General features: G+C 58.7%; 41 protein-coding genes, 4 tRNA genes and 3 pseudogenes. 30 read left to right on the top strand and 18 right to left on the bottom strand.

Features of this window, described 5'->3' with window-relative positions; all coding sequences use genetic code 11:
• From JQN68_RS05180 to JQN68_RS05150, 7 genes and pseudogenes are all read left to right on the top strand, one after another.
• Positions 1-186: pseudogene (locus JQN68_RS05180) on the top strand (4-hydroxybenzoate octaprenyltransferase); the annotation flags it as partial.
• Positions 183-806, top strand: coding sequence for a UbiX family flavin prenyltransferase (locus tag JQN68_RS05175; RefSeq protein WP_225073405.1), 624 nt, complete (start codon positions 183-185; stop codon positions 804-806). The pseudogene JQN68_RS05180 and the gene JQN68_RS05175, both read left to right, overlap by 4 nt.
• Positions 796-1,887: an aminofutalosine synthase MqnE gene (gene mqnE / locus JQN68_RS05170; protein ID WP_225073406.1), complete on the top strand. Its 1,092-nt coding sequence runs from the start codon at positions 796-798 to the stop codon at positions 1,885-1,887. The genes JQN68_RS05175 and mqnE overlap by 11 nt, the downstream gene beginning before the upstream one ends.
• The gene (gene mqnC / locus JQN68_RS05165) at positions 1,880-2,974 is read left to right on the top strand and encodes a cyclic dehypoxanthinyl futalosine synthase (RefSeq protein WP_225073407.1); all 1,095 of its coding nucleotides are present in this window, start codon (positions 1,880-1,882) and stop codon (positions 2,972-2,974) included. The genes mqnE and mqnC overlap by 8 nt, the downstream gene beginning before the upstream one ends.
• A gap of 92 nt (positions 2,975-3,066) precedes the next feature.
• Entirely contained in the window at positions 3,067-4,110 is a 1,044-nt protein-coding gene (gene hisC, locus JQN68_RS05160) for a histidinol-phosphate transaminase (RefSeq protein WP_225073408.1), read from the top strand.
• Positions 4,111-4,112: 2 nt separating this feature from the next.
• Positions 4,113-5,192 carry an A/G-specific adenine glycosylase gene (gene mutY / locus JQN68_RS05155; protein WP_225073409.1) on the top strand — a complete coding sequence of 360 codons (1,080 nt, stop codon included), beginning with the start codon at positions 4,113-4,115 and terminating at the stop codon, positions 5,190-5,192.
• 155 nt (positions 5,193-5,347) lie between these two features.
• Positions 5,348-6,478: a ribonuclease D gene (locus JQN68_RS05150; protein ID WP_225073410.1), complete on the top strand. Its 1,131-nt coding sequence runs from the start codon at positions 5,348-5,350 to the stop codon at positions 6,476-6,478.
• 37 nt (positions 6,479-6,515) lie between these two features.
• Here JQN68_RS05150 and JQN68_RS05145 read toward each other — a convergent pair whose 3' ends face one another.
• Entirely contained in the window at positions 6,516-7,922 is a 1,407-nt protein-coding gene (locus JQN68_RS05145; protein WP_225073411.1) for a class II fumarate hydratase, read from the bottom strand.
• A 157-nt stretch (positions 7,923-8,079) separates the two neighbouring features.
• Between JQN68_RS05145 and JQN68_RS05140 the strand changes: the two genes are divergently transcribed.
• From JQN68_RS05140 to JQN68_RS05105, 8 genes are all read left to right on the top strand, one after another.
• Positions 8,080-8,667, top strand: coding sequence for an HD domain-containing protein (locus JQN68_RS05140; RefSeq protein WP_225073412.1), 588 nt, complete (start codon positions 8,080-8,082; stop codon positions 8,665-8,667).
• An 82-nt stretch (positions 8,668-8,749) separates the two neighbouring features.
• Positions 8,750-10,021 carry a serine--tRNA ligase gene (gene serS, locus JQN68_RS05135; RefSeq protein ID WP_225073413.1) on the top strand — a complete coding sequence of 424 codons (1,272 nt, stop codon included), beginning with the start codon at positions 8,750-8,752 and terminating at the stop codon, positions 10,019-10,021.
• A gap of 19 nt (positions 10,022-10,040) precedes the next feature.
• A tRNA-Ser gene (locus tag JQN68_RS05130) sits at positions 10,041-10,126 on the top strand.
• A gap of 55 nt (positions 10,127-10,181) precedes the next feature.
• A tRNA-Ser gene (locus tag JQN68_RS05125) sits at positions 10,182-10,275 on the top strand.
• Positions 10,276-10,356: 81 nt separating this feature from the next.
• A tRNA-Arg gene (locus JQN68_RS05120) sits at positions 10,357-10,433 on the top strand.
• Between the two features lie 161 nt (positions 10,434-10,594).
• Complete coding sequence (locus JQN68_RS05115) at positions 10,595-13,054, top strand: PocR ligand-binding domain-containing protein (protein WP_249621045.1); 2,460 nt, start codon at positions 10,595-10,597, stop codon at positions 13,052-13,054.
• Positions 13,055-13,187: 133 nt separating this feature from the next.
• Positions 13,188-13,688 (top strand): tRNA adenosine(34) deaminase TadA, encoded by a 501-nt coding sequence (gene tadA, locus JQN68_RS05110; RefSeq protein ID WP_225073415.1) that lies wholly within the window; start codon positions 13,188-13,190, stop codon positions 13,686-13,688.
• Positions 13,689-13,728: 40 nt separating this feature from the next.
• A tRNA-Ser gene (locus JQN68_RS05105) sits at positions 13,729-13,816 on the top strand.
• Between the two features lie 327 nt (positions 13,817-14,143).
• On the opposite strand, the pseudogene JQN68_RS05100 reads toward JQN68_RS05105, so the two are convergent.
• The 10 genes and pseudogenes from JQN68_RS05100 to JQN68_RS05055 all read right to left on the bottom strand — a co-directional run.
• Positions 14,144-14,512 (bottom strand): annotated as a pseudogene (locus tag JQN68_RS05100) (transposase); the annotation flags it as partial.
• The gene (locus JQN68_RS05095; protein ID WP_225073416.1) at positions 14,506-15,243 is read right to left on the bottom strand and encodes a class I SAM-dependent methyltransferase; all 738 of its coding nucleotides are present in this window, start codon (positions 15,241-15,243) and stop codon (positions 14,506-14,508) included. The gene JQN68_RS05095 and the pseudogene JQN68_RS05100, both read right to left, overlap by 7 nt.
• Positions 15,244-15,259: 16 nt before the next feature.
• Positions 15,260-16,042, bottom strand: a complete 783-nt coding sequence (locus tag JQN68_RS05090) for a class I SAM-dependent methyltransferase (RefSeq protein ID WP_249621044.1) — start codon at positions 16,040-16,042, stop codon at positions 15,260-15,262.
• A gap of 86 nt (positions 16,043-16,128) precedes the next feature.
• Positions 16,129-16,473, bottom strand: a complete 345-nt coding sequence (locus JQN68_RS05085) for a hypothetical protein (protein ID WP_225073418.1) — start codon at positions 16,471-16,473, stop codon at positions 16,129-16,131.
• Positions 16,474-16,834: 361 nt separating this feature from the next.
• Complete coding sequence (locus JQN68_RS05080; RefSeq protein ID WP_225073419.1) at positions 16,835-17,323, bottom strand: 6-carboxytetrahydropterin synthase; 489 nt, start codon at positions 17,321-17,323, stop codon at positions 16,835-16,837.
• Positions 17,324-17,486: 163 nt separating this feature from the next.
• Positions 17,487-17,966: a Fur family transcriptional regulator gene (locus tag JQN68_RS05075; protein WP_225073420.1), complete on the bottom strand. Its 480-nt coding sequence runs from the start codon at positions 17,964-17,966 to the stop codon at positions 17,487-17,489.
• Positions 17,967-18,301: 335 nt separating this feature from the next.
• Entirely contained in the window at positions 18,302-19,669 is a 1,368-nt protein-coding gene (locus JQN68_RS05070) for a hypothetical protein (protein WP_225073421.1), read from the bottom strand.
• 146 nt (positions 19,670-19,815) lie between these two features.
• Positions 19,816-20,178, bottom strand: a complete 363-nt coding sequence (locus JQN68_RS05065; RefSeq protein WP_249621043.1) for a putative quinol monooxygenase — start codon at positions 20,176-20,178, stop codon at positions 19,816-19,818.
• A gap of 52 nt (positions 20,179-20,230) precedes the next feature.
• The gene (locus JQN68_RS14705; protein ID WP_249621042.1) at positions 20,231-20,992 is read right to left on the bottom strand and encodes a methylglyoxal synthase; all 762 of its coding nucleotides are present in this window, start codon (positions 20,990-20,992) and stop codon (positions 20,231-20,233) included.
• A 54-nt stretch (positions 20,993-21,046) separates the two neighbouring features.
• Positions 21,047-21,367, bottom strand: a complete 321-nt coding sequence (locus tag JQN68_RS05055; RefSeq protein ID WP_225073424.1) for a hypothetical protein — start codon at positions 21,365-21,367, stop codon at positions 21,047-21,049.
• Between the two features lie 76 nt (positions 21,368-21,443).
• On the opposite strand from JQN68_RS05055, the gene JQN68_RS05050 reads away from it, so the two are divergent.
• Complete coding sequence (locus JQN68_RS05050) at positions 21,444-21,689, top strand: class I SAM-dependent methyltransferase (protein WP_225073425.1); 246 nt, start codon at positions 21,444-21,446, stop codon at positions 21,687-21,689.
• Here JQN68_RS05050 and JQN68_RS05045 read toward each other — a convergent pair.
• From JQN68_RS05045 to JQN68_RS05025, 5 genes and pseudogenes are all read right to left on the bottom strand, one after another.
• Positions 21,686-22,657 carry an alpha/beta fold hydrolase gene (locus JQN68_RS05045; protein WP_225073426.1) on the bottom strand — a complete coding sequence of 324 codons (972 nt, stop codon included), beginning with the start codon at positions 22,655-22,657 and terminating at the stop codon, positions 21,686-21,688. The two genes, JQN68_RS05050 and JQN68_RS05045, sit on opposite strands and share 4 nt — an antisense overlap.
• A gap of 32 nt (positions 22,658-22,689) precedes the next feature.
• A pseudogene (locus JQN68_RS05040) lies at positions 22,690-23,675 on the bottom strand (IS1595 family transposase).
• Between the two features lie 142 nt (positions 23,676-23,817).
• Positions 23,818-24,948 (bottom strand): ADP-ribosylglycohydrolase family protein, encoded by a 1,131-nt coding sequence (locus tag JQN68_RS05035; RefSeq protein WP_225073598.1) that lies wholly within the window; start codon positions 24,946-24,948, stop codon positions 23,818-23,820.
• Complete coding sequence (locus JQN68_RS05030) at positions 24,945-25,163, bottom strand: hypothetical protein (protein ID WP_225073599.1); 219 nt, start codon at positions 25,161-25,163, stop codon at positions 24,945-24,947. Before JQN68_RS05030 ends, JQN68_RS05035 begins: the two co-directional genes overlap by 4 nt.
• A 160-nt stretch (positions 25,164-25,323) precedes the next feature.
• Positions 25,324-25,752, bottom strand: coding sequence for a hypothetical protein (locus tag JQN68_RS05025; protein ID WP_225073600.1), 429 nt, complete (start codon positions 25,750-25,752; stop codon positions 25,324-25,326).
• Between the two features lie 765 nt (positions 25,753-26,517).
• Between JQN68_RS05025 and JQN68_RS05020 the strand changes: the two genes are divergently transcribed.
• From JQN68_RS05020 to JQN68_RS04975, 11 genes are all read left to right on the top strand, one after another.
• Complete coding sequence (locus tag JQN68_RS05020) at positions 26,518-27,183, top strand: MltA domain-containing protein (RefSeq protein ID WP_349632300.1); 666 nt, start codon at positions 26,518-26,520, stop codon at positions 27,181-27,183.
• 235 nt (positions 27,184-27,418) lie between these two features.
• Positions 27,419-28,273 (top strand): alpha/beta hydrolase, encoded by an 855-nt coding sequence (locus JQN68_RS05015; RefSeq protein ID WP_225073602.1) that lies wholly within the window; start codon positions 27,419-27,421, stop codon positions 28,271-28,273.
• Positions 28,274-28,338: 65 nt separating this feature from the next.
• On the top strand, positions 28,339-28,737 hold the full coding sequence (locus tag JQN68_RS05010) for a PIN domain-containing protein (RefSeq protein ID WP_225073603.1): 399 nt from the start codon (positions 28,339-28,341) through the stop codon (positions 28,735-28,737).
• 296 nt (positions 28,738-29,033) lie between these two features.
• Positions 29,034-29,225, top strand: coding sequence for an ATP-binding protein (locus tag JQN68_RS14845; protein ID WP_225073604.1), 192 nt, complete (start codon positions 29,034-29,036; stop codon positions 29,223-29,225).
• Between the two features lie 351 nt (positions 29,226-29,576).
• Complete coding sequence (locus JQN68_RS05005) at positions 29,577-29,669, top strand: potassium-transporting ATPase subunit F (RefSeq protein WP_225073605.1); 93 nt, start codon at positions 29,577-29,579, stop codon at positions 29,667-29,669.
• Complete coding sequence (gene kdpA, locus JQN68_RS05000; RefSeq protein WP_225073606.1) at positions 29,666-31,390, top strand: potassium-transporting ATPase subunit KdpA; 1,725 nt, start codon at positions 29,666-29,668, stop codon at positions 31,388-31,390. Before JQN68_RS05005 ends, kdpA begins: the two co-directional genes overlap by 4 nt.
• A gap of 63 nt (positions 31,391-31,453) precedes the next feature.
• On the top strand, positions 31,454-33,481 hold the full coding sequence (gene kdpB / locus JQN68_RS04995) for a potassium-transporting ATPase subunit KdpB (protein WP_249621046.1): 2,028 nt from the start codon (positions 31,454-31,456) through the stop codon (positions 33,479-33,481).
• A gap of 13 nt (positions 33,482-33,494) precedes the next feature.
• Positions 33,495-34,067, top strand: coding sequence for a potassium-transporting ATPase subunit KdpC (gene kdpC, locus JQN68_RS04990; protein WP_225073608.1), 573 nt, complete (start codon positions 33,495-33,497; stop codon positions 34,065-34,067).
• A 60-nt stretch (positions 34,068-34,127) separates the two neighbouring features.
• Positions 34,128-36,818: an ATP-binding protein gene (locus JQN68_RS04985; RefSeq protein WP_225073609.1), complete on the top strand. Its 2,691-nt coding sequence runs from the start codon at positions 34,128-34,130 to the stop codon at positions 36,816-36,818.
• 31 nt (positions 36,819-36,849) lie between these two features.
• A complete protein-coding gene (locus JQN68_RS04980; RefSeq protein ID WP_225073610.1) occupies positions 36,850-37,560 on the top strand; it encodes a response regulator in 711 nt (236 codons plus the stop codon).
• 343 nt (positions 37,561-37,903) lie between these two features.
• On the top strand, positions 37,904-38,470 hold the full coding sequence (locus JQN68_RS04975) for an SOUL family heme-binding protein (RefSeq protein ID WP_225073611.1): 567 nt from the start codon (positions 37,904-37,906) through the stop codon (positions 38,468-38,470).
• A gap of 201 nt (positions 38,471-38,671) precedes the next feature.
• Here JQN68_RS04975 and JQN68_RS04970 read toward each other — a convergent pair whose 3' ends face one another.
• A complete protein-coding gene (locus JQN68_RS04970; RefSeq protein WP_249621040.1) occupies positions 38,672-40,801 on the bottom strand; it encodes an autotransporter domain-containing protein in 2,130 nt (709 codons plus the stop codon).
• A gap of 910 nt (positions 40,802-41,711) precedes the next feature.
• On the opposite strand from JQN68_RS04970, the gene JQN68_RS04965 reads away from it, so the two are divergent.
• The 3 genes from JQN68_RS04965 to JQN68_RS04955 all read left to right on the top strand — a co-directional run bounded on the left by JQN68_RS04965 (position 41,712) and on the right by JQN68_RS04955 (position 43,377).
• Complete coding sequence (locus tag JQN68_RS04965; RefSeq protein WP_225072740.1) at positions 41,712-42,287, top strand: hypothetical protein; 576 nt, start codon at positions 41,712-41,714, stop codon at positions 42,285-42,287.
• Positions 42,288-42,379: 92 nt separating this feature from the next.
• Positions 42,380-42,904: a ribonuclease H family protein gene (locus JQN68_RS04960; RefSeq protein ID WP_225072741.1), complete on the top strand. Its 525-nt coding sequence runs from the start codon at positions 42,380-42,382 to the stop codon at positions 42,902-42,904.
• Positions 42,905-43,032: 128 nt separating this feature from the next.
• Complete coding sequence (locus tag JQN68_RS04955; RefSeq protein WP_225072742.1) at positions 43,033-43,377, top strand: YkvA family protein; 345 nt, start codon at positions 43,033-43,035, stop codon at positions 43,375-43,377.
• A gap of 204 nt (positions 43,378-43,581) precedes the next feature.
• Here JQN68_RS04955 and JQN68_RS04950 read toward each other — a convergent pair whose 3' ends face one another.
• Positions 43,582-44,865: a tyrosine-type recombinase/integrase gene (locus JQN68_RS04950; protein ID WP_225072743.1), complete on the bottom strand. Its 1,284-nt coding sequence runs from the start codon at positions 44,863-44,865 to the stop codon at positions 43,582-43,584.
• Positions 44,866-45,094 lie beyond the last annotated feature (229 nt).

The following is a 45,094-nucleotide window of genomic DNA, read 5'->3' as shown; positions in this document are numbered from 1 at the left end:
GGGTTGGGGTTCTGGTATCTGTCGGGGGTGGCGGTGGTGGCCGGGCTGCTGGCCTGGGAACACCATCTGGTGCGGCCCCATGATCTGAGCCGCCTGAATCTGGCCTTCTTCAATCTCAACGGCCTGGTGAGTGTGCTGCTGCTGTTGTTCACCCTGGTCGATGTTCTGAACATGAGGCACCCATGAAAAAATCCGTCCCGAACCAGACCCTGGTGGCCGTGACCGGCGCTTCCGGAGCTGTTTACGGTTTGCGCCTGACTGCCGAACTGTTGCGGGCCGGACAGACGGTCACCCTGCTGACCAGTGCCGCCGGGCGCATCGTGCTGGCCGAGGAGACCGGTCTCGACTGGTCCGGCAGTCCGGAACGGCAGTTGCGCTGCATGCGGCAGTATTTCGCCGCCGGCGAGGAATTGCGCCATTATGCCGAGGACGATCTGCGCGCCCCTGTGGCCAGCGGATCCTCGGCGCCGACGGCCATGGTCATCGCCCCCTGTTCCATGGGCACGGCGGGGCGCATCGCCGCCGGCATCAGCGGCAATCTCATCGAGCGGGCCGCCGACGTCATGCTCAAGGAGGGACGGCCGTTGCTGCTGGTGCCGCGGGAGACGCCTCTGTCCACCATTCATCTGGAAAATCTGCTGCGCCTGGCCCGCGCCGGCGCCCGCATCCTGCCGGCCATGCCGGCCTTTTACCAGCGCCCGGCAACGGTGGCCGAACTGGTCGATTTCGTGGTCGGCAAGGTGCTGGACGGACTCGGCGTGGAGCATGACCTGTTCACCCGCTGGGGGGACGGTCATGGCAACTGAAGCGGCTGTCATCGGCCAACGGGTCCTGGCCGGCGAACGCCTGACCGAGGAGCAGGCCCTGGCTTTGCTGCGTGCTCCCGATTTGCTGGCGGTCGGGGAATGGGCGGCCCGGTTCAAGAACCGCCGCTTTGGCAATCAGGTCTTTTTCAATGTCAACCGCCACCTCAACTACACCAACTGCTGCATCCATCATTGCGCCTTTTGTGCCTTCCGGCGTGATCCGGAGGCGGTTGACGGTTATCTGCTGTCGCCCCGGGCCGCGGCGGACTTGGCCGGTCAGGCCGCCGTCGACGGCGCCACGGAACTGCATGTGGTCGGCGGACTGCACCCCGAACTGGGACTGGCGGAGGGGTGCCGGTTGCTGGCCGCCATCCGCGCTGCCGCGCCGGGTCTGCACCTGAAAGCCTTCACCGCCGTGGAATTGGATCACATGGCACGGCTCAGTGGCTTGCCCCTGGCCGTCGTCCTCACCGAATTGCGGGATGCCGGACTCGATTCCCTGCCCGGCGGCGGTGCCGAGATTTTCGCGCCGCGGGTGCGTCGGCGGATCTGCCCGGACAAGATCTCCGGCGAACGCTGGCTGGAGGTCATGGCGACGGCCCATGAGTCGGGGCTGCGCAGCAACGCCACCATGCTCTTCGGCCACCTGGAGACCCTGGAGGAGCGGGTCGAGCATCTCGCCCGCCTGCGTCGCCTGCAGGACCGCACCGACGGTTTCCAGGCCTTCGTCGCCTTGCCCTTCCAACACCGCAACAACCCCTTGGCCGACCTGCCTGGGCCGACGGCGGTGGACATTCTGCGCACCCTGGCGGTGGCAAGGCTGTTTTTGGACAACATCCCCCACATCAAGGCCTACTGGGTCATGCTCGGTGTAAAATTGGCCCAGGTGTCCCTGGCCTTCGGCGTCGACGACCTCGACGGCACCGTGGTCGCCGAGCAGATTGGCCATGCCGCCGGCGCCGAGGCTCCGCAGAGTTTGAGCCGCGCCGACCTGGAGCGGCAGATCCGGGTAGCCGGTTGCCGGCCGGTGGAGCGCGACAGCTTTTACCGGCCGGTGACATCGGGGATGAAGCATGCTTGAGGCCATCGAGGGAAAACTGGACCGGGGCCAGCGCCTCGACCGCCGCGACGCCCTGTATCTGCTCACCGAAGCGGAACTGCCGGCCCTTGGCCGCTTGGCAGCCGATGTGCGCCGCCGCCTGCATCCGGGCGACCGGGTCACCTACGTGGTGGATCGCAACGTCAACTACACCAATATCTGCCTGAGCCGTTGCCGCTTTTGTGCTTTCTATCGGGAGTCGGGGGCGGCGGGCGCCTATCTGCTCAGTCATGACCAGATCCTGGCCAAAGTGGCCGAACTGGATGCCTGCGGAGGTACCCAGCTGCTGCTGCAGGGCGGCCTGCATCCGGAGTTGGAGCTGACCTGGTTCGAGGACCTCTTCCGAACCATCCGGCGCGACTTTCCCGGCATTCGGATTCACGCCCTGTCGCCGGCCGAGATCGACCATTTATCCGCGTTGGCGGGCCTGGACCTTGAGGACTGTCTGCGCCGCCTGCAGGCCGCCGGTCTCGGCTCTCTGCCCGGCGGCGGCGCCGAGGTGCTGGTCGATGCCGTGCGCCGGCGGGTGTCGCCGGCCAAGATCGGTTGGCGGCGCTGGGCCGAGGTGATGGCCACCGCCCACCGGTTGGGGCTGCGCGGCACCGCCACCCTGGTCTTCGGGCTCGGCGAGACCCCGGCCGACATCGTCACCCATCTGCTGCGGGTGCGGGCTCTGCAGGCCGCCACCGGTGGCTTCACCGCCTTCATCCCCTGGAGTTTTCAGCCCGGCCATACGGAACTGGGCGGAGCGGAGGCCACCGGCGTCGACTATCTGCGGGTGCTGGCTACCGCCCGCCTGGTGCTGGACAACGTCCCCCACCTGCAGGCCAGTTGGGTGACTCAGGGACCGCATCTGGCCCAGGTGGCCCTGCTGTTCGGCGCCGACGACCTGGGCGGCACCATGCTCGAGGAAAATGTCGTCGCCGCTGCCGGCACCCGCTTTCGCCTGCCCGTGGAGCAACTGCTGCGGCTCATCCGCGAGGCCGGATTCCGGCCGGTGCAGCGGGATACGGATTATGGGGAGGCCAAGGGCTGGAAAGCAGTCCGAAGGCTGAAGACTGAAGGTTGAAGGGTGAAGCTGGAGGCTCTGCTTGCGCTGGACGGTGTTTTCCATTAGGGTAGCGGCTGCGTAATTACCATCGATTTTCCTGCGGAGGTCCCATGATTCGTTTGCGTCCGAATATCGAGGCCATGGCCGGCTATGTGCCCGGTTTTCAGCCCCGGGATGCCCAGTCCTATATCAAGCTCAACACCAACGAAAATCCCTATCCACCCTCGCTGCAGGTGATTGACGCCATCCTGGCAGAGGTCGGAGAGCGCCTGCGCCAGTATCCCGATGCCGCCAGCCGCGCCGCCCGCGAGGAGGCCGGCCGGCTGTACGGCTTCGATCCGGAGTGGGTGATCATGGCCAACGGTTCCGACGAGGTGCTCAACAACCTGATTCGGGCCTTTGCCGGGGAAGGGGAGGAGATCGCCTACGTCCATCCCTCCTATTCCTATTACGCCACCCTGGCCGAAATCCAGGGTGCCCGGGTTCGCACCTTTGGCCTGACGGATGATTTCCGCATCCGGGATTTTCCGGCTTGTTACGAAGGGCGGCTGTTGTTCCTGACCAATCCCAACGCTCCCCTCGGTTTCTGCTTTCCGCCGGAGTACATCGAGGAACTGGTCGGCCGGGTGGCCGGCACCCTGGTGGTGGATGAGGCCTACATCGATTTCACCGACGGCCACTCCCTGGACCTGGTGCGCCGCTACGACAACGTGGTGGTGACCCGCACCCTGTCCAAGAGCTACTCCCTGGCCGGCATGCGCCTCGGTCTGGCCGTGGCCCGGCCGCAGGTGATTGCCGCCCTCAACAAGATTCGCGACCACTACAATCTGGATCGGCTGGCCCAGGCAGCGGCCGTCGCCGCCCTGGCCGACCAGGAATACTTCCGCGGCTGTGTAGCGAAGATCCGTCAGACCCGCGATTGGTTCAGCTCCGAGTTGCGCCGGCTCGGCTGGCAGGTGATCCCGTCCCACGGCAACTTCGTGTTCGCCAGTCCTGTCGACGGCAACGGCAAGCGGGTCTACGAGGCCCTCTACCAGCGGCATATTCTGGTGCGGCATTTCAGCGATCCCCAGTTGGCCCACGGCCTGCGCATTTCCATCGGCACCCGGGAGGAGATGGAACGCACCCTGGCAGCCATGGCGGAGATCGGCTGAGGATGGCCGACGGGCGGTACGCCGCAGTGGTCCCCGAGCGGACGGCGCAGCGGTTGCTGGCCTGGTACGGCCGCTCCGGACGCGATCTGCCTTGGCGAAATACCCGCGACCCGTACCGTGTTTGGGTCTCGGAAATCATGCTGCAGCAGACCGGGGTGGATACGGTCATCCCGTATTATCAACGCTTTCTGAGCGCTTTTCCGACCGTGGCCGACCTGGCCGCCGCGCCCCTTGAGCGGGTGCTGGAACTCTGGGCCGGGCTCGGCTATTATTCCCGGGCCCGCAACCTCCATGCCGCCGCCCGGCAGGTGATCGAGGAGCACAGCGGCAGCTTTCCCGCCGATGCGGGGGCGCTCATGGCCTTGCCGGGGGTGGGTCGCTCCACCGCCGGGGCCATCATGTCCATCGCCTTCGATCGTCCGGTTCCCATTCTGGACGGCAATGTGCGGCGGGTGCTGTGCCGACTGTACGGCATCGACCGGGATCCGCGCCGGCGAGCGGTGGAAAACCAGCTCTGGGAGTTGGCTGCCGCCCTGACCCCGGCCGACCGGCCCCACGATTACGCCCAGGCCATCATGGATCTGGGCGCGACCCTCTGCACGCCGCGCCGTCCGCTTTGCGACCCCTGCCCGCTGGCTTTCTGCTGCGCCGCCCGTGCCTCGGGGCGACAAGCGGAACTGCCGGTCCGGGGACCGAAAAAGACCGTGCCCCAGGTGGTGCAGGTGGCTCTGCTGCTGTCCTGTCGGGGGCGCTACCTGGTGTGTCGCCGCCCCCTGGATGGCATGCTCGGCGGCCTGTGGGAGTTTCCCGCCGTCACTTTGCCGGATGGCGCCGAGGCCGCCTCGGCAGCGCAACGACTGCTGCAGGAGAGGGGCTTGCGGGCAACCCTGCGGGAGGCGGGGCAAGTCAAGCATGCCTACAGCCATTTTCGGGTGGAAGTCCGACTGTTTTTGGGCGAGGCCGACGATCCGGCCTGGGTTGCGGAAGGGGACCAACGCTGGGTGTCCGTCGAGGCGCTGCGCGACTGGCCCCTGCATGGCGCCCATCGCAAGGCGCTGACCGTGCTGCCCCCCGAACTGTAATGGTAACCATGAGGTAACTGCTCGGCAAAGTGGCTCGCGTCCCCCACGCCGCGAGGGCCGCATGAACCCATCCCTGGGGCTTGGCCGACGTCCACCCCTATTGAATATTGTCATCAAGAAATACGGCCCCTGGGCCGTTTGCCAAGGAGAACCTGATGTCGCAAACCCCCGTCCTGGTCGATGTTGCCGCTCTGGAGCGCCTGGCACAGAAACTGCGCACCGAGTCGTCCATCGCCGTCGACCTGGAAGCCGATTCCCTGCATTCCTATCGTGACAAGGTCTGCCTGCTGCAGATCTCCACGCCGACCGAGACGGTGCTGGTCGATCCCCTGGCGTTGGCCGATCTTGCTCCTCTGGAACCGATTCTCGCCGACCCCGCCATCCGCAAGATCTTTCATGCCGCCGATTACGATATCCGCTGCCTGCACCGGGATTTCGGCTTCGAGATCCGGGGTCTGTTCGACACCATGATTGCCAGCCAACTGCTCGGCGAGGAGCGGGTCGGCCTGGCCGACATGTTGCAGAAATACCTGGAGGTCAGCCTCGACAAGCGCTACCAGCGGGCCGATTGGTCGAAACGACCCCTGGAACCGGGCATGATCCGTTATGCCGCCGAGGATACCCGCCATCTGCACCGCCTGGCGGCTTTGCTTGAGCAACGGTTGCGGGATGCGGGACGTCTGAGTTGGGCCGAGGAGGAATTCGCCCTGCTGGAGCAGGTGCGCCACAGCGAGCAGGCGCCGGGCCCCATGTTTCTGCGTTTCAAGGGGGCAGCGGGCCTGGACCGCCGACAACTGGCGGCCCTGGAGTTGCTGCTGCAATGGCGTGACGGCGAGGCCTGTCGGCGCGATCGGCCGCCCTTCAAGGTTCTCAACAACGCCACTCTGCTGGGGTTGGTGCAGGCCGCGCCCCAGACCCTGAAGGCCCTGGAAAGCATCGACGGGATATCTCCGCGCCTGGTGGAGCGCTACGGGCGCCGCCTGCTGGCCCTGCTGGAGGACGCTGCGGCGCTGCCCGAAGCAGAACTCCCCAGCTTTCCCCGCGGCGAGCGGCGGGTGCGGGAACCGGAGGTGGAGGCGCGGGTGGCGCTGCTCAAGCGCTGGCGGGGCCAAATCGCCGAGGAACTGGCCCTGGATCCGGGGGTGTTGATCAACAATGCCCTGCTGGAAGAGGCCGCCCGCTTGCGGCCCCGGCAGGTGTCGGAGTTGGCCGCGTTGCCGTTGAAAAACTGGCAGCGGCAGGTGCTCGGGGAAGGGCTGGTCGCCGCCTTGGCGGAACAGGCGTGATTACCGGGGGCGCCCACCTGGGCGCCCCGTCCCGATTTTATCGGGTTATGCCCGGCACGCCCGGTTCGGTCATGGGCCGCGGGTCGAGCAGTCGCCGCAGTTCCTCTTCCGGCAGCACGCCCAGTTGCCGGGCCACTTCGCGTACCGTGCGGCCGGAGGCGTAGGCCTGCTTGGCAATTTCGGCCGCCCGGTCGTAGCCGATCACCGGCACCAAAGCGGTGCACATGGCCAGGCTCTGCTCCACCAGGCTTTCGCAGCGAGCGCGGTTGGCCTCCAGGCCCTGTACGCAGCGTTCGTTGAACTGCCGCACCCCGGCCGCCAGCAGATCGATGGACTGCAGCAGGTTGTGAATCATCACCGGCATCATGACATTCAACTCGAAGTTGCCGGACAGTCCCGACAGGGTTATGGTGGCGTCGTTGCCTACCACCTGGGCGCAGACCTGCAGCAGGCTTTCCGCCATCACCGGATTGACCTTGCCGGGCATGATGGAACTGCCCGGCTGTACCGCCGGCAGATTCAGCTCACCGAGACCGCAACGCGGACCGCTGCCCAGCAGACGGATGTCGTTGGCGATCTTGAACAGGGCGCAGGCCGTCCGTTTGAGGGAGCCGCTGGCGGAAACCACCCCATCTTTGCCGCTCTGGGCTTCGAAATGGTTGACCGCTTCGCGAAACTCCAGTCCGGTGGCGGCACTGATGGCCGCGATGACCCGGCCGGCGAACTGCGGATGAGCGTTGAGACCGCTGCCCACGGCGGTGCCGCCCAGGGCGAGTTCCAGCAATTCGTCCTGAGCCGATTCGATGGCGCGGATGGCCAAGGCGATTTGCCGCGCATAGCCTGAGAAAACCTGGCCGAGGCGCACCGGGGTGGCATCCTGCAGGTGGGTGCGGCCGATTTTGACGATGTCGTTGAAGGCCAGGGCTTTTTCGCCCAGGTTCTCCTGCAGGGCGAACAGGGCCGGCACCAGGGTGAAGCGCATTTCCACCGCCGCTGCGATGTGCATGGCCGACGGGATCACGTCGTTGCTGGACTGGCCGAGATTGACGTGATCGTTGGGGTGCACCAGGCGCGAACCGATGGTTTGGCCGAGCAGTTGGGCGGCGCGGTTGGCGATGACCTCGTTGGCGTTCATGTTGGTACTGGTGCCGGAACCGGTCTGGAAGATGTCCAGCACGAAGTGCTCGTCCAACTGGCCGTTCATGACCTCTTCCGCCGCCGCCATGATGGCTTCGGCGCATTGTTCGTCGAGCAGACCGAGGTCGCGGTTGACCTGGGCGGCGTGCTGCTTGATCATGCCCAGGGCCCGCAGGAAGGGGCGGGGAAAGCCGGTGCCGGAGATGGCGAAATTGGCTTTGGCGCGAGCGGTCTGGGCGCCGTACAGGGCCGCGGCGGGGACCTCCATGGTGCCCATGGAATCCTGTTCAATACGTGTTTGGTTCATGCAGATCTCCCACTGGAAAATCGGAATAACGGGGCATGGCACTGCTGTCCGGGAAAAGAGTCCGGGCAGCCTGGTACTGCCGGCTACTGAGGATAGTTGAGCCTCTTCATCCTGTCAACGATGTCCGCCGCATGCCCATGCAGGCAAGGGGAAGCACATGAAAAATCTGGCCCACTTTTTCTTTGAGGTCGGCATGTTGAAGCGCACGCCTCGCACCGGATTCCAGTTTTTGGGCTCCGGCGCCGAGTCGGTGGCGGAGCATTCCTTCCGGACTGCCATCATCGGCTTTGCCCTGGCCCGTCTCGACGGCCAGGCCGATGTCGCCCGGGTGTTGCAGCTGTGCCTGTTTCACGATCTGCCCGAGGCGCGTCTCGGTGATCTCAATTACGTCAACAAGAAGTACGTGACGGCCGACGAGCAGCGGGCGGTGGACGATTTGGCCGCTACCTTGCCCTTCGGCGACGAATACCGGGCCACTCTGGGAGAGTTTGCCGCCCGCGAGACTCGCGAGGCGCTGCTGGCTCACGACGCCGATCAACTGGAGATGATCCTGGCCCTGAAGGAATACAAGGATCTCGGCAATCGCTACGCCGATGAATGGTATCCCTTCGCCGTCCGGCGTCTGAAAACCGACCTGGCCCGCAAGCTGGCGGAATCCATCTGGAGCACCGACTCCACCCGCTGGTGGTTCGACGAGGACCAGGACTGGTGGGTGAACGGCGGCCGTCCTTCCATGCAGGATTGATGAGGCCGGCGTGGAATGGGTTGACTGCACTGCGGATAAGTGCTAGAAAACGGCCTTCGACTTGGTGGTAAGAGGGGGGTCCATGCTCGATCTCAAGTATCTGCGCGACAATTTTGCCAAAGTGGAAGCAAGTCTGGCTACGCGAGGCGGTGCCATCGATCTGTCCCCTTTCACGCAGCTGGATGTTCGCCGGCGCGAATTGCTGGGCGAATCCGAGTCCCTCAAGGCGGAGAAGAACCGGGTTTCCGCCCTCATCGGCAAGACCCGCGATAAAAGTCAGGTGCAGGGCGAGATCGCCCGCATGAAAGAGGTTTCGGCCCGCATCAAGGATCTGGAAGAGGAACTCCGCCAGGTGGAAGAGGACTTGCGCGGCCTGATCATGGTGCTGCCCAATATCCCCCACGAAGACTGTCCCCGCGGCGCGTCCGAAGAAGACAACCGCGAGGTGCGCCGCTGGGGAACACCGCGCCAGTTCGATTTTGCGCCCCTGGCCCACTGGGACTTGGGTGAGAACCTGGGTATTCTGGATTTCGAGCGGGCCGGCAAGCTGACCGGTGCCCGCTTTGCCCTCTACCGGGGCGCCGGCGCGCGGTTGGAACGGGCCTTGATCAACTTCATGCTCGACCTGCATACCGAAGGGCACAATTATGTTGAAATTCTTCCGCCCTTTATGGTAAACAGGGAGGCCATGACGGGGACCGGACAACTCCCCAAGTTCGAAAATGATCTTTTTCACTTGGACGATCCGGATTTCTTCCTGATCCCCACGGCGGAAGTGCCGGTAACCAATATCCATCGGGATGAGATACTGTCCGGGGATCTGCTGCCGGTCAGTTATGTGGCCTATACGCCCTGTTTTCGCAAGGAAGCGGGCTCGCACGGTCGCGATACCCGCGGGTTGATCCGGCAACACCAGTTCAACAAGGTCGAACTGGTCAAGTTCACCCGGCCGGAAGACTCGGATCGGGAGCTTGAAGCCCTGCTCGGTCATGCCGAAGAGGTGCTGCGACGCCTGGAATTGCCCTATCGGGTAGTCGATCTGTGCACCGCCGATCTCGGTTTTTCCGCGGCGCGGACCTTCGATATCGAGGTCTGGCTGCCGGGGCAGGAGACCTATCGGGAGATTTCTTCCTGCTCCAACTTCCGGGACTTCCAGGCGCGTCGCGCGGGCATCCGTTTCCGGCGCGAGGAAGGGGCCAAGTCCGAACTGGTCCATACCCTCAACGGCAGCGGTCTGGCTGTCGGCCGGACCCTGGTGGCGGTACTGGAAAATTATCAGCAGGCGGATGGATCGGTGCTGATTCCAGCGGCTTTACGGCCCTACATGGGCGGGCTGGAGCGCATCACGGCATAGGATAGTCACGGCAAGCCACGGAGGAGTGGCCGAGTGGTTTAAGGCGGCGGTCTTGAAAACCGTTGTGCGAAAGCACCGTGGGTTCGAATCCTACCTCCTCCGCCATTAACGTTGTAAGGATTCGAAGCGAAGCAAGCTGCTACAACTGAATATGTACCACGGAGAGGTGGCCGAGTCGGCTGAAGGCGCTCGCCTGCTAAGCGAGTGTACGGGGTAAACCCGTACCGAGGGTTCGAATCCCTCCCTCTCCGCCATTTTAACCAGGCCTCCCCTTGGGGAGACGGAAAAATAGTTGACAAAAATTTTGGAATCGGCGATAAATAGCCTCCCGATACGCGCCGCTAGCTCAGCTGGATAGAGCGTCTGACTACGGATCAGAAGGCCGGGAGTTCGAATCTCTCGCGGCGCGCCAGTAAAATTGAAAAGCCTCAGACCTTTACGGTGCTGAGGCTTTTTTCGTTGGGGTGCAATCATGGTGCTTGGCTTTTGATTCAAGGGTTTTGTGTTAAACTCGCAAGGTTGTGCGCAAGTCGGCCGATTCGAATCCAAGCATCTTCCTCTTCCGGAGCATTCATGACCGACGAACACCTGTCCTTGCAGAATCTGGTGGACATTGCCGAACTGCAAAAGCTCTTTGAGCATTTCTCCGAGGCGACCGGGTTTACCACCGGCCTGGTCGATCAAAAAAGCGGAAAAATGTTGGTCCGCAGCGGATGGCGGGAAATCTGTACCGGGTTTCATCGAATCAATCCGGAGTCGGAGTGGCTGTGCATTGCCAGTGATTTCGAACTGTCCAAGTGTCTCAACGAAACCGGTCAGATTCGTTTTGCGCACTGCGGCAACGGCCTGGTCGATGGCTGTACCCCGGTCATCATTCAGGGCTGCCACCTGGCGACCCTGTTTGCCGGCCAGGTCTTGCTGGAACCTCCCGATGTGGACCGGTTCCGTCGCCAGGCCCGACAGCTTGGATTCGACGAAACGGCCTACCTCGAGGCCTTGGCCCAGGTTCCGGTCATCAGCGAAGAACAGCTGCTCGGCATGCTGCGGTTCCTCGCCCAGATTACGGCCATGATGGCGAACTCGGGCCTTGCGCGGCAGGAAGCCAGAGTTGCGCAACGGGAGTTGGGTGATCAGAAGGCGCTGTTGGACAGTTTGATCAATTCCATCCCGGATCTGATTTTTTACAAGGATTGCCAAAGCGTTTACCTGGGTTCTAATGCTGCCTTTGAAGCATTCTCGGGCCAAAGCCGGGAAAAACTCGTGGGCCATAATGACTTCGATTTTTTTCCCTACGAAACGGCCAGACAGTTTCGGGCCCGGGATCGGGCGGCTTTGGCTGAGGGCAAGCCTTGCCGCAATGAGGAATGGGTCACCTATGCGGACGGTCGCCGGGTTCTGCTCGACACCCTGAAGACGCCTCTGATCGGTCCCACCGGGGAGGTTATGGGCCTGGTGGGCATAAGCCGTGATATTACCCGCATGAAAGTCATCGAGCAGGAATTGGCCGATGAGCGGGAGCGGCTGCTGGTGACCCTGCGCAGCCTCGGCGAAGGCGTCATGACCACCGACAACGACGGCAAAGTCGTTCTACTCAATGAAACCGGAGAAAAACTGACCGGTTGGGGGCAAGAAGAGGCCAGGGGCTGCTCTGCGAAGCAGGTGCTCCAGTTGCTGGATGATTCAACCGGGCAGCCGCTTGGCAACCCCGTTTTCCAGGTGTTGGCGGCGGGGCGGTCCCTTGGCGAGGATAAACATGTGGTGCTCGTCGCCAGGGATGGGAGACGGCGCAGCCTCAGCTATAGCGGGGTTCCCCTGCGCGATCGTCAGGGTAATATTGTCGGGACCGTCCTGGTGTTTCGCGATATTACGGCCCAGTTGCGCATGGAACAGGAACTGCGCCGCATCGAGAAACTTGAATCCCTGGGGGTCCTGGCCGGCGGCATCGCCCACGATTTCAACAATATACTGACCGCCATCGTCGGCAACGTCAGTCTTGCCATGCAGCTTGTCGGCGCAGGCCACCGCGCCGAGCCGCTGCTCGAAACTGCGGAAACGGCCTGCTGGCGGGCACGCGATTTGACGCAGCAACTACTGACCTTTGCCAAGGGCGCAGAGCCGATGCGCAAGGCCACCGCCATCGACGGCATCATCCGGGAAGCCGCGGGTTTTGCCCTTCATGGCAGTACCGTGGCGTGTCATTTCCACCTTCCCGACAACCTGTGGCTGGTGGACGTCGATGCCGGTCAGATCGGCCAGGTCATTCAGAACCTGGTCATCAATGCCCGCCAGGCCATGCCGGAAGGCGGCTGTATCGATATTGAATGTGCCAATATCGATGATATTTCGGCAGAGGGATGTCCGCATCTGACAAACCGGGATTACGTCAAGATTGTGGTGCAGGACAACGGTCCGGGTATCGGCCGGGAACATCTGGACGACATTTTCGATCCCTTCTTTTCCACCCGCCAGGGCGGCAGCGGCCTCGGTTTGGCCATCGTGCATTCCATCGTCCGCAAGCACGACGGCTATATCCGCGTCAATTCCGAGCCTGGTGCAGGCGCCATCTTTGACATCTATCTGCCGGCCAATCGCACTGCGGCCGTTTTACAGGACGGCCCGGCGCCGGTTCCCGGGCATGGCAGCGGTACGGTGCTGGTCATGGACGATGAAAAGATGATTCGGGACATGGCCAGGCTGTTGCTGACCCATCTGGGATACGATGTGCTGCTTGCCGCGGATGGTCATGAGGCGGTGCGGATGTTCCGTGAACTGCGTGAACGGGGGCAGCCCGTGGTGGTCACCATCATGGATCTGACCATCCCCGGCGGCATGGGAGGGCAGCAGGCCGTCAAGGAGATCCTGGCCATCGATCCTTCCGCGAAGGTGATCGTCTCCAGCGGCTATTCCGATGATCCGGTGCTGGCCCACTATCGGGATTTCGGATTCCGAAACGCCATTTCCAAGCCCTTCAGCCTGCCGGAATTGGGCCGGGCGGTCAGCGAAGTTTTGGCCGAAACTTCGGAGCCGGCATGATAGGATGGTCACCGCACAAGCTGAAATTCCTTGTAGCGGCAATCCCTTTCATGTTATCAACGCCCTCCGGGCCGGCCGAGCAGAATGGCTGTGCCAATCGTGATTGCACTCGGGCAAATCGGATGCGGAAGCCGTGAACGCTGAGCAAGGGCAGGACCAAGTTTTCATGGCAGCGGCCCTGGAAGAGGCGCGCGCTGCCGCCCGTCGGGGAGAGGTGCCCATCGGCGCCGTCGTCGTCAAAGACGGCGAGGTGATCGGCCGCGGCCACAACCTGCGCGAAACCAGCAACGACCCCACCACCCACGCCGAGATGATCGCCATTCGCGAGGCCGCAGCCCGTATCGGTCACTGGCGGCTGCTCGACACCACCCTCTACGTGACCCTGGAGCCCTGCGTCATGTGCATGGGCGCCATCATCCTGGCCCGCATTCCGCGCCTGGTGTTCGGGCCGCGCGATCCCCGCGCTGGTGCCGTCGGTTCCATCTACGATTTGTCCAGGGACGATCGTTTCAATCACCGGGTCGCGGTCACCGAAGGGGTGTTGGCCGAGGAATGCGCCGAACTTTTGAGCGGATTTTTCCGTCAGTTGCGGCAGGAGAAAAAAATGGCCCGCAATAACGATATTGGCAGTTGAACAACGGGCCGGAAATTTGCTAGGATAAACAGCCTTACACGGAGGGGTGTCCGAGAGGTCGAAGGTGACAGACTCGAAATCTGTTGTACCGCAAGGTACCGTGGGTTCGAATCCCACCCCCTCCGCCAGTAAAAACAAGCACTTAGGGGAAACTTTCCTGAAACTTTCCTGGAAAAACGGCCGCTCCGAGCAATCGGGGCGGCCGTTCCCTTATCATTCTCCCCAGAAGTCCTCACCGTAAAACTCCTTGATCGCCTTCCGGTCCTTTTCAAGTCCATTGACGTACTTCCCGTACCTGCGGTTGATCATGTCTTTGTCTGCATGACCCATAAGGCCGATGATGCGCGGCTTGTCGATACTGCGTTCGGCTGCGGAGCCGGCATACAAGGAGCGCGGGCCGGGTCACGTCCTGTCAAGTGGTGTAAGAAGCCACCGGGGTCATGCTCCGGTTTAACTTATGCGGCTGAGGGAAGAGCTTGGGAGTCTTCAGGCTCTTCGGTTTTTGTTATTTGCTGGCCCTGGATCGCTTCTGCGATGGATTCCAGGCTCATGTACCGGCGACTGACTGCCTATTCATCGTTCTGTTCGGCTAGGACCGAACCGACCAAGCGAATGCTGGCCGTGCGGTTCGGGAAAATGCCCACCACATCGGTGCGGCGGCGAATTTCCCGGTTGAGTCGCTCCTGCGGGTTGTTGGACCAGATCTGCCACCAGTGTTTCTGCGGGGAATCGGCAAAAGCCAGCAATTCCGGGCCGGCATCGATCAGCAAATGGCCGGCCTCGGCAAATTGTGGCAATAGCCGCTCGACAATTGTTTTCACCCTGCTTTAATGCAGGCGAACACCGTGTACTCATCCTCTCCCGGAGAGTACCTTCCCTCATGCACCTCGAAACCCGTTTCGCGCAGAACCTGTCTCCAAGTTTCCAGGGGAAATATCCCCATGGTCCAGTGGTCGGTCTCAATTCGCAGGCGGCCGTGATCGCGAATCAGGTAGAGGACCGTCGTTTCATACTGTTCATCCGTGGGGTCGGGGTCATAGACGTTCTCGACGAAGACAACGTCCAAGCCGTCCCGTGTGGCCGAGGTGGTGCTGGTCCTGTTCTGCTGGAAGGTCTCGGTGGTCACGTCCGGTGTGGCGACCAGAACGCCGCCGGGGTTCAGATGGGCATGGGCGGTGCGGAATGCTGCCACGAAGTCCGTCAGGCAACTCATGTATGAGATGGCATCGTCCATCAGCACGGCATCAAAAGTCCTGCCGAGCCTGCAGGTCCGCATATCGCCCTGGACGAAGGCGCACTCCGGATTCAGTTCCTTCGCCTGGGCAAGCATGGCGGCACTCAAATCGACACCCGTAACGTCGAACTGCCGCTTCAGGTTCAGGACGTTCTTTCCGCCCCCGCACCCGATGTCCAGCAAGGTGGTTGTCGGGCGCTTGGCGTACTGATGAATCAGAGCCGTGACGTGCCGGCAATAGTGCGCGTATTCAGTGGCGGCATCGCCCCACAGGGGCCACAGCCATGCCAGGTCCGTGTAGAGGTGACAGGTGTCTTTCATTTCCAATACGAACGATTCATGTTGTTAACCTTCCGGGGCCTGGGCGGCGTGCGACGAAGAATTCATAGCCGTAGTAATCTGAGTATCTGCGGTGCATTTCGGGCTCCAGCGCTAGTTGGTCGAGTATGGCAAGCGCGTCGGCATCGTTGTCATACTTGCCGCGTAACTCCTTGAGTCGCAGTTCCATCGGCGAGTAGAAGTCGCCCCACCAGGCATCATCCGGCAGGGTGAAGCGGCCAATAAACTCAAAGCCGCGGTGCTGGATGGCCGCCACCACATCAGTGGCCGTGCCCATGGTTGGGTAATCCAGAGCGAAGCTTGCCTTGACCTCGCATGGCGGGTTTTCCTTGCGCCAGACCGCGTCGGTGAAAGCAAGATAGCCGCCGGGGCGCAGCAATCCATGGCAGATACCCAGGGCGTTGCCAAGCCCGATATTGTAGAGCGCGCCCTCTGACCAGATCAGGTCGAAGCTTTCCGGGGGCAGGCCGGGATGCGCCATATCGCCAACCTGCGCCTGGACTCGTTGCGAAAGACCTCGCACAGCAATTGTCGTCTTCAGCCGCTCGATGCTGGGAGGATGGCTGTCGATGGCCACGATGGAGCCCGTCGTCAACTCGGCGAGGTGCATCGTCTGACCGCCGACCCCGCAGCCCAAATCCAAGATCACAGGTGCAGAAGGAAGTCCCTCGCAAAAACGGAGAGCTCGTGCGTCGCAATCACGATTACCCGGCCCTTGCCTGGGCAAGCTCTCAAAAACCTCAAAAAATATCTGCCAGAAACGGGGGTCGGACTCATTCATGAGGGCTCCCTTTATCCCTTTGCTGGACAACCACAAAGCCCTCCCAAATAGGAATAAGCTGGAAATTCCCCTGCAGCATCTTTACTTTACCCTCTCTCCTGCAGGAGAACCCGGAAATGGTGTAACTTTTTTTCGTGGCCTTCCTTTAAAGACCACCGCTCGATTTCAACAAAATCGATATCAGAGGCGCATGCAACCAGGAGAGTCTGTTCCAGGCACTGACGATCATTCCAATGGAAATAGGTGGCCAATCGATCCTTGACGCAGTCCGTTGGCGATAACGCCGTCAATTCCCCTGTCTCAAAACCCAAGACGACAATTTTTTGCGGCGCCTCATCCCCTACCGCCAAGGAGCCGGCAGGAAACTCGAGAAAATATTTGGTTTCCGGATAGATATCTCCAGAGGAAACTGGCACTTTCTTTGCCTTCAACCTTCCATTCTATGCTTGTCATTTTGACCTGTCATTGCTGGAAGCCAGTCCTCTCGGTTCCCCTCCTATTGTCTGATAAGTCTTGGATAATCTGACAACCACTTTGGGAAAAAATATAAGACGGCCCAACCTATGGGAAACAGGTTGGGCCGTTCGATGTTCTTAAGAACGTGACCTGCGAAAAAGGGCCGCTTCACCAGAGGATGAAAACGGCCCTTTTTCGTGTCTAAAATATCCGCAGATTGAAAATGGGGGAAACTGTTCAGGGAGCAGTAGGTTGTCGGACAGGGTTGTTGGTTTTCCTTAACGACCCTTTGAACCTATCGTAACCCGTCGCTGTTGTTGGCTCATATTTGTGCTCTTACTTAAACTCTTTCGACGCTGCATTCATGGAAGATGAACGGAACGTTATTTTTTTTATGGGCATCTTGTCTTTAAGAAGTTCGTAAAAAAGCTCGCAAAGATTCTCACAAGTCGAAACTTTCTTTGTGACAACTATCCTGTATTCCGGGTAAGACCAAGCAAGTGCGTGGTCAATCTTTTTAAGAGGAACACAATGCTCTGGATCGTTATTGATGCCTTCCTTTTTGTATACGGCAATAACCGCGTCAAGAAGCGGATCGCCTTCTTGAAATAATGTGGCATGGTGGAAATGATCGCACACCTCCCATGCCTTCTTGAATCCATCTTTACAAGAGTGTGCAAAGCCGGTTACCGGGTCGACACTGTTTTCAAGTTCAATCGTTAAAAGACCTGAGTGCCCGTGGAGGTGCTTTGCTTCTCGCGGCCATTTCATAAACCTATGGGCGTACTGGAAGTCAAGGTTTACAATTGATGTGTACTTTTCCATGTGATCTCCTCATAGATTGGTTTTACCGACTGATAAACTTTCCAATGGACAAACCCAACACACTTAGACACACTTTATCCCATTCAAACCTCCTTTCGTATTGCGGACTTTCCGACCGGCTGCGCGTGGTACTTTCCTGTCGCCGGACACTTCATTTCGCTGCTCATGGTTTCTCTCCTGTTCGACCTTCAGTCTTCATCGCTTTCTGTTTGCACTTCCGACAGATCCCTCGCAACTCGACATAAACCCCTTCGACGCTGCCCATCTCGGACACCTCCTGAGGCACCGGAAACTGATCCATTGCGTCGCTGTAAAAGTCGCCAATCATCTCGCACTCCGTGCAGACGAAGTGGTGGTGCCGATCCGTGTTGGCATCAAAACGAGCTCTGTCTCGCATGGAGCCCACGCGGGCTATGACGCCGCTATCTTCGAGCAGTCTCAATGTTCGATAAATAGTGTCGACCGAGATGGTAGGGACCCTCTGTCGCACACGGGTGAGGATCGTCTCGGCATCGGGGTGTTCCTCGCTACCGGCCAACTCCCGAAGAATCTCGGTTCGTTGATGAGTTGCCTTGACGCCCTGCCGACGGCAGATCTCAAGAGAATCCGCAACGCGTTTCTCTACCTGTTGTTTTGGTATCACCAGAGGAAACTCCATTCGTAATAATTACTATTTAGGAATCATACCTCGTTCAGGCCTGGCATGCAAGCACTGTTTCTGCAAATTCTTTTCTGATTAACCCTGAAATTTAATTCCCACCTGAACAAAAAAAAGACGCACTGGGTTGGGGCGTCTTTCTGGTACTAATTGCTTTTCTTAGAGATTTTCATGGAAAATTTTAAAAATTTTATCTTTTCCCATATTCCCTTCAATGCGAAAAAAGGGCCACTTCACCTGACGGATGAAATAGGCCCTTTTTTCATGTCTTAAAAGTCGGCGCCACCGAGGCGGCTAGAATGCGCATACTATGCGCCGGGCTATTGCATATCACGTAGCGGGATATGGCGAAACCGCTCATACCCCGCCGCCCGGTTGAGTTCGCGAGTCCAGTCATTGACCTGGGTCAATGGCACGCTGTAGCGTTCTCCCAACTGCGTATCACCGAGGAAGGTCTGATCACGAAATACCTCGGTCCAATTGGCAGCCATCCGATCCTGGGATTGCTGCCGCTGGGCATGGGTCTGCTGAATGATGTTGCCGATCTCCCGCATATCGGCCGCCGCTTTGTTCATACGTTCCTGGTGAACGTGGTCGGCGACCTGCCAGTTTTTCCAAATTTCCATCAGCATGGGCAAATTCTGAGAGAACAACTGGCTCGGCGCCGAGACGATGGACAGATAAAACGTCCATTGACCATAGCCCGGCATGACGCCAAACAGGGCCAGGCTGGTATGGTTCCGGGCCTGATTGCCCTGCCCCTGTTGCCAGTCAAAATGGATAAAGGCCGCTTGCCCGCCGTGGGGCCAGGGGGTGGGGGCGCTCTCGATCAAGCGCAGGATCCGTTGCGGTGCCTGGTAGCCGAATTGCGGAAAAAGGTTTTGCAGTGCGGTGACCGGATCGGTGTAAGGCGCAACCGGCATACGTACGGTGGCACCCGGCATCTGGCTGTAGACCTGGCCCATTTCCGGTGTCAATACCGGACCATGAATACCCAGACTCACCATGCTGCCGTCGGGCCCGACGGCGTCCACCATACCCTTGCTGGCCCCGACGATGCTCCAATCCGATGGCAGCAGCATGCTGCCGCTGCCATCAGGCAGGGGGACCCGCTGCCAGGCAATCGGCCGGGACCGTGGCGGTTCCGGCATGGTCATGGCAGGCAACTGTCCGGCTGCGGCCTGCACCATGGGTTGGAAGGAGGCCGGCAGATCCGCCGGAGTATCGAACAGGCAAACCGAAACGAAACCGCGCTCCTTACCGGCCGCAACCAACAGCCCCCGCACTTCCCTGCCGCCATGACGGGCGCTGAACAGGGCCCGGGTCTCCCGGTCCCCGGCGTCGCCGATGATGGCATGCAAAACCGGCCGTTCCTGAAAAACATCACTCAGGCGGCTTACCGTTTCAAGCAGAGCGCGCCGCGAAGAATTGTTCCCGCCTTGATCCCATACCCACACTTCACCGCTGCCGGCCCCATGCCGCATTCGGCGGAAGCCTTGCGGCGGCGTCAGAGCCCCTGCCGCCCCATGGTTTGGCGTGTCGGAAGCTGCCGACCAGCGACCTTGCGCCGCATTTTCGTCTTCATGGCTTTTGTCACGATAGGGCCTTCCCTTGAATATCACCAGCCCGACCGCGATAAGAATGACCGCCAAAACAGCAATCCCGAAAACCGATCTAGGTCGACCCATGATCGCCTCCATCAGATCCAAGGTCACTTACCAACTTTTCCGGAGCTATCCACCAAACAAAGGCTGCGGTGAAGCAACGCCGCCGTAAATGGTTCGCCGAGGTTGGGTGCCGATTACAGGCTGCGGCGCGGGTTCGCGGCCGTCGTTTATTTTCGGAAGCCGCATTCAATGGTAAAGAATTGCGGATTCAACTCCGCCAGGGGGCCACGCAGTTTGTCCAGTTCGTCGGCCGGGCCATGAATTTCCAGGCGGGTGATTTCGGCCAGTTGCAGGGCTTCCTGCAGCAGGGCGCCGACGTTGTCCAGATGGGCGAGCAGGCCGTCCGCATCCGCGTAGCCTTCTCGGCAATGCACTTGGTTACCGTCGAAGGAGAAGCCGTAGTAGAGGCATTTGACTTCCTGCGCCGTCGTTTCGACGAACCTGGCGCAGAGGTCTTTGAATCGGACCAGATTTTGCGCCGGCACCTTAAAATAGGGCGCGATCGAACAACAGGTATCCTGCTTGGACATTTCGAACTCCTTTCTGTAGATCGTTGGCCTGTGACACAGGAAGCATCGCGGGTTATGAATAGAGGGTCAGGGCTTCCTTGCCTCGCACCACCCGGGACATGAATTCTCGGGCGTGCATTTCGTTGGTGATCATGACCACTTGGTCCTTGAACATGCAGGACTGGAATACCACCCGCACATCCTCGATGTGGGGATGGGGGTTGAGGGGGTCGACAAAAAAGATGACCACATGGCACTGGTCGTAGAGAATCGCCGTGGCGATTTCGATATCGCCGCCCTTGGGCCCCGAATGATACCGGACCATCTTCTTTTCCATTTTGCGGCCGGTGGCGGCGAGCACTTCGTGGCCGGTGGTGCCGGTGGCAAGGATGCGGCCGAACTTATACAACTCCCGCTCGTGGTCGATGGCAAAATCGATCATGCGCGGCTTCATCTCGTAATGGGCGATAAGAGCGACGGTCATGTCCGCGAACGCCAGAGGCCGCCCCTGCCATTCGATCCGGGGTTGTGTGCCGTCATGGCAGATGAGCGGTTTGCGGTAGGTAAAGGGCAGGCCTGGTCTTTCCTCCTCGTCTTCCTCCAGTCCCAGACGCAGGGTCGGTGGACAGGGCTGGAGGTTGCGACTCGCGTCGGCCTCCGCCTCGTGTTCGAACCAGGTCAGGACCGAGCCCCGGTTCATCAGGCGCTTGGCGTGACAATGGTCGGCCAACCGCTGAAAGGCTAGAATGTCCGGGCGCAGCCAGTGAGTATCGAAGGGATCAAAAAAAGGCCAGACGATACTGCACTGCCGGTTGCTGATAAAGTTGGAGAGCACGATCACCCCTCCCTCGTTGCCCCCCGGCAGCCGGGTCACTCCGCAGGCGTCGTCCTACAACCTTAGCAATTTTTTCAAATATTTGATTCGATTCTTGATTTCCTTCAAATTCCCTTCTTTTTTACGGCGCTCGTTTATCTGCTTTTCCAGTTGTTCCGCCTCACCTTCCGGCACATGCCTGTAAACACTCTTAGAACCGTCTCGAAGCTTGAGATAATGATAGACGAATTCCTTTTTCTTGTACCGCATTCGCCGTTTGTGCAGCGACCCCTTTGGCAACTCGGAAATAGCCTCCTTCAGGGAGTTCGCCAAACGCTCACAACGCTCCATTTCATCCTGGAGCATCCCGGACAGCACTTTGTCTTTTTTCACCATATTCCTGCAGATAATATAACTTAGTGGTGTAAAAAGGGAAGAATGCTTACACCACTAGAAAGTATTTAGGTTGCGTATGTGGTGTAAGCAGGCGAACACATTTTCCGCCAGTAAGCACAAAATGGTGCGGGCTGATGTCGCGCGGCTGCCCTTTGTGGATGCCGCATTCGTGATCATCAATGCCTTGCATCATTTTGGCCGGCAGACGGAGAGCATGGCGGAGGTGGCACGGATCCTCGCCCCAGGCTTCAGTAAAACCGAGATGGATGTGCACTATGGCATCAGCCCTTCGTTGGTCTTCCGGGTGGCAGTGAAATTTTAAGCGAACCTTCTCCCCAGCCAATCGATGAGCAAACGGTTGACCTCGTCGGGCTTTTCGAGCTGGGTCCAGTGACCGCATTCGCGGATCAGGCCTTTTTCCAGGTCGGGAACATATTCCTCCATGTTCTCTGCCAATTCCGGCGGTAAAAAGATGTCGTCTTCTGCGGAAAGCATGAGGCACGGCACCGTTATTTTATCGCTGGTGCCTGCAAGAACCTGGTTATTCCTGTGCAGGTTGCGGTACCAGTTGATGGGGCCGGTCAATCCCCCACCGGAAAATGCCTCGACATAGACGTGCAAATCTTCCGGCGACATCAATGGATTGCCGGCCGGTTCCGGGGCAAGGGCGGAGGCCAGAATGAATTCCCACTCGAGATTGCGGACCGCCGCGGGCGCGGCACGAAATTCAGCCATGGTCAGAGGACGGACTCTGAACAAGCCCCCGAGAAATCGGGGCAAAAGCTCTGCCGGCAGTTCATTCTCGATTCCCTCCTGCAAAAAGGCCAACCGGTAATTGCCGGCGCTGAAATGATTACGCACCCAGGTCTCCGGGTCTTCGCCCATGCGCCGAAAATAGCGATGCGGCGTATTGAGTCCGATGACTCCGGCCACCCGCTCAGGATGTAGTATCGGCATTTCCCAGACCAGATGGCCGCCCCAATCATGGCCGCAAAACACCGCTTTTTCCAAACCCAGAGCATCTAGCACAGCAATCAAGTCGGCCGCCAAGTGCGGGATGTCGTACTCCGCTACCGAATCGGGCTTACTGGACCTTCCGTAACCGCGCTGGTCGAGGGCAATGGCCCGAAATCCAGCGGCCGCCAGCGCCGGCAACTGATAGCGCCACGAAAAAGCCAGTTCCGGAAATCCGTGGCAGAAAATCACCGGAAACCCGCTGCCCTGTTCATACACGGCCAAGCGAATGCCGTTCGATCGGATAAAGTACGGTTTGGGAAAATCGGTACGCATAGAAGGGCTCCTTCCTGGTTTTTTTAATGGAACTATAACCCAAACAAAGGTAAGGCCCCTGGAAGAAGGCGAATACCGGAATTTTTATTTCTGCGGATCTGGCAACTTGGGGCAAACCGTAACAGCGCCTTGAACTGCTCAAGTAGCGGCAAAGGCTTCGTCACCGCTTGAATACGGCCCCGGTTTTTCCCGCGTTGAATGGTTTTTGTCACCGGGACGCGTTGGTTCCAGCGCCAAGCCGCCTCAGAGATGTAAAGAGGCAGATGGCCGTTGCTCATCCAGTGGTAAACGCCCTGCTTGGCTCGTTCCAAAAGAGCATTGTACGACTCGGCGGTGTTGTTATGTACGAGACCACGAGCAAATTCTTTCTGACCATGGCTGACGGTATCATGGCAGCAAAATCCCGTCCGATGATGCGATATGCATGGAGTTCATCGCTCATAAGATGGGCCTGGTCGCTGACAACTCTCTGGATAAGGGGTTGCAGCACAGAGACACTGTCACCGGCAACAGGTGTGGCCCGCACCGGCCCGTGACGTTGTACGGCAACGGCAATACCGCCCTTTTGGGTGCCACGGCCGCGCTTATGTTTGACGCCTGACCGATAACGGGGTTTGCCACCCAAGTATTTCTCATCCAACTCGACAATGCCCTGCAATTTAGGCAGAGCAGCTTGATGGACAACCATGACCGTGCGCAACGCGTGCAGCATCTTCCAGGTGGATTTCTGGGATATCCCCAGCCACTTGGCAATAAATACCGATGAGGCCCCTTTGCTGGAGAAGATCAACGAGTACCTCGCCTGCAACCACAGCCATAAGCTCAGCTTGGTCCCGTGGAAAGGCGTCTTGGTCGTGACCGTAAACTGCTTGCCGCATTCGGCACATTCGTAAAGACCTGCCTGGGTTTTGGGGCTGCGGAGCTTCCAGGCTTGATCCCCATGGCAATGGGGACAAATAGGTCCGTCAGGCCAGATCACGGATTCAAAAGAAAGCCCGGCTCGGTCGGGGAACCCCATATCTGCCATGATTGCCGGCAATCCCCGAATTCCTGCCGTGCGGTACGGTTCCTTTCTGATCTGTGGCCGATGCTGGACGCTGTCCTGGTCAAAGCAGGTTACAAGCCGGTTTCGCCGGCAGATCTAGAGGGCGGGCAACACTTCACCTAACGGCCAGCAGCGCGGCAATCTCCGCTGTGATGGCCTCAGACTCCAACAGTTGTTCAAACCACTCCTCCACCGATTTTCCGCACGCCAGGCTGACAATGACCCCCAGAACTGCCCCGCGGTGGACGTTATCGCCGCCCAGGTTGGTGTTGGCCAGCAGGGCCGTTTTGGGATCATCCAGGTACTTGTAGGCGAGATACAACACGCTCGGCCAGGAATCGGTGATATAGCAGGCGGTGGAATACCGTCCGCCGACCACATCGCAGTCAACACGGGCGCGACGCGCCAAGCTTTCCAGATCCAGATCCAGGGTCTTGCGGGCGGCGCTCTGCAGCAAAGGTTTGGGATCCTCATCCGGTGGGCGATTCAGCAAGTCGCCAAGCAGCGCCACATAGCCCGCGGCAATCCGGGCCAGGGTTTCGTCCGGATGGGTCAGAAACAGATGGGTGCGACAGGTCGCCCAGACTTGGGGACCATCCTGCTCCTGCAGAAATTGATGAATGGCCAAAGGGCCGAGAGGGACCAGTCCCCCCATGGAAGGGGTGTCGTGAGTGACGGCGCCGCATTGGCGGGGCGGTTTTCCTGCCACCAGATTGGCGAAGAATCCGCGGTGCCAGGACTCGGCGTAGGTATCATTGTGGCGGGGCGGAGCGGCGGTCATGAACTCGATGTAGGCCGCCAGGAAATGGTCCGGGTCATAGCAACCGTCATGGGCGATGAGAGAGCGCATCAGCACCCGGGCGCAGTGGGCATTGAGAGTGTTGTCACCGGCCTGCATGCCGTGATGGTAGTGCCGGTTGGGCTGATCCCACAAGTGTCGACGGCCCTTGAGGATGACCTCGCCGACAATCTCCGGATTTTTGACTCCTCCTTGCTCCCCCCGACCTGAACGACCCCCTTGGCGGGTGGAGTGCAGGGACATGATCGAGGTGGGATGAAAGATGGGCGCGGCTTCCAGTTTCCGGATGCCGCCGCCAAAGGCCCGTTCAATATCGCCGGGATGGTAGTACCAGTGCACCGGCATGGCCAGAGCGTCCCCCACAAACAAAGAGGCGAGGGCCGCCCGGGCGCGTTGCCTCTGCAGCACGCGAAAGGCGCCATTGGGGTCGCTGGCCAGGGGCGTCACCCTCCCGCTCCGAATGCGGAGAGAGCCCGGTAGGCGGCCCAGATTTTGGCCGGGGTTGCCTGGCCGACCAGACAGACGACGCCGGCAGGGACAAAAACCTCATCGTGCCGGATCTGGATTTCAAACTGCCCGCCGCCCTGGTTGATGGCCCGGACGGCGGTTCCATCTTCCGTCGTGAACTGGGTTACGCCCTGAAAAATGACGGTATCCTTCACGTTGCCTCCTGTCGCACCTTTATTTGTTCGATGCTGTCGTTCCGACGACGATGGATATGTACGTCACGGATCGAGATTCGTGCCCCCCAATTAACCCGTTAATCGAACCAATCAGGTCGGCCGGAATTTTGACAAATAGGGAAGTGAAACATGAAGCCTTTTAATTTTCATCCATTCGAAGGAGTTTTTCAGAGAACTCCGGATAGAGTTCCTGCACACATTCCGGGCAAATGCCATGGGTGAATGTCACCTCGGACTTGTTACTGATGTACGATTCAAATTCGTGCCAGCGGTTATCGTCGTCCCTGATTTTTTTGCAAGCCGAACAAACCGGCAAAACCCCTTCCAGACTTTTCATGCGACGCAACATCCTTTGGGTATGATTCACGATATACAAACCGACCAAGAAGACAAACATACCGTCCAGAATCAGTTTCGTAATAAGATTCGATGCCAGAGGGTCATCAATCAGTAAGTTGTAGAAACTATAAACTTCATTGAGTAGAATAAATATTATGATGGACATGAAGGCGATGATCTGTTTGACGACGATTCTTTCCGCCCAGAAATGCCGGTTGTCGGTGTTCATAGCAGGACCTCTCTTGACGCCGTACATCGTGAAGGCAGAATACTGAAAAATTATTTATAAAAAATTGATTGCCTTGCATTGAATCGGCCTTTAGATCTTATCAAGATTCCTCGTAAATTCCATTCTCTTAATCGAAAAACAGGAATTGAAAGGATCTTCCTGTCCTATGACTTTTGCGGAGGAACGAGCCGCACTCTTAGACTCGAGAGTCGGATTTCTCTGCTTTAATCCGGAAGGGTGGTTCTTTGCACAATGAAAGATTGTTAGAGTTTAATGCTTGGCTCGTCAATAAAACTTCCTTAAGATAAAAGGCCTGTTCCGCCGTTGTGTGTTGCCCCGTAAAGACTTTCGTATGGACGGGGCCTTATGCCGCCACCTTTGGTCCCCGATCCGCAATGGCCGGATCGGGGCGTTGATTTCCGGCGGGCTCTCCGCCGTGCTTGGCATGGCGGGCCTTCTGATCGAGGCGCCCACAGTGCGTCTGCAATGGTAGAGGAGGCTCTCGCACCGTGGGGTTCGACCGTCTTGGAAAAAAGTCCGGCTTTACAGGCGGTCCCATGGACCGATTTGGAAAATTGGCAGCGCTACGACCCGCGGCCGGCGCTGGGGGCGTTCTTGAAAAGCTGCCAATCCCTATCCAGATGGGCCGCTTGGGCGGGGGTCTGTGCCGAAGCAAAGCGACACGAAGGGGCGGGGCCTGAAGAGGTAAGGCGCTTCTTTGAACACTCGTTTTTGCCACATCAGGTTACTCAGGAAACCGGTGGGGTGCATGGACTGGTTACTGGCTATTACGTGCCCGACCTAAAAGGTTCCAAGGAGAGGACCCCACGGTATCGGTTTCCCATTTTCGAGCGTCCCAGCGATTTGCTGGTGGTCGATCTAGCCGCCATCTATCCGGATCTTTCCAAGTATAACCTGCGCGGGCGGGTGGAAGGAAAGAGGTTGGTGCCCTACTGGACCCGGGACGAGATCGACAGCGGCATGGCAAACTTGCCTGCCCGGGTGTTGTGCTATGTCGAAGATCCGGTCGAGTTGTTTTTTCTTCATGTTCAGGGCTCGGGCCGCGTCACCCTGCCGGGAGGCGAGGGCCTGCTGCTGGAGCGAGGCGAGATGACCCGGCATCAGGAAGTAGGCAGCCGCAAGCCGCCGGGGGCACAGGGGATTCCCTGGACGGCCGGCTACAGCCTGGAGGTGGATTCGCGCACCACACCATTGGGCGCGCCGGTATTCCTATCGACCACCTGGCCTAACAGTACCGAACCGTTGCAGCGCCTGATGGTCGCCCAGGCCACGGGTGGGGCCATCAAGGGTGCGGTACGGGCCGACTTCTTCTGGGGCATGGGCGATGAAGCCGGGGCTCTGGCTGGGCGCATGAGACAAGTCGGCTGGATGTGGGTGTTGCTGCTCAAAGAAGCGCTGTCGATGGACTGATTTTTTGTATGCTGAAAGGAATCGGGGGCGCCGGACTAAGTCAAAATCCTCAAAATTGGCCAAGGGTTTCCCCAAAGCTTATCAGGCACCGAGCGTGGGCCCCATTCCGGCCATATTCAGATAGGAGCCAGTATCCAACAAATCAGGGGGCCCGTTTACAAACCCTTCGTTCTTTGACTATACTTTTGGCAAGCAATTCAGTCCCATTCGGCTCTACTTCAATGCGGAATCCTGGATGCCTTTCTCCGACCTTGCCCGCAAGGTCACGATTTCGGTGGCCGGATTACTCCTGCTGTTCTTTGGTGGGTGCACAATGGACCACACCTTTATTTTCTTTCCAACTCGTGACATTGCCATGACGCCTCAGGGAGCGGGCCTGACCTACGAAGATGTTTTCTTTACCGCATCCGACGGCGTCCAAATACACGGCTGGTTTGTCCCCGGCAAGCCGCAAGCTCCGGTCGTCCTGTTTTTTCATGGGAATGCCGGCAACATTTCCCACCGTGTTGATAATCTGTATCTGTTCCACCAGAATCTGGGAGTTTCAGTATTTATTATCGATTACCGCGGCTATGGCCACAGCAGCGGCAAGGCAAGTGAAGAAGGAACCTATGCCGATGCTCGGGGTGCTCTGGCCTGGCTTCATAAAAACAGCTGGGATAATGACCAGATCATCTATTTCGGCCGCTCCCTCGGGGCGGCAGTAGCAACCCAGCTCGCCATAGAAGAACCACCGGCTGGTCTGGTCCTCGAGTCCCCCTTTACTTCGGTTGCAGCAATGGGGCGCCGGCACAATCCGATCCTCTTCTTCCTTCTGGGCTGGCTGCTGAACTCCAACTATGACACTCTGGCCAAGATCGACCGGATCAAAGCCCCTTTGCTGCTCCTCCATGGGTCAAAGGATACTCTGGTTCCCCCGGCCATGTCGGAGCAACTGTTCGACCGTGCCATTGAGCCGAAAACCCTGCACCTGATCCATGGCGCCGGTCACAACGACACCCTGTCCCACCGGCAAACCGAATACTGGCAGACCTGGCGCAGATTCATTGAGGATTTGCATTCCGCGCCAACCGCCAGAGCCACTCCCTGAGCCTCTGTGGTGTTTTCTCTCATCAATGTTCATATGGTCACAGCTTCTTTTTTGGGGGTGGTTGGGTGGGTTCCCACAAGTCATTCATTTCAGGAATATTCTTTTCCGGATCACCGCACCGAATTCTCCAGGGCTGGAGAAACGGTCGGGTTCAATTGGTTCTTACTCCGGAAATTTTAGAGGAGTACCGGCGAGTTGCCGAGGCTTTGCATGAAAAATTCCCCCCAGTGGATTTAATTAGACTGCTGGAACTGCTGCTCGTCCAGGCAGAAATGTGTCAACCAGAGCCACTGCCGGAGCCCGTCAGCGCCGATCCGGACGATGACAAGTTTATTGCCTGTGCCCTGTTCAGCGGCAGCAAGTTGATTGTCAGTGGCAACAAACACCTTCTCGATGTCGATGGCTACCGGGGGATTGAGGTTCTTAAGCCGAGAGCGTTTCTTGAAAGGTTTTTGGCCGACTGATTTAGGAACTCGGCAGAGGGTAGGCCAAGCGGAAATCTCACAAGGAAGGGATTATAGGAACCGTTATCAATTTACCGAGTGGGCACCTTTCAGGAAACCAGAATGACTTGTGAGACATTGACAGTCAGTTTGGAGGATGGCCCCCTCTGTGTTGTTGCCCCCAGTGGTCGCTTGGTGGACAAAATAACTCCTGCAGGAGCAGGGCCTTCCAGATAACTAGAATGCCGCTCTACAAGTGTGCTCAGTCCTCCGAGGGGAGATGATGGAAATATCGGTTATGGATTGGGGCCCAAGAATTGCCACAGTCGACACCCAACATCTTTGAACGCTATTATGGATCACAGATAAGTCGAACTAAAGAGGGGACAGGACTCGGACTTTATATTACCCGTCTTCTAGTTGAGGCCTATGGTGGGGAAATATGGGCTGGAACAATTTGGCGGGAGAGGGATGCACCTTTACCTTTACTTTGCCAGTTGCCCGCTTAATGCTGCTTTCAATCGGGGCGGCCAGTTTTGCCAGGAAGGCCGGGTTGGTGGACAGGCGGAAAAATCAACACTCCCGAGGAAATTACTTAGACATCCCGTCTGGCTGATTTTGAATAGTCACATCCGGAATGACCGGGTCGCATATATACCTGGTTTTGGAAGTGGGCTGATCTTTATGAAATATTAACGCCAAAACTCCCATTTTTGACACTTCCTTTATAGTTCTTATTGCTATCCTCTTGTTGACGAATAGGTGGTGCATCATTGGATGCTCTATCTCGAAGTCCTCGCTGGTTTTTTGGCTCGCTTGGGCTTTGGCAAAGCTTCTGGAACGCATTTAGGGAGGATGGGATGAGCGCCTGGTACTGGATCGGCGGAATTGTGGCTGCCGGCGTCCTGGTTTATCTGGTGATAGCCCTGATGAAACCGGAGATCTTTTCATGACCGCGAACGGATGGGAGCAAATCGGGTTCTATCTAATCGTTCTTGCCCTGCTGGTCAAGCCGCTGGGCATTTATATGGCACGGGTGTATGAGGGCCTGCCGTGCGGAATGGACCGAGTCCTTGTCCCAGTCGAAGGATTGCTCTACCGGCTCTGCGGCATCCGACGAGAGGAGGAGATGAGTTGGCAGGCTTATGCGGGTGCCTTGCTCCTCTTCAGCCTTGCCGGCATCGTTCTGCTCTATCTGTTGCAGCGTCTGCAGGGGTTCCTTCCCCTGAACCCGCAAGGTTTCCCTGGCGTCTCCCCCGACTCGGCCTTCAACACGGCGGTGAGTTTCGGCTCAAACACCAACTGGCAGGGGTATGGGGGCGAAACCACCATGGGATACCTGACCCAGATGGCGGGCCTCGCGGTGCAGAACTTTCTTTCGGCCGCCACGGGGATGGCGGTGCTGGTCGCCCTGATCCGGGGTTTCAAGCGGCGTACGACGCAGACCATCGGCAACTTCTGGGTTGATTTGACCCGCACCACGCTCTACATCCTGCTGCCGCTTTCCTTTGTGCTGGCCCTGCTCCTGGTCTCCCAGGGGGTGGTGCAGAACCTGAGCCCTTACCAAAAGGTACCTCTGCTTCAGGCGACGTATGACGCAGAGGGTAATGCGGTCGTTGAACAGATCCTCCCCTTGGGGCCCGCTGCCTCCCAGGTTGCCATCAAGCAACTCGGCACCAACGGTGGCGGCTTTTTCAACACCAACTCGTCCCATCCCTTCGAAAACCCCACCCCCTTCTCCAATTTCCTGGAGATGCTGGCCATTCTTCTCATCCCGGCGGCTCTCTGCTACACCTTCGGCCGGATGATCGGCGACGTCCGCCAGGGCTTGGCCTTGCTGGCGGTCATGACGCTGGTCTTCCTCCCCCTGTTGTTTTTCTGCTATTTAAGCGAGTCTCGGGGGAATCCATACCTTGCCCAATACGGGATCGAGCAGACCCTTGGCAACCTGGAAGGCAAGGAGGTGCGTTTCGGCGTCGCCAATTCCGCACTTTGGGCCGCCGCCACCACGGCTGCCTCCAACGGCTCGGTGAACTCCATGCACGACTCCTTTTCCCCCTTGGGGGGTATGGTCCCGATGTGGTTAATTCAGCTTGGGGAGATTGTATTTGGAGGGGTCGGCTCCGGGCTTTATGGGATGCTGACCTTCGCCATAGTCGCGGTCTTCGTCGCCGGGTTGATGGTGGGACGAACCCCTGAATACCTGGGAAAGAAGATCGAGGCGTTCGAGATGAAGATGGCCGCTCTCGTCATTCTCATCCCCGCGGCACTGGTTCTGGTCGGTACGGCCGTTGCCGTAACGTCTCAGGCGGGAGTCGCGGGGGTGGCCAACCCCAGTCCCCACGGTTTCTCCGAAATCCTCTATGCCTTCTCCTCGGCCGGCAACAACAACGGCAGCGCCTTTGCCGGGCTTTCGGTCAACACACCTTTTTATAACACCCTTCTCGGCCTGGTCATGCTCTTCGGCCGCTTTGGGGTCATGGTGCCGGTGCTGGCTATAGCCGGCTCCCTCGCCGCCAAGAAGCAGGTGCCGGAGGGGGCGGGCACCTTGCCGACTCACACCCCCCTCTTTGTCCTGCTGCTGGTCGGAGTGATCGTGCTGGTTGGGGCGCTTACCTTCCTTCCGGCTCTGGCGTTGGGTCCGATTGCCGAGCAGATGCTGGCGTTACGATAACCGACAGAGGATCGAACCGTGCGAAAAAGAAACCAGGCAAGACCCCTTTTCGACTCCCGCATCATGCGCCGGGCGCTGCTCGACGCTCTGATCAAGCTGGACCCGCGACATCAGGTGGGCAAGCCGGTCATGTTCGTGGTCGAGGTGGGGAGTTTGCTTACGACCGGTCTTTTCATCCATTCCCTCCTCGCGCAGGGAGAAGAGTCGCCGGGTTTTATTCTGGCCGTCTCCCTCTGGCTCTGGTTCACGGTGTTGTTCGCCAACTTCGCCGAGTCGATGGCCGAGGGGAGAGGGAAAGCCCAGGCCGATAACCTGCGCAGTTCGCGCAAGGATATCAAATGCAAGCGCCTCTCCCGACCGGAGCGGGACGCCTATGTCACCATCGTATCTTCGTCGCAATTGCAGAAAGGGGACTTCGTTCTGGTGGAAGCCGGCGATCTGATTCCCGGCGACGGCGAGGTGGAGGTTGGAGTCGCTTCGGTGAACGAGGCCGCCGTCACCGGAGAGAGCGCGCCAGTGATCCGGGAGAGCGGCGGCGACCGCAGCTCAGTGACCGGCGGCACCCAGGTTCTTTCCGACTGGCTGGTGGTCCGGATCACCGCCAACCCCGGCGAGGCTTTCCTCGACCGGATGATCGCCATGGTGGAAGGAGCCAAGCGGCAGAAGACCCCCAACGAGATTGCTCTCGATATCCTGCTGGCCGGTCTCACCATCATCTTCCTGCTGGCGACGGTGACCCTGCTTCCCTTCTCCCTTTTCAACGTCGAGGCGATGGGGCAGGGGAGCCCGGTCACCCTGACGGTTCTCTGTGCATTGCTGGTCTGTCTCATACCGACTACCATTGGCGGGTTGCTTTCCTCCATCGGCATCGCCGGGATGGACAGGATGATTCAGGCCAACGTCATTGCCATGTCGGGACGGGCGGTGGAGGCGGCCGGCGACGTTGACGTGCTGCTGCTGGACAAGACAGGTACCATTACCCTCGGCAACCGGCAGGCGACAGCCTTCGTTCCCTGCGGCGACGTCAGCGCCAGTCATCTGGCCGATGCCGCCCAACTCGCCTCGTTGGCGGATGAGACCCCGGAAGGCAGGAGTGTCGTGGTACTGGCCAAAAAGCAGTACGATCTTCGGGAACGAGACATTCATGCTCTCGGTGCGAAGTTCGTCACTTTTTCGGCGCAGACGCGGATGAGCGGCGTCGATCTGGACGGAAGGCAGATCCGCAAGGGGTCGGCGGAGGCTATGGAGGCGCATGTGACCGGCAACGGCGGGAGCTTCCCGACCGAGGTCCGGGAGGTGGTGGACAATATCGCTCGCCAGGGGGCGACGCCGCTGGTCGTCGCCGAGGGGCGGCAGGTGCTTGGCGTCATCCGCCTCAACGACATCGTCAAGGGAGGGATGAGGGAACGTTTCGCGGAACTGCGCCAGATGGGGATCAGGACGATCATGATCACCGGCGATAACCCCCTGACCGCCGCGGCGGTCGCCGCCGAGGCTGGGGTCGACGACTTCCTCGCCCAGGCGACGCCGGAGGCGAAGCTGAAATTGATCCGCGAGTACCAGGCGGGCGGGAAGTTGGTCGCCATGACCGGGGATGGCACCAACGACGCTCCCGCCCTTGCCCAGGCTGACGTGGCGGTGGCGATGAACAGCGGCACCCAGGCGGCCAAGGAAGCGGGGAACATGGTCGACCTGGACTCCAACCCGACCAAACTCATCGAGATCGTTGAGATTGGCAAGCAACTCCTCATGACCCGGGGAACGCTCACCACCTTCAGCATCTCCAACGACGTGGCCAAGTACTTCGCTATCCTGCCGGCCGCCTTTGTCGGCATCTATCCCCAACTGGGCGCGCTCAACGTCATGGGTCTTGCCACGCCGCGCAGCGCCATCCTCTCGGCCGTCATTTTCAACGCCCTGATCATCGTTGGCCTCATCCCTCTTGCCTTGCGCGGGGTGAAGTACCGTCCGGTGGGAGCGGCGCGGCTGCTGCGCAACAACCTGCTCATCTACGGCCTTGGCGGCCTGGTCGTGCCCTTTGTCGGCATAAAGGCGATCGACCTGATCCTTACCTTGCTTCACTTCGTGTAGGAGGAGAACGACCATGCTCACCATGCTCCGTCCGGCCCTCGTGCTCCTTGCAGCATTTACGGTTATTACCGGCATCGCCTATCCTCTGGTGGTGACCGGTTTCGCCCAGGTTCTTTTCCCGTTCCAGGCGAACGGTAGCATTATCTCTAAGGACGGAAAACCTGTCGGATCCGCCCTTATCGGCCAACTCTTCGACGATCCCCGTTACTTCTGGGGACGGCCCTCGGCCACCACGCCGTTTCCTTACAACGGCGCCGCCTCCAGCGGCTCAAATTTCGGACAGGCAAACCCGGCGCTTCACGAGCGGGTGGCTTCAAGGCTGTTAGTCCTGCGGGTCGCCGATCCTTCAAACACAGAGCCGGTGCCGGCCGACCTCGTCACCGCTTCGGCAAGCGGCCTCGACCCGCACATGTCTCCTTCAGCCGCCCAATTCCAGATCGGGCGGGTGGCGCGGTCCAGGGGGCTCGACGAGGCCAAGGTCCGTGCCCTCGTTGTGGATCACACCGAGGGACGAACCTTCGCCCTGCTTGGAGAGCCGAGGGTCAATGTCCTGCGCCTGAACTTGGGCTTGGATGAACTGCGGTGAGTTGCTAGACTGTAAAGAATTGGCCCTTTTGGACCGGTTTCAATTGCCTGGAGCGTGTTCATGGAAGAGCGTCGTCCTGATCCGGACCTCTTGCTTAAGGAGGCGCAGCGGCAGGAAGAGCGAAAACACCAGGGTCGTCTGAAGATTTTCTTTGGCGCCGCCCCCGGCGTCGGGAAAACCTATACCATGCTGGAGGACGCCTGGCGTCAGAGGCTGGACGGTAAGGATGTGGTTGTCGGTTATGTGGAAACCCACGGCCGGTTCGAAACCATTTCCCTCCTGTCGGGGTTGGAAATCATCCCCCGGTTGCAACTCGAATACCGCGGGATAACTCTGCCGGAGATGGACCTCGATGCAGTTCTAGCCCGTAAACCCCAGATTGCCCTGGTAGATGAGTTGGCCCACACCAATGCCCCGGGCTCCCGCCACAAAAAGCGGTGGCAGGACGTTTTCGAACTGCTCGACATGGGGATCAACGTCTACACCACCCTCAATGTCCAGCATCTGGAAAGCCTCAACGACGTCGTCGCCCGGATTACCGGCGTCGTCGTTCGCGAAACCCTCCCTGACTCCGTTCTCGAGCGAGCCGACGAAATCGAATTGGTCGATATCCCTCCCGATGAACTCCTTACGCGGCTCAAGGAGGGCAAGGTTTACGTGGCGGATCTGGCGTCCCGGGCGCGGGAAAACTTTTTCCGCGTCGGAAAACTGCTGGCGCTGCGCGAACTGGCCCTGCGTCGGACTGCCGAGCGGGTCGATGCCCAGATGGAGCGGTACCGGCTCGCCAAGGGCGTGCGGGAAGTTTGGCCGGCCGCCGAGCGGATTCTGGTCTGTATAGGTGCCAATCCCCGGTCCATTCGCCTGATTCGCGCCGCTAGACGGATGGCGACCGGGTTGCATGCCGAATGGATTGCCGTCACGGTCGAGGCCCCCGCCAAAGTACGCCCGTCGCCGAGCGATTTGGAACAACTCGCCGAACACATGCGCCTGGCTGAAAGCCTGGGGGCCGAGACGGTTACCCTTTCCGGACATCGGGCGAGCGAAGAGATTCTGAATTACGCCCGGTCCCGCAACGTTACGCGAATCATTATCGGCAAGCCGACTCATCCCCGGTGGAAGGATAGATTGTTCGGCTCGGTTCTAGACGAGGTGGTCCGCGACAGCGGCGACATCGATGTCTACGTCATCACCGGCGACAGCGGTGAGGCGGTGCCTGCTCCGGCCGTAAGATCCGGAAAGCGTCCCCTGCGCCTGGGCGAGTGGCTGACGAGCGTCGTCGGTGTCGCGCTTTGCACCTTTGTTGCCAGCCTCATGTACCCGAACTTCACACTTGCCGATCTGGTCATGGTTTATCTGCTCGGCATTGTTCTCACTGCCGGGCGCCTGGGCCGAGGTCCGACTCTGCTGGCCACCTTTCTGAGCGTGGCCGCTTTTGACTTCTTCTTTATCCCGCCGTTTTACACCTTTACTGTCGATGATGTTGGTCACTCCATCACCTTTGCGGTCATGTTCATCGTTGCCTTCGTCATCAGCCGACTGACCCTGCGGGTACGGGGCCAGGCCGAGGCTGCGCGACAGCGCGAATGGCGCACCACCGCGTTGCTGCGTCTCAGCCGGGAACTGGCCCACGAAGAGGGGCGGGAGCGGCTGAGTGCCATCGCCGTCCGACATCTCAGTGAGGTCTATTCCTGCCAGGCCGTGGTGCTCGTTCCGGACGATCGGGGGAGCCTGACCGTGCCGGCAACCGCCTTTGCCACCCATGCCCTGGACCGGGGCGTCGCCCAGTGGGTCTTCGATCACCGGCAACGGGCCGGGTTGGGAACCGACACCCTGCCTGGCGCCAAGGCGCTCTACCTTCCCCTGATTGCCGCCGCCAAATCGGTCGGTGTAGTTGGCATTCTTCCAGAGCCGGCCGCCGAACCCTTCTCCCCGGAGCATATCCATGTTCTGGAGAGCTTCGCGAACCAGACCGCAATGGCACTGGAGCGTGCCTTTCTTGCCGAGGAGGCCCAGCAGGCCCTGATGGCTGCAGAACGGGAGAGCCTTCGCAGTACCTTGTTGAGCTCCGTCTCCCATGATCTGCGCACTCCGCTGGCCGCCATTACCGGAGCCGCGACCACCCTGTTGCAACAGGACGAGGTGCTTGACCCGGTCGACCGCGGCGAACTGTTGCAGACCATCTGGGAAGAGGCCGAGCACCTGAATCGGATTATTCGCAATGTCCTGGACATGACGCGCCTGGAATCCGGAGCCATTCAGGTAACCAGGGAATGGCAGTCCCTGGAAGAAATTGTGGGAGCAGCGACGAGCCGGATGTCCGGTCAATTTCGCGACCATCCTCTCACCATCGTGTTGCCGCCCGACCTGCAGCTAATCCCCTGTGACGGTCTATTGATCGAACAGGTGCTGCGCAACCTGCTGGAGAACGCCGTCAAGTACACCCCGGCCGGTACTGCGATCACCCTGTCCGCCGTTGCCGGGGAGCAGGAGGTGCTGATCAAGGTGGCGGACCAGGGACCGGGCATCCCACCGGCGGATATCGAGCGGATTTTTGAAAAATTCGTTCGAGGCAAGCATGCCGGTGGCGGAGTCGGGCTCGGTCTGGCCATCTGCCGGGGGATTGTCGCCGCCCACGGAGGCCGGATCTGGGCGGAGAACCAACCGGGGGGCGGGGTGATGTTCACTTTTACCTTGCCGACCGGCCAGTTGCCGCCGCCCATTGTGGAGGAACCTGAGGAGACGATCGCATGAGTATGCAGCCGAACCGATGGGAGAGTCATGGATGAATGCAGAGAAAGAACTGATTTTACTCATCGAGGATGAGCCGCAGATGCGGCGGTTTTTGCGGGTGACGCTGCAGAGCCGGGGATATCGACTGATCGAGGCGGAAACCGGCGAGGAGGGACTGATTCTGGCCGCGGGGCGCAATCCGGCAGTCATTGTGCTGGATCTTGGGTTGCCGGATATTGACGGGCTGGAAGTAACCAGGAAACTGCGGGAGTGGACCAACGCCCCGATCATCGTCATTTCCGCCCGAGAACTGGAGCGCGACAAAGTCCGGGCACTTGACGAGGGGGCTGACGATTACCTGACCAAGCCCTTCGGGGTCGACGAACTGATGGCTCGCATCCGGGTGTCGCTGCGCCATATAGCCAGTCAGGAAAGCGGCAAGGAAGAGCCGGTTTTTCAGGCTGGGGAATTGCAGGTCGATTTTACCAGGCGGCAGGTCATCCTCGGTGGGGAAGAGGTTCATTTCACACCTATCGAATACCGGCTCCTGACCACCCTGATCCGCTATGCCGACCGGGTTGTTACCCACAATCAATTGCTGCGCGAAGTTTGGGGACCCAGACAGGCCAACCAAGTTCAGTATCTGCGGGTCTACATGGCGCAATTGCGGAAAAAGCTCGAAGCCGATCCGGCCCGACCCCGATTTTTCATTAATGAACCGGGTATCGGTTATCGGTTCAAATCCGGGAATGACGGGGACTGATAACTCAAGGAGAGTGCCCGATTGCTCCTCCCGACTTCCTAGCACGTTTAGGCTGTCGAAAAAGGTTGTCCTACAACTCACCATTTTCAGAACGTCGAACAGCGCAACCAGGTTTTCAATGATTGGGGTTTCTTGTGTTATGTTCTAAATTTAGTTCTGGATTATCAAGGATTTATCAGACTGTTTCCATGGTCAGAAAGGGCGGATGGCTTTCGGTAATAACAGGTGGGTGGACTTGGAGGATAATCGGTGGACGGGGTAGCTTCAGAACGGGTGGTGGGTTTGGAAGATCAGACTGATCACTATCCTAGGATTACTCTTTCTCACAGGAGCGGCCACGGCCATGGCAACCGAAGAAGCCCCCTACACTGTTTTGAAAACGGACGATATCTTCGAATTGCGTGAATACCCGCCCCAGATCCTGGCTGAAATCCTAGTTGAGGGAGACCTGAAAGATGCGGGGAACAAGGCCTTCAGGCCCCTGTTTCGTTACATCTCCGGTGGCAACAAATCACGCAAAAAGATAGCTATGACGGCTCCTGTTTCGCAGGAACAGAAGGGAGAGAAGATTGCCATGACCGCTCCGGTCGGTCAGCAGAGGATGCAGGGAAAGTGGGCCGTCAGTTTTATGATGCCGGCCTCATACACCATGGAAACTCTGCCAATTCCCGAGGATTCCAATATCACGTTGCGCCAGGTCCCTGCTCGCCGGGTAGCCGTAGTTCGTTATTCCTGTGTCTGGAGAGAGGAGAACTATCAGCTCCACAAAGAAAAGTTGGAAAAATGGATTAGAGATAACCGCTTCAACGTCACCGGTGAACCGATCTGGGCCCGGTATAACCCTCCTTATACTCCATGGTTTTTGCGGCGCAATGAGATCCTGATCCCGATAGCTGGGGGTGCTAACTGACTTCTTCCCAGGCGGCGAACATGTTGGCAGCATGGAACCCTGATATCGGGCATTGCGGCTGGCAACGGCTACGATTGGTTGAGCCCTTCGTTCTGGGTTCAAAAAAGAGGGAAGGCGAACTCGGGTAGTTCACCTCCCCCCTTTCATGTCGAATGGTCGACGGCCTGTTGATGCTTTGTCCATCGCGCCTATGAATGTCGATTACAGGCTGCGGCGATAAGTGATGGCGCCGGAGATGTCCGGGTCCTGGCCCTGGCTGGCGCCGCTCAAAGACAGACCGACCATGGAGGCCTGGTCGATGCGGTATTCCAGTTCCCCGCTGCCTCGCACCCAGGTGCGGTCAATCTTGTCCCCCGGCAGATCGAAGGCGAAGCCGAAACCCCCGATCTCGCGACCGGACAGGGAGGGACCACGGCCATCGAAACGGTGTACGCCTTCCAAAGTCAGGCGCAGCCGCAGGGAATCCGTCAGAGATTGCACTCCGGCCATGCCGAGACGCATTTCCAGAGCGTCGTGCTTCTGAGTGTCGAAACTGGCCGGCACACCGCCGCCCTGTTCCGAGTAGCCGTCCACCCGGGTGTGGGACAGGGTCAGGCCCAGATAGGGATTGAGGTGCAGGTTGCCGATGCAGGCTGCGTCCAGCCAGTCCGCCTTCAGACGCAAGGCGAAGCTCTGCACGTCGGTATCGCCCCGGGAGCGCTCCACCTCCGACCCGTTCAGGTAGCCGCGTTTGACCTCGGCGTCCCACAGGCCGTAGAAGCCGGTGGCCGAAAGGATGAGTTTGGTGGCGGACAGGGCCTGCCAGTTGACTTCTCCGATTACGTAGCCGCCATCCAGGTCGGCGGAGCCGGAGAAGGGCAGATCCTGACGCTGGCCGGCATAGCCCAGACCGAGGCCGGCGCGAACCCGATTGGCGGCATAATCGTTGTACAGGCCGATTTCGGCGCTGCCGGCGGTGGTGTTGCGGCCGTCGCCATAGCCACCCAGATCGCCGGTGACCCAGAAGCCGGGTCCGGGACCGATGAGGTCGTAGGTCATCAGCGGCCGATGGTGGCTGCCGTGCAGGGCCAGGTTGGCCAACTGTGTCCCGGTGTGGAAGATCTGGCGGGAACCCGAGACGGATTGCATCCACTGGACGGGGTCGATGAGGGCGCCGGCGCGGGCCAGCCATTCCCGGCAGTACCCATTGGCGTCATGGGCGTGGCCGATGATCACTTTTCCGTCATCGGATACTGCCTTGGCACTACTCAGTTCCAAACCTTCCACCGAGACGCCGTATTCTGCCAGCCAGTCGGCCACCGACAGCATACCGGTGCTGGCATGCCAGCGAAAAGCCGTGGAACTGGATTCCGTCGAAGCATTGCCCACGATAACAGAGCCATCGGAAGACATACCCTGGGCATAGCTGTAATTGCCTCCCAGAGTGCCCAGGTCGGCCATGACACCGTTGCTCCAACGGAACGCATGATAATTTCCGCTTCCTGTATCAGCATGACCCACAACCACCGCCCCGTCCGCGGAGACGAATTGGGCATAACTGTAGTTGCCACCGAGGGTGCCCAAACTCGACATTACCCCGTCGGCCCAGCGGAAAGCGTGGTGATAATTGTTGCCTGGATTATAGGAATACCCGACAACAACCTGGCCATCGGCAGAAACATCGTAGGCGTAACTGTAGTTGCCGCCAAGGGTGCCCAGATCCGACATGACGCCATCCACCCAGCGGAAGGCACGGTTATCACCGTTGCTCAGGGCGGAATGACCCACAACCACGGCCCCGTCGGCGGATACGGCCGTGGCATAGCTCCAAGTGCTGCCCAAGGTTCCCAGATCGCTCATGGCGCCGTTGGCCCAGCGAAAGGCGCGATGATAGTTGTTGCCCGACAGGGTGGAGTAGCCGACCACCACATTGCCATCATCCGAGATATCGTTGGCATAGCTGTAGGTACCCCCCAAGGTGCCCAAGTCGGTCATGACCCCGTCGGACCAGCGGAAAGCATGGTAATACCCGTTTCCCGTATAGGCGTGGCCGACGACCACCGCTCCATCAGCAGAGACGAATTGGGCATAGCTGTAGTTGCCCCCCAGGGTGCCCAAGTCGGTCATCTGCCCGCCCTGAAGCAGGAAGGCCCGGTGGTAACCATTTTCATCATCGGCATAGCCCACCACCGTGCTTCCGTCTCTGGACAGGTCATAGGCATTGCTGTAATTGCCCCCAAAGGTGGGGATCACCGTAAACTCGCCCGCCTGGGCCTGGCTGAACCCGCCCAAGACCACGACCAACAGCCCCAGGGCTGGAAGCCGCTTAATCGCCTGTCTCCATCTCACCATACCTTGCCTCCTCTTCAAATTAAATGGGTGGTCACATCTCCGCATTGCATGTCAGCAGGTGGCCGCGGCTCGCCATACCTCTGGGCTGTGAATAGAGCATTGCGAACCCTAAAGTGGGCCGAAAGTCGGCAATGCCCCAAGTTTGGAATGCGCACTTCTAGATCTTCGGAGCAGTATTGCCAAAAATTCAATCTCCTGTCATGTCGACTTTTTGTAAACCTTTGCATTTTTATTGTTATTTCAGGGCCTTTTTGTGGCTGGCAACGTCGACGTGGCTTGAAAACCTCTGCCACTTGGCATCCCGAGGAACGTCTTCCCGCGGGTGAGCCAGGTGCTCTTCTGCCGAACGGGATCAGTCTGCACCAGGGGGTGAGCGTCGGGGATGACCGGGTGGTCGGTCGTTCCAGCGACGGTTCGGTTGTGGCTGCTCTAAAGGAGGAGGCGCGCCAGCCGTGAAGAAGGATGTGGGGTGATGTTTTTGCGAATCCGGTACCACCGTAGAGGTGGCAGCGAAGGAGGATGCATCGAAACGTACCATAGGATTATAGAATACGTTTGGTTGCATGTTTCACTGAAGTCAGCAGGCTTTCCCTCCTCAGTTTTTTCGCAATGCACCCCATCTACCAGGATGGTGATGCCCTCTAATAATGCCTGTTCGGGCAAACATTAGAAATCTTGACAACTTCTACCACTTTGTCGATATTTATGAAAGCTTGTTAGTCGATGTTCTTTTGGGCCAATTCTGGGGCAATTTTCTTTTCGAACTGCTTTTGACACCGCCCAACGCAGCGGTTCACTTCGATATCCAGGCCGACCGTGTCAATGCGGTAACAGGGCACACCCGAACGCGGTTGACCTGAGAACGCTTCGCCGGCCGGCATAAATGCCAACCGTAACCATGGAGGTTAGGATGTTTACCGACCTGGCGGAGAAGATCCGCGACAAGGGCAAGGTGATCAAGGAGGTTCTTTTTAAGGATCGACAGTTTCAGTTGCCCGACGCGCTCGTCAATGAGGTTCTGAAAAGGAACCTGGACAAAATCAGCGCTTCTGCCGGTGTTGAATTCAGAGAGATGATACTGGTTTCTGGAAGAGAATTTTTTACCCTTGAAGGAAGCATCGCCCACAGGGGCATTGCGGCGACCGTCTCCATCAGGGTGCTTCCCTCGGAAATCATCTGGCACACGAATACCCATGTCATCCGTTTCGAGATTCTGGAAAAGAGCTGTGCGATCCAAAAGGCGGGTCTGCGCGGCATGCTGGCCGCCTTGGTCATGACTGTGGTTAAGACTTTGACCGGCAAGGACTTCTTCGATACCAAGCTGGCCTCCCTCGGAGATGGTGATGGGAGCATGGCCTTTTCTCTTGACGGTGTGAGCCAGGAGCTTGATCTGGCCGTCAGGGTATTGCATCTGAAGAAGATTGAACCTGGCGATGGCGGTATTATGGTGACCGGTGCTGTGGGTTGGAGTGGTGTGAAGGATTGACCACGTCATTTAATATGGGGGCGGCTTCAGTGAAGCCGGACTCTGGAACTTCCTCTTTGCTTGCATTTAGCAGACGGGACAAAGGACCTCCTATGGCCGCCAACCAGTACCGCCACTACATCGCCTTCGTCGACGGAGGCTGCACCAACAACGGCCAAGCCCATGCGGAGGCCTACGGCTCCTTCGTGGTGTTTGACATCACCAACAAGGAGCAGGACATTCTCGGGGGTCCCAATGGGGCCCCCATAGCCGAAAAGGTGCAGGAGCTGTTCCCTCTGCTGGAAAGCCGACGGTTTCGCGTCAACGGCCTGTTGGAAGGGCAGTTGCGCCCCACCAACAACATGGCGGAAGCCGCCTCCATGTACTCCCTGCTGACCAGCATGGAGAAAACCGGCATCTTCAAGGAGGCCAACGTCGACATCTACTGTGACTCGGAGCTGATCGTCAAACAGATGAAGGGCATCTACCGGATCTCCAACAAGGTGCTCCAGAAGATCCACCCCCATATCCGTGCCGTCATGCTGCAGATCATGGCGCAGACCAAACGCACGGCCACGGAGATGGTGGGGCTGCACCATTATCCCGGAGACCAGATGAAGAAGGTTCTGGGGCACTAGCTCGTTTTTATCCGAAAACCAGTTGGCTCAAGGAAAGCGAAGGAAGGCTTTGGCTAAAAAACTACGTCCACCGTGATTTGTTGTCCGATCTTGGCCTTTATCCCACCCCCCAACCCAAGGAGTAAGTAATGTCTGTTGCAGAAGGGTACGAAAAGGAGTTTTCTGATAGCGGCTTCTGGGACAAAATCGTAAAATATGCAAAGGCTGCTGGCGAAGAAGTTATTGAAAAAGCTCTTTGGCTTTACTACGCAGCCCAAAACCCTCAAACACCAAGATGGGCAAAAACCACCATATACAGTGCACTTGGCTACTTCATTTTGCCATTCGATGTGATACCAGATTTCATTCCGGTCGCTGGCTACGGTGATGACCTTGGCGTACTTGCAGCGGCAATTGCAACTGTATCTATTTATATAACCGAAGAAGTAAAAGCTCAAGCCAAGAAAAAACAAAAAGAATGGTTTGGCAACTGACCTTCTAATCGGGTAGCTGGGGGTCTCTAACCCCCAGCCCCATACACCACCCAGTATGCGGGTTCGCACCGGGCGGCTCTTCGAGTTCCGGGACCCAAACTGTGTAATGGGTCGGCCCCCACCGCTCTTTGGCAGATACGAGGCCTGGCTTCTTCAGCCATTGACTGATCACCGCCAAGGTTTTGCTAGACAGTTGACGCCTACTCACGCCTCAATATTGATGACCTTGGCAACTTGCCCTTGCAAAATTCGCTGCAACTCCTCGGACCAGCGCTGCATAGCGGCCATTTTTTCCCGGTCGTAATCATGCTGGTTGTATGTGCGTTCCAATTTCCCCAAGGAGTGATTTACAATGCGCTCGCGTACCTCAAACGCGACACGTAGACGCGCCAGGCCGGTCAAAAAGGTACGCCTCAAATCATGGGGGACAAAATGGTCAACGCCGATCCGGTTGATAACGACTGGCATTTCGGCTTTTCTGGCGGCATAATGGCGCTTACGGCCTGCCAGCCCTTTAGTTTTCTTTACGACATTTTTCCCAAGGATATTGCGTCTCAAGCTTAGCGCCAGTGCGTTTTCCGCAATCGGCTTCCCTCCGGCAGGTGAAGGGAAAAGGTATCCCTCACCCTCCCCGAGCAGTTCCATCGCCAGATCGGACAAATAAACCCGATGAGCACTTCTTCTGGTCTTGGTACGTTCCTTGGGTATGATCCACCAGCGGCCATCGATTTCGCGCCGATGCATCCCGATCACTTCTCCAGGCCGCTGCCCCGTCACCAAAATCAATTTAAAGGCAAGGCGCAACGGTGCTGACATCACGATATTCTCACTGTCCAAAGCCTCCCATAGGGTTTTTATCTCGGCATTGGACAAAACCCTGTCACGTTCCGGACGGGGGGCTGGGCGTGGCTGTCCCGCAAAGGGATTGGATTCGATATGCCCCCAAGTCATGGCGAGATTGAACATCTTGCGGCACTTTTCTAAGATATTGCAGGCCTGCACGGGAGCGCCCCGAGCCACGATTCCCTCAAGCAGCCTAACGACATCAGCACGGCGGATATCTTTGACTTTGCGCTGCCCCCACTCCGGGGAAACGTCCTTTTTCAAGGCCCGCTCGTCTTCTTCCCACCTTACCTTGTGGCGCTTGGCATAACGTTCGACATACTCCGCGATCAGCCGGTCCACCGTAATATCCTGGCGTTCACGCTCCTGCCGCTCAAGCTCTTGCGCCTGTTGTTTCTCCCGTTTTTCACGGAGAGATCGGTCCCCTTCACCCAGCCTGGCGGCGCGCTTGAGTTCGACGAGCTTTTCGTTGGCCAGTTTGTCGGTCCAGCCTTCGCTGGCCCAACCAAGCCCCTCCTCGACCCGTTTCCCCTTGTGCTGGTAACGAATACTAAAATAGCGATCTGGATTGATGCCATGTTTACGTTCAGGATGTTCGTAATAACGTACGCCCGGCGAAGCTGAGGCCTTCCATTTAACCGGCATGCTGCCCCCTTTTCTCTCCCCACCCTCTCCCCACTTTTATCGTGACGGAGAAGTAAATTCCGTGAAACACCGGAGACCAATATACAACTTATATCATTTGTTTTCAATATCTTATGTGATGTCACATGATGCTCAGGGAAATGTCTTTTTTGTGAAAAATTACGTTCGCAACGCGTAGGTCGACGGTTCGATCCCGTTCAGCTCCACCAATGATGACGCCGGAAATCTC

This window comes from Desulfuromonas sp. CSMB_57 (assembly GCF_020194955.2).
Lineage (GTDB): Bacteria > Desulfobacterota > Desulfuromonadia > Desulfuromonadales > Syntrophotaleaceae > JAFCIY02.
Note: the sequence above shows the minus strand (reverse complement) of the source record. Positions and strands in the feature narration are given on the sequence as shown.

Bases quoted from the DNA above. Each gene is read 5' to 3' on its own strand.
- JQN68_RS05175 (WP_225073405.1), top strand. From the start codon at position 183: ATGAAAAAATCCGTCCCGAACCAGACCCTGGTGGCCGTGACCGGCGCT.
- mqnE (WP_225073406.1), top strand. From the start codon at position 796: ATGGCAACTGAAGCGGCTGTCATCGGCCAACGGGTCCTGGCCGGCGAA.
- mqnC (WP_225073407.1), top strand. From the start codon at position 1,880: ATGCTTGAGGCCATCGAGGGAAAACTGGACCGGGGCCAGCGCCTCGAC.
- hisC (WP_225073408.1), top strand. From the start codon at position 3,067: ATGATTCGTTTGCGTCCGAATATCGAGGCCATGGCCGGCTATGTGCCC.
- mutY (WP_225073409.1), top strand. From the start codon at position 4,113: ATGGCCGACGGGCGGTACGCCGCAGTGGTCCCCGAGCGGACGGCGCAG.
- JQN68_RS05150 (WP_225073410.1), top strand. From the start codon at position 5,348: ATGTCGCAAACCCCCGTCCTGGTCGATGTTGCCGCTCTGGAGCGCCTG.
- JQN68_RS05145 (WP_225073411.1), bottom strand. From the start codon at position 7,922: ATGAACCAAACACGTATTGAACAGGATTCCATGGGCACCATGGAGGTC.
- JQN68_RS05140 (WP_225073412.1), top strand. From the start codon at position 8,080: ATGAAAAATCTGGCCCACTTTTTCTTTGAGGTCGGCATGTTGAAGCGC.
- serS (WP_225073413.1), top strand. From the start codon at position 8,750: ATGCTCGATCTCAAGTATCTGCGCGACAATTTTGCCAAAGTGGAAGCA.
- JQN68_RS05115 (WP_249621045.1), top strand. From the start codon at position 10,595: ATGACCGACGAACACCTGTCCTTGCAGAATCTGGTGGACATTGCCGAA.
- JQN68_RS05095 (WP_225073416.1), bottom strand. From the start codon at position 15,243: ATGAAAGACACCTGTCACCTCTACACGGACCTGGCATGGCTGTGGCCC.
- JQN68_RS05090 (WP_249621044.1), bottom strand. From the start codon at position 16,042: ATGAATGAGTCCGACCCCCGTTTCTGGCAGATATTTTTTGAGGTTTTT.
- JQN68_RS05080 (WP_225073419.1), bottom strand. From the start codon at position 17,323: ATGGAAAAGTACACATCAATTGTAAACCTTGACTTCCAGTACGCCCAT.
- JQN68_RS05070 (WP_225073421.1), bottom strand. From the start codon at position 19,669: ATGGGTCGACCTAGATCGGTTTTCGGGATTGCTGTTTTGGCGGTCATT.
- JQN68_RS05065 (WP_249621043.1), bottom strand. From the start codon at position 20,178: ATGTCCAAGCAGGATACCTGTTGTTCGATCGCGCCCTATTTTAAGGTG.
- JQN68_RS05055 (WP_225073424.1), bottom strand. From the start codon at position 21,367: ATGGTGAAAAAAGACAAAGTGCTGTCCGGGATGCTCCAGGATGAAATG.
- JQN68_RS05050 (WP_225073425.1), top strand. From the start codon at position 21,444: ATGTGGTGTAAGCAGGCGAACACATTTTCCGCCAGTAAGCACAAAATG.
- JQN68_RS05045 (WP_225073426.1), bottom strand. From the start codon at position 22,657: ATGCGTACCGATTTTCCCAAACCGTACTTTATCCGATCGAACGGCATT.
- JQN68_RS05025 (WP_225073600.1), bottom strand. From the start codon at position 25,752: ATGAACACCGACAACCGGCATTTCTGGGCGGAAAGAATCGTCGTCAAA.
- JQN68_RS05015 (WP_225073602.1), top strand. From the start codon at position 27,419: ATGCCTTTCTCCGACCTTGCCCGCAAGGTCACGATTTCGGTGGCCGGA.
- JQN68_RS05005 (WP_225073605.1), top strand. From the start codon at position 29,577: ATGAGCGCCTGGTACTGGATCGGCGGAATTGTGGCTGCCGGCGTCCTG.
- kdpA (WP_225073606.1), top strand. From the start codon at position 29,666: ATGACCGCGAACGGATGGGAGCAAATCGGGTTCTATCTAATCGTTCTT.
- kdpB (WP_249621046.1), top strand. From the start codon at position 31,454: ATGCGCCGGGCGCTGCTCGACGCTCTGATCAAGCTGGACCCGCGACAT.
- kdpC (WP_225073608.1), top strand. From the start codon at position 33,495: ATGCTCACCATGCTCCGTCCGGCCCTCGTGCTCCTTGCAGCATTTACG.
- JQN68_RS04985 (WP_225073609.1), top strand. From the start codon at position 34,128: ATGGAAGAGCGTCGTCCTGATCCGGACCTCTTGCTTAAGGAGGCGCAG.
- JQN68_RS04980 (WP_225073610.1), top strand. From the start codon at position 36,850: ATGAATGCAGAGAAAGAACTGATTTTACTCATCGAGGATGAGCCGCAG.
- JQN68_RS04975 (WP_225073611.1), top strand. From the start codon at position 37,904: ATGGCAACCGAAGAAGCCCCCTACACTGTTTTGAAAACGGACGATATC.
- JQN68_RS04970 (WP_249621040.1), bottom strand. From the start codon at position 40,801: ATGGTGAGATGGAGACAGGCGATTAAGCGGCTTCCAGCCCTGGGGCTG.
- JQN68_RS04965 (WP_225072740.1), top strand. From the start codon at position 41,712: ATGTTTACCGACCTGGCGGAGAAGATCCGCGACAAGGGCAAGGTGATC.
- JQN68_RS04960 (WP_225072741.1), top strand. From the start codon at position 42,380: ATGGCCGCCAACCAGTACCGCCACTACATCGCCTTCGTCGACGGAGGC.
- JQN68_RS04955 (WP_225072742.1), top strand. From the start codon at position 43,033: ATGTCTGTTGCAGAAGGGTACGAAAAGGAGTTTTCTGATAGCGGCTTC.
- JQN68_RS04950 (WP_225072743.1), bottom strand. From the start codon at position 44,865: ATGCCGGTTAAATGGAAGGCCTCAGCTTCGCCGGGCGTACGTTATTAC.